Source organism: Pseudomonas sp. BE134 (assembly GCF_031456105.1).
Lineage (GTDB): Bacteria > Pseudomonadota > Gammaproteobacteria > Pseudomonadales > Pseudomonadaceae > Aquipseudomonas.
Genome location: NZ_JAVDUA010000002.1, coordinates 1 through 55,172 on the forward strand (window position 1 = coordinate 1; position 55,172 = coordinate 55,172).

General features: G+C 60.1%; 57 protein-coding genes and 1 riboswitch. Of the genes, 27 read left to right on the forward strand and 30 right to left on the reverse strand.

From position 1 onward, the window contains the following. Positions 1-105 precede the first annotated feature (105 nt). Together J2Y56_RS02035 and J2Y56_RS02040 are read right to left on the reverse strand one after the other, a co-directional pair. Positions 106-489, reverse strand: coding sequence for an MAPEG family protein (locus J2Y56_RS02035; RefSeq protein ID WP_007945444.1), 384 nt, complete (start codon positions 487-489; stop codon positions 106-108). A gap of 40 nt (positions 490-529) precedes the next feature. Beyond that, the gene (locus J2Y56_RS02040; RefSeq protein WP_007945445.1) at positions 530-1,363 is read right to left on the reverse strand and encodes an EamA family transporter; all 834 of its coding nucleotides are present in this window, start codon (positions 1,361-1,363) and stop codon (positions 530-532) included. 218 nt (positions 1,364-1,581) lie between these two features. On the opposite strand from J2Y56_RS02040, the gene J2Y56_RS02045 reads away from it, so the two are divergent. After that, positions 1,582-2,751: an MFS transporter gene (locus J2Y56_RS02045; RefSeq protein WP_007945446.1), complete on the forward strand. Its 1,170-nt coding sequence runs from the start codon at positions 1,582-1,584 to the stop codon at positions 2,749-2,751. A gap of 113 nt (positions 2,752-2,864) precedes the next feature. On the opposite strand, the gene J2Y56_RS02050 is transcribed toward J2Y56_RS02045, so the two are convergent. Further along, positions 2,865-3,749: a formate/nitrite transporter family protein gene (locus J2Y56_RS02050; RefSeq protein WP_007945447.1), complete on the reverse strand. Its 885-nt coding sequence runs from the start codon at positions 3,747-3,749 to the stop codon at positions 2,865-2,867. Positions 3,750-3,852: 103 nt separating this feature from the next. Next, positions 3,853-4,257 (reverse strand): acyl-CoA thioesterase, encoded by a 405-nt coding sequence (locus J2Y56_RS02055; protein WP_007945449.1) that lies wholly within the window; start codon positions 4,255-4,257, stop codon positions 3,853-3,855. A 181-nt stretch (positions 4,258-4,438) separates the two neighbouring features. Continuing rightward, positions 4,439-4,541, forward strand: a riboswitch (S-adenosyl-L-homocysteine riboswitch). A 23-nt stretch (positions 4,542-4,564) separates the two neighbouring features. Between J2Y56_RS02055 and ahcY the strand changes: the two genes are divergently transcribed. From ahcY to J2Y56_RS02075, 4 genes are all read left to right on the forward strand, one after another. Beyond that, complete coding sequence (gene ahcY / locus J2Y56_RS02060) at positions 4,565-5,974, forward strand: adenosylhomocysteinase (protein ID WP_007945450.1); 1,410 nt, start codon at positions 4,565-4,567, stop codon at positions 5,972-5,974. Between the two features lie 186 nt (positions 5,975-6,160). Then, entirely contained in the window at positions 6,161-7,006 is an 846-nt protein-coding gene (gene metF, locus J2Y56_RS02065) for a methylenetetrahydrofolate reductase [NAD(P)H] (protein ID WP_007945451.1), read from the forward strand. Positions 7,007-7,130: 124 nt separating this feature from the next. Continuing rightward, entirely contained in the window at positions 7,131-7,946 is an 816-nt protein-coding gene (locus tag J2Y56_RS02070; RefSeq protein WP_007945452.1) for an ABC transporter substrate-binding protein, read from the forward strand. A gap of 223 nt (positions 7,947-8,169) precedes the next feature. Continuing rightward, a complete protein-coding gene (locus J2Y56_RS02075) occupies positions 8,170-10,044 on the forward strand; it encodes a DEAD/DEAH box helicase (RefSeq protein WP_007945453.1) in 1,875 nt (624 codons plus the stop codon). 262 nt (positions 10,045-10,306) lie between these two features. Here the strand turns inward: J2Y56_RS02075 and J2Y56_RS02080 are convergent, their stop codons facing one another. From J2Y56_RS02080 to J2Y56_RS02090, 3 genes are all read right to left on the reverse strand, one after another. Beyond that, positions 10,307-10,891: a YceI family protein gene (locus J2Y56_RS02080; protein WP_033049197.1), complete on the reverse strand. Its 585-nt coding sequence runs from the start codon at positions 10,889-10,891 to the stop codon at positions 10,307-10,309. Between the two features lie 32 nt (positions 10,892-10,923). Next, positions 10,924-11,475, reverse strand: coding sequence for a cytochrome b (locus tag J2Y56_RS02085; protein WP_007945455.1), 552 nt, complete (start codon positions 11,473-11,475; stop codon positions 10,924-10,926). Between the two features lie 262 nt (positions 11,476-11,737). Next, positions 11,738-13,462, reverse strand: a complete 1,725-nt coding sequence (locus tag J2Y56_RS02090; protein WP_007945457.1) for a flavin monoamine oxidase family protein — start codon at positions 13,460-13,462, stop codon at positions 11,738-11,740. 222 nt (positions 13,463-13,684) lie between these two features. On the opposite strand from J2Y56_RS02090, the gene J2Y56_RS02095 reads away from it, so the two are divergent. Then, positions 13,685-15,091 (forward strand): adenosylmethionine--8-amino-7-oxononanoate transaminase, encoded by a 1,407-nt coding sequence (locus tag J2Y56_RS02095; protein ID WP_007945458.1) that lies wholly within the window; start codon positions 13,685-13,687, stop codon positions 15,089-15,091. Between the two features lie 132 nt (positions 15,092-15,223). After that, positions 15,224-15,943, forward strand: a complete 720-nt coding sequence (locus J2Y56_RS02100; protein WP_310333482.1) for a 16S rRNA (uracil(1498)-N(3))-methyltransferase — start codon at positions 15,224-15,226, stop codon at positions 15,941-15,943. Positions 15,944-16,054: 111 nt separating this feature from the next. On the opposite strand, the gene J2Y56_RS02105 is transcribed toward J2Y56_RS02100, so the two are convergent. Beyond that, the gene (locus tag J2Y56_RS02105) at positions 16,055-16,672 is read right to left on the reverse strand and encodes a hemolysin III family protein (protein ID WP_223518097.1); all 618 of its coding nucleotides are present in this window, start codon (positions 16,670-16,672) and stop codon (positions 16,055-16,057) included. 174 nt (positions 16,673-16,846) lie between these two features. On the opposite strand from J2Y56_RS02105, the gene J2Y56_RS02110 reads away from it, so the two are divergent. Then, a complete protein-coding gene (locus tag J2Y56_RS02110) occupies positions 16,847-17,761 on the forward strand; it encodes a LysR substrate-binding domain-containing protein (RefSeq protein ID WP_007945461.1) in 915 nt (304 codons plus the stop codon). 111 nt (positions 17,762-17,872) lie between these two features. On the opposite strand, the gene madM is transcribed toward J2Y56_RS02110, so the two are convergent. From madM to J2Y56_RS02165, 11 genes are all read right to left on the reverse strand, one after another. Continuing rightward, positions 17,873-18,637 carry a malonate transporter subunit MadM gene (gene madM, locus J2Y56_RS02115; RefSeq protein WP_310348401.1) on the reverse strand — a complete coding sequence of 255 codons (765 nt, stop codon included), beginning with the start codon at positions 18,635-18,637 and terminating at the stop codon, positions 17,873-17,875. Between the two features lies 1 nt (position 18,638). Next, positions 18,639-19,055: a malonate transporter subunit MadL gene (gene madL / locus J2Y56_RS02120; protein ID WP_007945464.1), complete on the reverse strand. Its 417-nt coding sequence runs from the start codon at positions 19,053-19,055 to the stop codon at positions 18,639-18,641. Positions 19,056-19,119: 64 nt separating this feature from the next. Further along, positions 19,120-20,031 (reverse strand): malonate decarboxylase subunit epsilon, encoded by a 912-nt coding sequence (gene mdcH, locus J2Y56_RS02125; protein WP_007945465.1) that lies wholly within the window; start codon positions 20,029-20,031, stop codon positions 19,120-19,122. Continuing rightward, positions 20,028-20,648: a malonate decarboxylase holo-ACP synthase gene (locus J2Y56_RS02130; protein ID WP_033049198.1), complete on the reverse strand. Its 621-nt coding sequence runs from the start codon at positions 20,646-20,648 to the stop codon at positions 20,028-20,030. The genes mdcH and J2Y56_RS02130 overlap by 4 nt, the downstream gene beginning before the upstream one ends. Then, on the reverse strand, positions 20,642-21,445 hold the full coding sequence (gene mdcE, locus J2Y56_RS02135; RefSeq protein WP_310348404.1) for a biotin-independent malonate decarboxylase subunit gamma: 804 nt from the start codon (positions 21,443-21,445) through the stop codon (positions 20,642-20,644). Before mdcE ends, J2Y56_RS02130 begins: the two co-directional genes overlap by 7 nt. Then, positions 21,442-22,293, reverse strand: coding sequence for a biotin-independent malonate decarboxylase subunit beta (locus J2Y56_RS02140; RefSeq protein WP_310348406.1), 852 nt, complete (start codon positions 22,291-22,293; stop codon positions 21,442-21,444). The genes mdcE and J2Y56_RS02140 overlap by 4 nt, the downstream gene beginning before the upstream one ends. Beyond that, positions 22,286-22,585, reverse strand: coding sequence for a malonate decarboxylase subunit delta (locus J2Y56_RS02145; protein WP_007945470.1), 300 nt, complete (start codon positions 22,583-22,585; stop codon positions 22,286-22,288). Before J2Y56_RS02145 ends, J2Y56_RS02140 begins: the two co-directional genes overlap by 8 nt. Beyond that, positions 22,585-23,448 carry a triphosphoribosyl-dephospho-CoA synthase gene (locus J2Y56_RS02150; protein ID WP_007945471.1) on the reverse strand — a complete coding sequence of 288 codons (864 nt, stop codon included), beginning with the start codon at positions 23,446-23,448 and terminating at the stop codon, positions 22,585-22,587. The genes J2Y56_RS02145 and J2Y56_RS02150 overlap by 1 nt, the downstream gene beginning before the upstream one ends. Beyond that, a complete protein-coding gene (mdcA, locus tag J2Y56_RS02155; protein ID WP_007945472.1) occupies positions 23,448-25,118 on the reverse strand; it encodes a malonate decarboxylase subunit alpha in 1,671 nt (556 codons plus the stop codon). Before mdcA ends, J2Y56_RS02150 begins: the two co-directional genes overlap by 1 nt. A 229-nt stretch (positions 25,119-25,347) precedes the next feature. Continuing rightward, complete coding sequence (locus J2Y56_RS02160; RefSeq protein WP_310348409.1) at positions 25,348-25,779, reverse strand: hypothetical protein; 432 nt, start codon at positions 25,777-25,779, stop codon at positions 25,348-25,350. Continuing rightward, complete coding sequence (locus tag J2Y56_RS02165; RefSeq protein WP_310348412.1) at positions 25,742-26,371, reverse strand: nucleotidyltransferase domain-containing protein; 630 nt, start codon at positions 26,369-26,371, stop codon at positions 25,742-25,744. The genes J2Y56_RS02160 and J2Y56_RS02165 overlap by 38 nt, the downstream gene beginning before the upstream one ends. 430 nt (positions 26,372-26,801) lie before the next feature. On the opposite strand from J2Y56_RS02165, the gene J2Y56_RS02170 reads away from it, so the two are divergent. Then, complete coding sequence (locus J2Y56_RS02170; RefSeq protein ID WP_310348414.1) at positions 26,802-27,188, forward strand: DUF6124 family protein; 387 nt, start codon at positions 26,802-26,804, stop codon at positions 27,186-27,188. Between the two features lie 112 nt (positions 27,189-27,300). Here the strand turns inward: J2Y56_RS02170 and J2Y56_RS02175 are convergent, their stop codons facing one another. The 6 genes from J2Y56_RS02175 to pilG all read right to left on the reverse strand — a co-directional run bounded on the left by J2Y56_RS02175 (position 27,301) and on the right by pilG (position 37,287). After that, the gene (locus J2Y56_RS02175; protein ID WP_310348417.1) at positions 27,301-27,768 is read right to left on the reverse strand and encodes a chemotaxis protein CheW; all 468 of its coding nucleotides are present in this window, start codon (positions 27,766-27,768) and stop codon (positions 27,301-27,303) included. Then, positions 27,761-33,661 carry an Hpt domain-containing protein gene (locus J2Y56_RS02180; RefSeq protein WP_310348419.1) on the reverse strand — a complete coding sequence of 1,967 codons (5,901 nt, stop codon included), beginning with the start codon at positions 33,659-33,661 and terminating at the stop codon, positions 27,761-27,763. Before J2Y56_RS02180 ends, J2Y56_RS02175 begins: the two co-directional genes overlap by 8 nt. Before the next feature lie 49 nt (positions 33,662-33,710). After that, entirely contained in the window at positions 33,711-35,768 is a 2,058-nt protein-coding gene (locus J2Y56_RS02185; protein ID WP_007945485.1) for a methyl-accepting chemotaxis protein, read from the reverse strand. A 147-nt stretch (positions 35,769-35,915) separates the two neighbouring features. Beyond that, complete coding sequence (locus J2Y56_RS02190; RefSeq protein ID WP_007945486.1) at positions 35,916-36,449, reverse strand: chemotaxis protein CheW; 534 nt, start codon at positions 36,447-36,449, stop codon at positions 35,916-35,918. 10 nt (positions 36,450-36,459) lie between these two features. Continuing rightward, positions 36,460-36,825 carry a twitching motility response regulator PilH gene (gene pilH / locus J2Y56_RS02195; protein WP_007945487.1) on the reverse strand — a complete coding sequence of 122 codons (366 nt, stop codon included), beginning with the start codon at positions 36,823-36,825 and terminating at the stop codon, positions 36,460-36,462. A gap of 57 nt (positions 36,826-36,882) precedes the next feature. Then, positions 36,883-37,287 (reverse strand): twitching motility response regulator PilG, encoded by a 405-nt coding sequence (gene pilG, locus J2Y56_RS02200; RefSeq protein WP_007945488.1) that lies wholly within the window; start codon positions 37,285-37,287, stop codon positions 36,883-36,885. Positions 37,288-37,522: 235 nt separating this feature from the next. Here pilG and gshB point away from each other — a divergent pair, with 235 nt between their 5' ends. From gshB to J2Y56_RS02235, 7 genes are all read left to right on the forward strand, one after another. Beyond that, the gene (gshB, locus tag J2Y56_RS02205) at positions 37,523-38,473 is read left to right on the forward strand and encodes a glutathione synthase (protein WP_310348422.1); all 951 of its coding nucleotides are present in this window, start codon (positions 37,523-37,525) and stop codon (positions 38,471-38,473) included. 106 nt (positions 38,474-38,579) lie between these two features. Further along, positions 38,580-39,479 carry an energy transducer TonB gene (locus J2Y56_RS02210; RefSeq protein WP_310348425.1) on the forward strand — a complete coding sequence of 300 codons (900 nt, stop codon included), beginning with the start codon at positions 38,580-38,582 and terminating at the stop codon, positions 39,477-39,479. 193 nt (positions 39,480-39,672) lie between these two features. After that, positions 39,673-40,245, forward strand: a complete 573-nt coding sequence (locus tag J2Y56_RS02215) for a YqgE/AlgH family protein (RefSeq protein WP_007945491.1) — start codon at positions 39,673-39,675, stop codon at positions 40,243-40,245. Next, positions 40,245-40,682: a Holliday junction resolvase RuvX gene (gene ruvX, locus J2Y56_RS02220; RefSeq protein ID WP_007945492.1), complete on the forward strand. Its 438-nt coding sequence runs from the start codon at positions 40,245-40,247 to the stop codon at positions 40,680-40,682. Before J2Y56_RS02215 ends, ruvX begins: the two co-directional genes overlap by 1 nt. Before the next feature lie 98 nt (positions 40,683-40,780). Beyond that, positions 40,781-41,284 (forward strand): bifunctional pyr operon transcriptional regulator/uracil phosphoribosyltransferase PyrR, encoded by a 504-nt coding sequence (gene pyrR, locus J2Y56_RS02225; RefSeq protein ID WP_007945493.1) that lies wholly within the window; start codon positions 40,781-40,783, stop codon positions 41,282-41,284. 26 nt (positions 41,285-41,310) lie between these two features. Beyond that, positions 41,311-42,330 carry an aspartate carbamoyltransferase catalytic subunit gene (locus J2Y56_RS02230; RefSeq protein ID WP_007945494.1) on the forward strand — a complete coding sequence of 340 codons (1,020 nt, stop codon included), beginning with the start codon at positions 41,311-41,313 and terminating at the stop codon, positions 42,328-42,330. Further along, positions 42,327-43,598: a dihydroorotase gene (locus J2Y56_RS02235; protein WP_310348429.1), complete on the forward strand. Its 1,272-nt coding sequence runs from the start codon at positions 42,327-42,329 to the stop codon at positions 43,596-43,598. Before J2Y56_RS02230 ends, J2Y56_RS02235 begins: the two co-directional genes overlap by 4 nt. Positions 43,599-43,715: 117 nt before the next feature. Here J2Y56_RS02235 and J2Y56_RS02240 read toward each other — a convergent pair whose 3' ends face one another. After that, positions 43,716-44,135, reverse strand: coding sequence for a TM2 domain-containing protein (locus J2Y56_RS02240; RefSeq protein WP_007945496.1), 420 nt, complete (start codon positions 44,133-44,135; stop codon positions 43,716-43,718). Positions 44,136-44,385: 250 nt separating this feature from the next. Between J2Y56_RS02240 and J2Y56_RS02245 the strand changes: the two genes are divergently transcribed. Continuing rightward, positions 44,386-45,003 carry a C40 family peptidase gene (locus J2Y56_RS02245; RefSeq protein ID WP_310348649.1) on the forward strand — a complete coding sequence of 206 codons (618 nt, stop codon included), beginning with the start codon at positions 44,386-44,388 and terminating at the stop codon, positions 45,001-45,003. Positions 45,004-45,119: 116 nt separating this feature from the next. Here J2Y56_RS02245 and J2Y56_RS02250 read toward each other — a convergent pair whose 3' ends face one another. Further along, entirely contained in the window at positions 45,120-46,154 is a 1,035-nt protein-coding gene (locus J2Y56_RS02250; protein WP_310348431.1) for a type IV pilus twitching motility protein PilT, read from the reverse strand. Positions 46,155-46,211: 57 nt separating this feature from the next. On the opposite strand from J2Y56_RS02250, the gene J2Y56_RS02255 reads away from it, so the two are divergent. From J2Y56_RS02255 to J2Y56_RS02300, 10 genes are all read left to right on the forward strand, one after another. Then, positions 46,212-46,898, forward strand: a complete 687-nt coding sequence (locus J2Y56_RS02255) for a YggS family pyridoxal phosphate-dependent enzyme (RefSeq protein WP_007945499.1) — start codon at positions 46,212-46,214, stop codon at positions 46,896-46,898. Positions 46,899-46,922: 24 nt separating this feature from the next. Then, positions 46,923-47,741 carry a pyrroline-5-carboxylate reductase gene (gene proC / locus J2Y56_RS02260; protein ID WP_007945500.1) on the forward strand — a complete coding sequence of 273 codons (819 nt, stop codon included), beginning with the start codon at positions 46,923-46,925 and terminating at the stop codon, positions 47,739-47,741. A gap of 24 nt (positions 47,742-47,765) precedes the next feature. After that, positions 47,766-48,353 (forward strand): YggT family protein, encoded by a 588-nt coding sequence (locus J2Y56_RS02265; RefSeq protein WP_007945501.1) that lies wholly within the window; start codon positions 47,766-47,768, stop codon positions 48,351-48,353. Continuing rightward, positions 48,353-48,643 (forward strand): DUF167 domain-containing protein, encoded by a 291-nt coding sequence (locus tag J2Y56_RS02270; RefSeq protein ID WP_007945502.1) that lies wholly within the window; start codon positions 48,353-48,355, stop codon positions 48,641-48,643. The genes J2Y56_RS02265 and J2Y56_RS02270 overlap by 1 nt, the downstream gene beginning before the upstream one ends. A gap of 178 nt (positions 48,644-48,821) precedes the next feature. Next, positions 48,822-49,964 (forward strand): homoserine O-acetyltransferase, encoded by a 1,143-nt coding sequence (locus J2Y56_RS02275; RefSeq protein ID WP_310348435.1) that lies wholly within the window; start codon positions 48,822-48,824, stop codon positions 49,962-49,964. A gap of 7 nt (positions 49,965-49,971) precedes the next feature. Beyond that, positions 49,972-50,592, forward strand: coding sequence for a methionine biosynthesis protein MetW (metW, locus tag J2Y56_RS02280; RefSeq protein ID WP_007945504.1), 621 nt, complete (start codon positions 49,972-49,974; stop codon positions 50,590-50,592). Positions 50,593-50,618: 26 nt separating this feature from the next. After that, a complete protein-coding gene (locus tag J2Y56_RS02285; RefSeq protein ID WP_007945505.1) occupies positions 50,619-51,053 on the forward strand; it encodes a DUF4426 domain-containing protein in 435 nt (144 codons plus the stop codon). Beyond that, the gene (rdgB, locus tag J2Y56_RS02290) at positions 51,050-51,646 is read left to right on the forward strand and encodes an RdgB/HAM1 family non-canonical purine NTP pyrophosphatase (protein WP_007945506.1); all 597 of its coding nucleotides are present in this window, start codon (positions 51,050-51,052) and stop codon (positions 51,644-51,646) included. Before J2Y56_RS02285 ends, rdgB begins: the two co-directional genes overlap by 4 nt. Continuing rightward, positions 51,643-52,848, forward strand: coding sequence for a radical SAM family heme chaperone HemW (gene hemW, locus J2Y56_RS02295; RefSeq protein ID WP_310348438.1), 1,206 nt, complete (start codon positions 51,643-51,645; stop codon positions 52,846-52,848). The genes rdgB and hemW overlap by 4 nt, the downstream gene beginning before the upstream one ends. 22 nt (positions 52,849-52,870) lie before the next feature. Beyond that, complete coding sequence (locus J2Y56_RS02300) at positions 52,871-53,194, forward strand: DUF3392 domain-containing protein (protein WP_007945509.1); 324 nt, start codon at positions 52,871-52,873, stop codon at positions 53,192-53,194. 132 nt (positions 53,195-53,326) lie between these two features. On the opposite strand, the gene trmB is transcribed toward J2Y56_RS02300, so the two are convergent. Genes trmB through thiS form a run of 3 tightly spaced genes read right to left on the reverse strand, consistent with a single transcriptional unit; the run spans position 53,327 to position 55,117 of the window. Next, positions 53,327-54,052 (reverse strand): tRNA (guanosine(46)-N7)-methyltransferase TrmB, encoded by a 726-nt coding sequence (trmB, locus tag J2Y56_RS02305; RefSeq protein WP_007945510.1) that lies wholly within the window; start codon positions 54,050-54,052, stop codon positions 53,327-53,329. A 9-nt stretch (positions 54,053-54,061) separates the two neighbouring features. Next, positions 54,062-54,856 carry a thiazole synthase gene (locus J2Y56_RS02310; RefSeq protein ID WP_007945511.1) on the reverse strand — a complete coding sequence of 265 codons (795 nt, stop codon included), beginning with the start codon at positions 54,854-54,856 and terminating at the stop codon, positions 54,062-54,064. A gap of 60 nt (positions 54,857-54,916) precedes the next feature. Beyond that, entirely contained in the window at positions 54,917-55,117 is a 201-nt protein-coding gene (gene thiS, locus J2Y56_RS02315) for a sulfur carrier protein ThiS (RefSeq protein ID WP_162131643.1), read from the reverse strand. Positions 55,118-55,172 lie beyond the last annotated feature (55 nt).

Below are 55,172 nucleotides of genomic sequence, written 5' to 3' on the forward strand. Positions count from 1 at the left end.
TTTGGCGCGCTTGGGTTTTGGCTCGGTCATTGGATTTCCTTGGGGTAGGCAGTCTCCTGCCAAATGACCGTTTACACAAAATTAATTACACCCTCTGAAGCTCTGTCAGACCGACACCACAAAGAAACTCACGATCAACCCCATCCCCACAAACCACACCAACGACCGCAAAATCGCCCAGTCCGCCAGGTAGCAAATGATGTACAGCAACCGGCTGGTGATGAATAACACCGACAGGACATTGATCGTCACCAGTTCGGCATTGCCGGCCAGGTGCGCGACGATCACCGCCGCAGCGAACGCCGGGGTCACTTCAAAACTGTTCAGTTGTGCGGCATGCGCACGCCTGCCCAAACCCTCCAGCGAATCGAGAAAATCCCGGGGATCATGGTTGTCTTTCAACCTGTACCCGCCACTGGCCTTGGCAACACCCGTGCAGATATACGGCAGGAAAATCGCGATCAAAATGCACCACAGGGCAACCGTCATAAAGCAGTCCTTTCTTTAGTTTCAGAGATTCGGGTTTCGGTTAAAACTTCATCACCAACATGCCAATCAACACCAGGCCACAAGCCAGAAGTCTTGGCCGGCCGAACGGTTCTTTCAGGTAGCGCATGCCGAACAGCACCACCAGAATCACGCTGATTTCACGCAGCGCCGCAGCTTCGGCAATCGAGCCCAGCTGCATTGCCCACAGCACCAGAGCGTAACTGAACAACACGCAAAATCCGACCGCCAGCCCCAACCGCCATTGCTCCCGCCAGAACAGCATGAACGCCGGCCGTTTGCGCACCAGCGCCAATAATGGAAACGGCCAGGCACTGAGCAGTGTGACCCAAACCAGATAATCCAGCGGGTGCGACCAGCGCCTCAATGCCTGGCCATCGATGAAGGTATAACAACCGATGCACAGTCCGATCAGCGCCACCACCGGCAGCATCGACCACGGCAAGCGCGCACCACCCCCACCCTGCCACAACAGGCAAAGCATGCCGAACGGAATCAGCAGAATCCCTAAAACCTGCTGATTGGTCAGCACTTCCCCGGCGAAGATCAGCGTCAGGGCCAGCACCACCAGCGGCGACAGTCCGCGCATCAACGGATAGACCAGCCCCAGATCACCGACCCGATAGGCCTGGATCAGCAGGTAGCGATAAAGCAATTCGAACGCCGCCGACGCCAGGATCCAGGGCCAGATTTCAATCGGCGGTACGCTCACAAATAGCAACATGACGGCGACAAACAGCATCGCCACGCTGTCCATGCAGGCCACCACCAGCAAGCGTTCCGCACTGAATTTGATCAGGGTATTCCACGCTGCGTGCAACAGCGCAGCGACTAACACCAGTGCTGTTGCAAGCACGGCAAACTCCTTTGTTTGTTTTTATTCCCTGCGCAAAGCGCCCAGATAATTGATTCGCCATAGGTCAGCAGCTGTTTATACTGCAAGCGACCACGCCGCACTCAGTTGCGCACAGACTAATTCCAATAATTTCTGTCCATGCCCGCTCTCACCGAGAACGGTCGTTGGCATGCGTATGCCTGATCACAGCGTCAAGACTACCGACAGAGACCTTGCGCATGCCACTCGCCTTGCTTGCCCTCGCTGTTGCCGCGTTCGGCATCGGCACCACTGAATTCGTCATCATGGGCCTGTTGCCCGATGTCGCTCGCGACCTCGCCGTCAGCATCCCGAACGCCGGTTTGTTGATCACCGGCTATGCCCTGGGCGTGGTGTTCGGTGCGCCGATCCTTGCGGTCGGCACCGCCAACATGCCGCGCAAGGCGACATTGCTGGGGATGACGATGATGTTCATCCTCGGCAATGTCTTGTGCGCCCTCGCGCCAAACTACGCCACCTTGATGGCTGCCCGCGTGGTCACTGCGTTGTGTCACGGTGCGTTCTTCGGCATCGGTTCGGTGGTCGCGGCCGGCCTGGTCGCACCGAACAAGCGCGCACAAGCCATTGCAATGATGTTCACCGGCCTGACGCTGGCCAATGTACTGGGCGTGCCATTGGGCACCGCGCTTGGGCAGTACGCCGGCTGGCGCTCGACCTTCTGGGCGGTCTCGGTGATTGGTGTGATTGCCGCGATCGCGCAATGGCGCTGGTTGCCCAGACACATCGCCATGGACAAGGCCAACCTCGCCAGCGAGTTCAAGGTGCTGGGCAAGGTCAATGTGTTGTTGGCGCTAGGCATGAGTGTACTGGCTTCGACCAGTCTGTTCAGCGTGTTCACTTACATCGCGCCGATCCTGCAAGACATCACCGGCGTCAGCCCGCACGGCGTGACGATCATGCTGTTGCTCTTCGGCGTGGGTTTGACGGCAGGCAGCATGCTCGGCGGTCGACTGGCGGACAGTCGTTTACTGCCTTCACTGGTCGGCATGGCGCTGGCCGTGCTGGTGGTGCTGGCGACGTTCACGCAGACCAGTCACTCGGTGATTCCGGCGGCGATCACGCTGGTGCTGTGGGGGATTTTTGCTTTTGCCCTGTGCCCTATCCTGCAACTGTTGATCATCGACCAGGCGCACGAAGCGCCTAACCTCGGCTCCACGTTGAACCAGAGTGCGTTCAACCTTGGCAACGCGGCGGGTGCGTGGATTGGCGGACTTGTGGTTGCCAGCGGCGCCGACCTGGCGGACTTGCCATGGACGGGTGCGCTGGTCAGTGGCCTGACCGTGTTTACGGCGCTGTTCTTCATTTATCTGCAGCGGCGCGGTGCGGTTGCGGTCAATGTGCCCGGCTGATTGACTGCTTTGCTGCTGAAATAGTTATCGCGAGCAGGCTCACTCCACATGGACCGCGCCCCACCCGTAGGAGTGAGCCTGCTCGCGATGAAGTTGACGCGGTACCCCTGCCCTCACTCCTCTTTGCGCTTGTGTGGATCCGGTGCCTGATCCGCACTCTTCTTGGGCGGCCCACTCTCGCTGCGGATCTGCGCATGGCTGATCAGCGCGAAGATAAAACTGCCACCGACGATGTTCCCCACCAGCGTGGGACCTGCGAACACCAGCCAGAAATCCTTCCACGGCAACTCGCCGGCGAACACCAGGTACGAAACCTCAACCGATCCGACCACAATGTGAGTGAAATCTCCCAGCGCCATGAAATAGGTGATGAGGATGATGATCCACATCTTGGCGCTTTCCATGGACGGGATCATCCAGACCATGGTGGCGATCATCCAGCCGGAAATGATGCCTTTGGCGAACATTTTGCTCGCGTCGTTTTCCATAACCTTGCGCCCGATGTCGAGGAAGGCCAGATCGGTCTTGGTGTCGAAAATCGGCAAGTGCAGCATCACATATGCCACCAGCAAGGTGCCGCAGAGGTTGCCCACCAGCACTACCGACCACAGCCGCAAAAGCCGACCGAAGTTACCCAACGTAGGCTTGCTCATGATCGGCAGCACGGCGGTCAAGGTGTTTTCGGTGAAGAGTTGCTGACGGGCCAGAATTACCGCGAGAAAACCTGCGCAGTAACCGAAACTGGCGATCACCTTGAAGCCTTCACCGTCAGGCAGTCGCGCGTTGAGCAGCCCCATGGCCATCAGCGACAAACCCATGGTCAGGCCGGCGGCTAGCGCCGACCACCACAGGGCGGCGACACTGCGCTCGAGTTCCTTATCGCCCTGGGTGCGGATGATTTCGTGCAGCACCGCCGCACGGGGTGGCTGGTTTTTGTCGACTTCGTGCCGTTCTTCAGCCGAGAGGTTCGGGGTCTTGCCGTCTTTTGGGGTGTCCATAGCGTTCCTGAACCGGTGGCGTGTCATGTAGGTACGACACGCGCGGTTCGGAGCTGTTCAGTGGTCAGTTAAATCATCATTGATAGTGAGGCCGCCGCCGATATCACTCGCTAGCCACATCATCCTGAAACTGATCTTTGACGTATCTGATTTCGGTACGGCCATGGGGCGCCGGCAAGCCGTCTTCGCCGAGGTTGACGAACACCATCTTTTCCACGGTGAGGATGCTTTTACGGGTGATCTTGTTGCGCACTTCGCAAGTCAGGGTGATCGACGTGCGACCAAACTCGGTGGCGGTGATGCCCAGCTCGATGATGTCGCCCTGACGCGAAGCGCTGACGAAGTTGATTTCGGAAATGTACTTGGTCACCACGCGCTGGTTGCCCAGCTGGACGATGGCATAGATCGCCGCTTCTTCATCGATCCAGCGCAACAAGCTGCCGCCGAACAGCGTGCCGTTAGGGTTGAGGTCTTCGGGTTTTACCCATTTGCGGGTGTGGAAATTCATGGGGGGCTCCGGGGTGTTTGATCGATTGCGGTAGGTGTGCCCCCAGCTTCAAGTTTCAAGCTACAAGCTGCAAGTGAAAATCGGTCCGCTTGCAACTTGTCGCTTGCGGCTTGCAACTTGAAGCTTAAAGACAGCTATAATCGCCACCGATTTAAAACGGCTACTACCGTTTTCCCGCCACCTGTCCGAGGGGCGCTGCAGCAGGTTCGACCTGTCAGGCTCGGATGGGGCGTTGCTTGGCTGTTCTCGGCCAGACACTAAACGCACAACGGCGCCCATTCGCATACATTACGAATGGAGGCTCATCATGAGCGCTGTTATCACGCCTGCAGATTTTAACGATTACAAAGTCGCCGACATGTCCCTGGCTGCCTGGGGCCGTCGCGAAACCATCATCGCCGAATCCGAAATGCCTGCCCTGATGGGTCTGCGCCGCAAATACGCCGGTGAGCAACCGCTCAAAGGCGCGAAAATCCTCGGCTGCATCCACATGACCATTCAGACTGCCGTGCTGATCGAAACCCTGGTTGCCCTGGGTGCCGAAGTACGTTGGTCGTCCTGCAACATTTTCTCGACTCAAGATCAGGCCGCAGCCGCTATCGCTGCTGCCGGCATCGCGGTTTTCGCCTGGAAAGGCGAGACTGAAGAAGAGTACGAGTGGTGCCTGGAGCAAACCATCCTGAAAGATGGCGCGCCTTGGGATGCCAACATGATCCTCGACGACGGCGGCGACCTGACCGAGCTGCTGCACAAGAAATACCCGGCGATCCTGGACCGCGTCCACGGCGTTACCGAAGAAACCACCACTGGCGTACACCGCCTGCTGGACATGCTGGCCAAGGGCGAGCTGAAAATCCCGGCCATCAACGTCAACGACTCGGTGACCAAGAGCAAGAACGACAACAAGTACGGCTGCCGTCACAGCCTGAACGACGCGATCAAGCGCGGCACCGACCACCTGCTGTCCGGCAAGCAAGCGCTGGTCATCGGTTACGGTGACGTGGGCAAGGGTTCGGCCCAGTCCCTGCGTCAGGAAGGCATGATCGTCAAGGTTTCCGAAGTTGACCCGATTTGCGCCATGCAAGCCTGCATGGACGGCTACGAGCTGGTTTCGCCGTTCATCGACGGTATCAACAACGGCACTGAAGCAAGCATCGACAAAGCGCTGCTGGGCAAGATCGACCTGATCGTGACCACCACCGGTAACGTCAACGTTTGCGACTCGAACATGCTCAAAGCCCTGAAAAAGCGCGCTGTTGTCTGCAACATCGGTCACTTCGACAACGAAATCGACACCGCTTTCATGCGCAAAAACTGGGCGTGGGAAGAAGTGAAGCCACAGGTTCACAAAATCCACCGTACCGGCCCGGGCGCTTTCGACGCTCAGAACGACGACTACCTGATCCTGCTGGCCGAAGGCCGTCTGGTTAACCTGGGCAACGCCACAGGCCACCCAAGCCGCATCATGGACGGTTCGTTCGCCAACCAGGTGCTGGCGCAGATCTTCCTGTTCGGCCAGAAGTACGCCGACCTGTCGCCAGCCCAGAAAGCCGAGCGCCTGACCGTTGAAGTACTGCCGAAGAAACTCGACGAAGAAGTGGCCCTGGAAATGGTCCGCGGTTTCGGCGGCGTTGTGACTCAACTGACCAAGACCCAGGCCGACTACATCGGCGTGACCGTCGAAGGTCCGTTCAAGCCGCACGCTTATCGGTACTGACAGCAGCTGCGAGCTACAAGCTTCAAGCGGCAAGTAAAAAGCAGTTCGTTTACTTGAAACTTGAGGCTTTCTGCTTGCTTCTTCATAGCAATTTCGCAGCCACAAGCTGCAAGCCGAAGCATGCCAAATGGGCACGACCCCCACTTGCAGCTTGAAGCTTGCAGCTTGCAGCTGGAGGCCCCCTCCATGTCCCAAGACCGTCGCTACAGCTTCGAGTTCTTCCCTACGAAGACCGACGCTGGGCATGAAAAACTGATCGCCACTGCCCGTCATCTGGCGACCTACAACCCTGACTTCTTCTCCTGCACCTACGGCGCTGGTGGTTCGACCCGTGATCGCACCCTCAACACCGTGTTGCAGCTCGAAAGCGAAGTGAAAGTCCCTTCCGCACCGCATATGTCTTGCGTGGGCGACAGCAAGGACGACTTGCGCGGTTTGCTGGCCCAGTACAAGGCTGCGGGCATCAAGCGTATCGTTGCCCTGCGCGGTGACCTGCCTTCGGGCATGGGCATGGCCAGCGGTGAAATGCGCCACGCCAACGACCTGGTCGAATTCATTCGTGAAGAGACCGGCGATCATTTCCACATCGAAGTCGCCGCTTACCCGGAAATGCACCCGCAAGCGCGAAATTTCGAAGACGACATCGCCAATTTCGTGCGCAAGGCCAAAGCCGGAGCCGACAGCGCGATCACCCAGTACTTCTTCAACGCCGACAGCTACTTCTACTTTGTCGAGCGTGTACGGGCGCTGGGCGTGACTATCCCGATCGTTCCGGGGATCATGCCGATCACCAACTACAGCAAACTGGCGCGCTTCTCTGACGCCTGCGGCGCGGAAATTCCACGCTGGATTCGCAAACAGCTGGAAGCGTACGGGGACGACACCCAAAGCATTCAAGGCTTTGGTGAGCAAGTCATCACCGAAATGTGCGAACGCCTGTTGCAAGGTGGTGCACCCGGCCTGCACTTCTACACACTGAACCAGGCTGAAGCGAGTCTGGCGGTGTGGAACAACCTGAAGTTGCCGCGCTGAAACAGTGCAAAATCATGAAAAGGCTCTGGCGAAATCCAGGGCCTTTTTTATGGGACGCACTTTGTGCCAGAGCTTCTGGATCGGGCTTCTGGCTCTTTATGATTTCTCGTCGTAATCTCAAGCCATGCCCTTGATTTCGCAATTTATGACAGTGCTGCTTTTTACTTGCCTGAGCTTTGCCGCTCGGGGCGAGAAGCTGCGCATTGTCACTGAGCCCTGGGCGCCCTACGTCTACGAGGAAAATGGCAAATCCATGGGGCTGGATTACGAAACCACAGCCATAGTCTTCAAACGCCTGGGGATCGAAGTGGACTGGCAGTTCCTGCCGTGGAAACGCTGTCTGTCGATGCTCGAAACCGGCCAGGCGGATGGTGCACTGGACATTTTCCACAGTGATGAGCGGGACGCGACCCTGCTCTATCCCGCCGAGCCACTCTCGGAAGTCGAATTCGTGATGTTCTACGCCAATGCCCGACCTCATCCTTTTCGCACCCTGGAGGATCTGAAAGGCCTGACCATCGGCACGTCGCCGGGCTATCTCTACAGTAAGGACTTCAGCGAATCGGCGCTGTTCACCCGTGAACCGGCGCCAACCCATGAAGCCAACTTCGGCAAGCTGGTACGCGGGCGAATCGACCTGTTGATCACGGATCGCCGGGTCGGCCAGCACTTGCTCGATCAACTGGGTATCCGCAACAAGATCACCGAAAACCCGACAGTCATCAGTCACCAGAGCCAGTTTCTGGCGGTCCGCAAAAATGCCGGCATGGATTTGCTGGTGCAACGTTTCGGTGCCGAGCTCAAGCGGTTCAAGCGCGAACCTGCCTATGCGGAGTTGAGCGCCCGTTACGGCGCGGGCCCCGTCGCCGCCATCAAAGTCACCACGGCGACTACGCCCCCTGTAAAAACCGTTGAGCAGCAGGAAAGCGGCGCGCAGTGATTGCTCTGTTATACTCCGGCCTTCCCGCCAGGCTCACGCCCGGACGCTCGGACTTGTTATAGGCATCTTGACCCCGCTACAGCGCAGCTCTTCAGCCCGCGCGAGCGCTCCAGACGAGCTTTCAAGGCCCAGCAGGACCGGACGGGATTGCGTTCCTCTTAAACGCCATTCGCGCCAGGCAAGACTCCCATTGGGCCAAGCCCTAACTAAAACAGGATTACTCATGTCCTTTGCTTCCCTCGGTCTCTCCGAGGCTTTAGTCCGCGCCATCGAGGCAGCGGGCTATACCGAGCCTACTCCGGTGCAACAGCGGGCCATTCCCGCCGTGTTGCAAGGTCGCGACCTGATGGTTGCGGCACAGACAGGTACTGGTAAAACCGGTGGCTTCGCCCTTCCGATTCTGGAACGGCTGTTCCCTAACGGTCACCCGGACAAATCCCAGCGTCATGGCCCGCGCCAACCGCGCGTTCTCGTCCTGACCCCGACTCGCGAGCTCGCGGCTCAAGTCCACGAGAGTTTCAAGGTCTATGCCCGTGACCTGAAGTTCGTCAGCGCGTGCATCTTCGGCGGCGTCGGCATGAACCCGCAGGTTCAGGCCATGTCCCGTGGTGTTGACGTGCTGGTGGCCTGCCCTGGCCGCCTGCTCGACCTCGCTGGCCAAGGCAGCGTCGATTTGTCCCACGTGGAAATCCTCGTGCTGGACGAAGCCGACCGCATGCTCGACATGGGCTTTGTCCATGACGTGAAGAAGGTCCTGGCCCGCCTGCCAGCCAAACGGCAGAACCTGCTGTTCTCGGCGACGTTCTCCAAGGACATCACCGACCTCGCCGGCAAATTGCTGCACAACCCGGAACGCATCGAAGTCACGCCACCGAACACCACGGTCGAGCGTATCGAGCAACGCGTATTCCGTCTGCCCGCCAACCACAAGCGTTCGCTGCTGGCCCACCTGATCACCGCGGGCGCCTGGGAACAGGTGCTGGTGTTCACCCGCACCAAGCACGGCGCCAACCGCCTGGCCGAGTACCTGGACAAACACGGCCTCAGCGCCGTCGCGATCCACGGCAACAAGAGCCAGAACGCTCGCACCAAAGCCCTGGCCGACTTCAAGGCCGGCGAAGTGCGCATCCTGGTCGCCACCGACATCGCCGCTCGCGGCCTGGACATCGATCAGTTGCCACACGTGGTCAACTTCGAATTGCCAAACGTCGACGAAGACTACGTTCACCGTATCGGCCGCACTGGCCGTGCCGGTCGTTCGGGCGAAGCGATCTCGCTGGTCGCGCCGGACGAAGAGAAGTTGCTGAAAAGCATCGAGCGCATGACCAAGCAGAAGATTGCCGACGGCAACCTGATGGGCTTCGACTCCAGTGCTGTAGAAGCCGAGAAGCCTGAAGTGCGCGAGCGTCCGGATGTGCGTAACCCGCGCAACCCACGTGGCCCGCGCGGCGACGGTCCGAACGGCACCGGCGGTGGCGGCGGTCGCAAGGACAAAGGCAAGGACAAGGGCGGCAAGGAAAAACCTGCCGCCACTGCCCGTGGCGATCGTCCGGCGCGTGAACACAAGCCACGCGAAGGCACCCCGGCTCGCGAGCAACAGCGCCCGGCACCACGCGCTGCTGCTGACCGTGCTCCGGACGAGTTCCTGGACGACGATATCGATAACTTCGGTAACCGCGTTGACTACGTTCCTCAAGCCAAACCGGCTCAGGGTCGTGGTCGCCGTCCGGGTGCTCCGGCACAAGGCACAACCGCTGGCGCAGGTGCTCCGCGCACCGGCGGCAAGCCTCAGGGTCGCCAAAGCGGTCCGCGCAGCAGCGACGGCGCCACCACCGGCACGCCGCCGGCCAAGCGCAGTGGCCCACGCAGCGGTGCTCCACGTGACGGTCAGGCCCGTCGCGAAGAAGGCCGCAACCGCCGCCCTGCCCGGGACGATCAGCCACGTTCGGAACCGGCCGTGCAAAACCCGCGCAGCCCAGCGCCGAAGATCATTCACAAGGAGTCGAAAACCGATCGTTTCCCGACTCCTGAGCAACTTGATCAACTGCCAGGCCGTCCGCGAGGCGAAAAACCAGCGTTGCTGACCCGCAATCGCTAAGTTTTTCCAGCCATAAAAAATGCCCCTGATCTCACGGTCAGGGGCATTTTTTTGGACTGACGAATACCCCTGTGGGGCGGCGGTGCGACGATTCGACTTGCCCGCGATAGCGTCAGTCCATCAAACATTGATGTTGACTGACCCACCGCCATCGCGGGCAAGCCCGCTCCCACAGCGGTTCGGTGGTGTAGATAAAAATCTTGTTCAAAAAAAACGCCCCCGATCATGAGATCGAGGGCGTTTTTTGTGTCAGGCGCGAAAGTTATTTCGCTTTCACACCTTCAAAGGTCACGTACATTTCAACCGCATCGGACGATGGGCCCAGGTCTTTCTGCTTGCCGAAATCGGAACGCTTGAGGTTGAAGGTGCCCTCGAAACCGGCACGGTAGCCGCCCCATGGATCTTTGCCTTCACCCAGGAAAGTAGCCTTGACCACGATTGGCTTGGTCACGCCAAGGATAGTCAGGTCACCCGCCACGTCGGCAGTGTCTTTGCCAGCGGCGTTTTTGCCGGTGGGTTTGACGCTGGTGGAAACAAACGTGGCTTTGCTCCCGTTGAGGAAGTCTTTGCTGGAGATGTGTTTGTCACGCTCCGCGTTGTTGGTAAAAACGCTCGCAGTATTTACGTTGAACTCGATCTTGCTGTCTTCCGGCTTGGCAGCATCAAAGCTGAACTTGCCGTCGATGTCCTTGAAAGTACCGGTGATGTAGCTGTAACCCAGGTGGCTGATCTTGAAGTCAACGAAGGCGTGCTGGCCTTCCTTGTCGACGACGTAGTCAGCCGCCATCACGTTGGCGGACAGCAGGGTCGAACCGATTGCCAGAGCAGCGAGTGTTTTTTTCAACATGCTTTCTATTCCTTTGGAGTCGAGGTTGAACATCAGGCTTTGCGCCCCAGCATTCGCGTCAGGGTCACATCGCGATCTATAAAGTGGTGTTTCAGTGCTGCCAACGCATGGAAGCCGGAAAAAATGACCAGCACCCACGCCAGGTACAAATGAATCACACCGGCGGTGTCTGCCTGATCCGGTAGTCCGGAAACCAGCGCAGGAACTTCAAACAGGCCAAACACCGGGATCCCGACGCCTTCTGCGGTGGAAATCAGGTAACCGGCAATCATCACAACGAACAAATTGAGATACAGAAACAAATGGCCGAATTTGGCGCCCAGGCGCGTCATGCGGCTATAGCTTTGCAGCGTAGGCGGCGGTGGGCTGATGAAGCGCCACAGCAACCGTAGAACCATGACAGCCAGCAGTACCAGACCGATGCTCTTGTGCAATTCCGGCGCTTCTTTGCGCCAAGTGCTGTAGTAATCGAGATCGATCATCCACAACCCCAATGCAAACAGACCGAAGACCGCCAGCGCCACGCCCCAGTGCATGAAGATGCTGACCCAGCCGTAGCGAGAGGTAGAGTTTCGTAGTTGCATTGCCAAGTCCCTGTAAGTGCTGGCCCAAGACTAACGAGTTATCTATCGAATTAAAGCCGAAAATTTTGCTTTGAAATATCGAGAAATACGATCAAGAGATTGAAATAGGTGTGTTAAGGAAAGATTAAAGACCACTGCGTGAGAAAAAATGCACTCCGACTAGAAAACACCTACTCCCCGGGCTTTATTCGATTCCCGCTACTGGTTTTCTTCAGGCATAAAAAAACGCGACATCTCTGCCGCGTTTTTTTAACCCCGACGCTTACTGCGCCTTGGTAACCGTTGTCGCTGTCGCAGCGGGTTTAGTCGCTGGTTTCTTCACCGGAGCCTTTTTGGCTTCGGTTTTGGCGGCAGGCTTCTTCGCCGGAGCTTTCGCCGGTGCCTTTTTGGCGGGCTCGGCTTTTACTGGCGTTGCAGGCTTCGGCGCTTCGACAGGTGCCGGTGCAGCTACCGGAGCTGGAGCCGGTGCGGGTGGAGTGACAGGCTCAGGTGCCTTGACCGGCTCTGCCTTCTTGGCGTCATCCGAACCACCGAACAGGTTGCTGAAGAAGTTACCTTTCTTCGCCGCCACCGCGCCGGCTGCCGCTGCGGTCGCCACTTTCGCCGGCTCAAACGACTTGCCCGCCGCCAAGTCTTCAACCTGACTGGCCGCACGCTGGCCGGTGCGCAATGCGCCTTCCAGGGTGCCTGGGTACAAGGTATCAGTGTGTTCGCCGGCAAAGGTTACACGCTGAATCGGTCGCTCCCACAGGCGCCAGTATTTGCTGATCTGGCCCGGACCGAAGGCCAGGTAAGCGCCGCCCATCGTAGGGTCGGTGCTGTAGCGGCGCAGTTCATAGCCGGTGAACGCACCACGCGCCTGCGGATAAAAGGCGTGCAGGCGAATCAGCACTTGATCGACGACTTGCTTGTCACCAAACGCCTGCATCACGCGTGCGTTGTCGCCAGCCAGGTTGATCACCACATTGGCGCCGCCCTTCGGTGCCGGCTCGATCCACAACATGCCAAGGCCGGTGTTACTGAAGATCTCGCCGGACATGCGCGCTTTGGGTTCCCACACCGGCGTCTTGAACTTCAGCATGATCTGGTCGTGCCAACCGTAGTTGGTGCCTTTGATGGCGTCCATATGCTTGGCATCCAGCGACGGGGTCATCTGGATCTTGCCCAGTGCGCGCAACGGCACGGCCAACACCACGTAGTCCGCTTGATAGCCGACGCTACCGACTTTGACGGTCACGCCGTCCTTGTCCTGAGTGATCGACGAGACAGGGGAGTTGGTCTTGATGGTTTTCAGCTGTTTGACGAAAGCGTCGGCCAGCATCGGGCTGCCGCCCACCAGTCGCGACGCGCGCAGATCACGATCGGAGGTGCCACGGTAAACACGGCTCTGTTGTGCGAAGTACAGCAATGACAGGCGCGAAGGTTCGTCATAGCGGGTACGAATCTGCTGATTCACCAACTGACGGGCCGTGGTTGGCAGGTTCAGACGATCGAGCCAATTGGCCACGTTGATCTGGTCCAGCGCGAACAGTGTGTTGTTGGCGGCCGGGTTCTGCGGGTCGTCAATCGAGCGCGCCAGATCATCCACGGTTTTTTCGTAGCGCTTGAGCGCTTCCGCGGTGGCTGGCTGCTTGGTCGCCAGATCGGCGGCGGTAATGTATTCACCGTCGATCAGGTAGCTCGGCGTGCGCACGAATTCAGGGGCTGGCGTGGTGCTCAGCTTGAAGGTCGACACGTACTTGTTCAGCACCGGCTGAGTCTTGTCGTTGCCGATCCACTCGCTGGTGGCCATGCCGGAGCGACCGCCCAGGCTCGACTTGGCTTCCAGAAGCGTGACCTGCCAGCCTTTGCTCTGCAGTTCGTAAGCTGCGGTCAGGCCAGACAGCCCGCCACCGACCACGATCACGGTTTTATCCTTGGCCAGCGCAGACACGCTGAACAGCCCCAACATCACCAGCGCACAGGCGCGCAGCCAACCGACAGACATTCAGCGAACTCCGGAAATACATGTGGAAAATACGGTTTTACGAGTCAGTCGACTCCAGGAACCGCGAAGGATACGTCAGGCTTCAGACGCCCGCCAGCAACGTCTATCGTCCTATACAAAGTAGCTCAATCGACACAATGGGTTGTCCCCACGCCACGCATTGCATAGGCTTGCGCGATTGTTTGCCCGCCTACGTCGCGGGTAGCCTCGAGGAGACAGAAAATGGGCCTGAATAAACAGTGGATGGAACGCGATCTCGCGGTGTTGTGGCATCCCTGCACCCAGATGAAAGACCACGAACAGCTGCCGCTGATCCCGATTAAACGCGGGGAAGGTGTGTGGCTGGAAGACTTCGAAGGCAAGCGCTACCTCGACGCTGTCAGCTCCTGGTGGGTCAACGTGTTTGGCCACGCCAACCCGCGCATCAATCAGCGCATCAAGGATCAGGTCGATCAACTGGAGCACGTGATCCTCGCCGGCTTCAGCCATCAACCGGTGATCGAGCTGTCCGAGCGACTGGTGAAGATGACTCCCGAAGGCCTGACCCGGTGCTTCTACGCCGATAACGGTTCGTCCTGCATCGAAGTCGCGCTGAAAATGAGCTTTCACTACTGGCTCAACCGCGGTGCGCCTGCCAAGAAGCGCTTTGTCACCCTGACCAACAGCTACCACGGCGAGACCATGGCGGCGATGTCGGTGGGCGACGTGCCGCTGTTCACCGAAACCTACAAGGCGCTGCTGCTGGACACCATCAAGGTGCCGAGCCCCGATTGCTACCTGCGCCCAGACGGCATGAGCTGGGAAGAGCACTCACGCAACATGTTCACCGCCATGGAACAGACCCTGGCAGAGAACCATGACAGCGTCGCGGCAGTGATCGTCGAGCCGCTGATCCAGGGCGCTGGCGGCATGCGCATGTACCACCCGGTTTACCTCAAACTGTTGCGTGAAGCCTGCGACCGCTATGGCGTGCACCTGATCCACGACGAAATTGCCGTCGGATTTGGCCGCACCGGCACGATGTTCGCCTGTGAACAGGCCGGCATCCGCCCGGACTTCCTCTGCCTGTCCAAGGCCCTGACCGGCGGTTACTTGCCGCTGGCGGCCTGCGTGACCACTGAAGACGTCTACAGCGCTTTCTACGACGACTACCCGACCCTGCGCGCCTTCCTGCATTCGCACAGCTACACCGGCAACCCGCTGGCGTGCGCCGCCGCACTGGCGACGCTGGATATCTTCGAAGAAGACAACGTCATCGAGAACAACAAGGCCCTCGCTCAGCGCATGGCCTCCTCCACCGCGCACCTGGCCGACCATCCGAACGTCTCGGAAGTGCGCCAGACCGGCATGGTGCTGGCCATCGAGATGGTCAAGGACAAGGCTACGAAAGAAGCCTACCCGTGGCAGGAACGTCGCGGGTTGAAGGTGTTCCAGCACGCACTGGAACGCGGTGCTTTACTTCGACCGTTGGGCAGCGTGGTGTATTTCCTGCCGCCGTACGTGATCACGCCGCAGCAGATCGACTTTCTGGCCGAAGTGGCCAGCGAAGGCATCGACATCGCGACGCGCGACAGCATCAGCGTGGCGGTGCCGAAAGACTTCCATCCCGGCTTCCGTGATCCGGGCTAACACTGATCGTTCCCACGCTCCGCGTGGGAACGCAGCCAGGGACGCTCTGCGTCCCAAAAAGCGGACGCGGAGCGTCCGGTGAGGCATTCCCACGCAGAGCGTGGGAACGATCGAATTCACTAGAGACCCAAGATGAGACTGTCCCGCTTCTTTATCGACGCCCCCCTGAGCACCGGCGAACACGAGTTGCCCGAAGCCCAGGCCCATTACATCAGCCGTGTGCTGCGCATGGCCGAGGGCGATGCCTTGCAGTTGTTCGACGGTTCGGGAAACGAGTTTCGCGCCACGCTGGTGGAGGTTGGCAAGAAACGCGTCGTCGTGCAGATCGATGAAAGCTTCGCCGGGCAGGTTGAATCGCCGCTGGCGATCCATCTCGGCCAGGGCCTGTCCCGGGGGGAGCGCATGGACTGGGCGATTCAGAAAGCCACCGAACTGGGCGTCACTGAAATCACCCCGATCTTCAGCGACCGCTGTGAAGTCCGGCTGAAGGACGAGCGCGCCGACAAACGCCTGATGCACTGGCGCCAAGTGGCGATCAGTGCTTGCGAGCAATGTGGGCGGTCTCGGGTGCCAGTGATTCACCCGCCGCTGCTGCTGGTGGATTGGTTGAAGCAGACTGAAGCGCAGTTGAAGCTGGTGCTGCACCCGGTGGCGGAGCCGCTGGTGAGTCATGCGAAGCCGGGGACATTGGCGTTTCTGATTGGCCCGGAAGGTGGATTGTCCGATGCTGAAGTCGATCAGGCCAAGTCGGCTGGTTTTCATGCTGCCCGACTGGGTCCGCGGGTGTTGCGCACAGAGACTGCGCCGGTGGTGGCGTTAGCGGTCGCCCAACAGCTTTGGGGTGACTTCTAGGACCTCATCGCGGGCAAGCTCGCTCCCACAGGGATTTTTGGTGATTCGCCGATTCAATGTGGGAGCGGGCTTGTCGGATCGCCGCACCGCCGCGATGGCCGCGACGCGGTCTTAAAGGACATAAAAGAAAATCGCTACAAAGTGCAGCAAGCTCCCGGCAATCACAAACAAATGCCAGATCCCGTGGGCATGCCGCAAACGATGATCCAGGGCAAAAAAGATAATGCCCACGGTGTACAAGATCCCGCCCGCCGCCAGCCACGCAAACCCCGCAGTGCCCAGCGCCGCGAGTAACGGTTTGACCGCCACCAGCACGATCCAGCCCATCACCGCGTAAATCACGATCGACAGAATCCGTGCTTCAGAGCGCGGCTTGATCTCTTGCAGGATGCCGATCAGCGCCAGCCCCCAGACAATCCCGAACAACGTCCATCCCCATGGCCCGCGCAGGGTCACCAGGCAGAACGGTGTGTAACTGCCGGCAATCAGCAGGTAGATCGAAAAGTGATCCACTTTCTGCATGATCGCTTTCTTGCGCCCGCGCACGCTGTGGTAAACGGTCGAGGCGCTGTACAGCACCATCAAGGTAAAACCGTAAATCGCCACGCTGACAATCTTCCACGGGCTGCCGTCCATGCTGGCGATCACCAGCATCCACACCACCCCGACTGTTGCCGCCACGGCCCCGACCAAATGCGTCCAGGCGTTCAATCGTTCCCCGTGATACATGCGTTGCTCACCTCAAAATTCACTGCAACATCGCGCAAACTGTAGAGGCTGTCGAGTGGAACGAGGTTGCGGTCAAAAATTCGCAGCCTCGTTTCACTCGACAGCTCCTACATAGCTCCCACAAAAAAGATCGCATGCGTGCACAATCGAGCCATTCGAATAAGAGTCCAGGCCATGCTGATCGATGAAGAATTGACCCTGAAAAAACTCGAGGTGTTCCTGGCCTTTATGCGCACCGGCAACCTTGCTCGCGCGGCCGCCGAGTTGCAGACCAGCAACGTCAGCGTGCATCGCGCCATCCATTCCCTGGAAAGCGCCCTGCGCTGCCCGCTGTTCAAACACGAGGGCCGTAACCTGACGCCGCTGGAAAGTGCGTATGTGCTCGAAGAACGGGCGCAGAAGCTGATTCAGGACGTGGTCGAAACCGTGCGCCTGACCCGCGAAGCTGCCGGCTTTTCCGCTGAACGCTTCAAGCTCGGCTCGCTGTACTCACTGACCGTGAAGACTGTGCCGCAGTTGATCATGGGCCTGAAAATCCGCCGCAGCGAACTCAACATCGACTTGATCCTCGGTTCGAACTTCGACCTTTTGTACAAGCTCAAGAACCTGGAAGTCGACGCGATCCTGGTGTCGCTGGACGAGAGCGTCAACGACCCGGACTGTGAGCAGATTGCGCTTTTTTCGGATGACATTTTTCTCGCCACGCCGGCTGACTCGAAGTTTGCCCAACGCGCCGAGGTCGATCTGGCCGAAGTGCGTGACGAGACGTTTATTACCCTGACGCAGGGCTTTGCCACGCACCAGGACGGTAATCGGGTGTTCAAGCAGGCGGGCTTCGAGCCGAAAGTGGCGATGCAGGTGAACGACATCTTCACCTTGCTGAGCATGGTCAGCTCGGGGGTAGGTTATGCGTTGCTGCCGGGGCGGATTGCGGCGGTGTATGAGAACCGGGTCAAGCTGATTCCGTTGCAGGAACGCTATCGGTTGCAGCAACACATTGGCGTGGTGTTCTTGAAGGCCAAGGAGCGCGATCCGAACTTGCTGGCGTTGTTGGCGGAGTGCCGGATGTACGCCAATCGCCAGCCCTGAAACCGTGTCACGGCCATCGCGAGCAGGCTCACTCCCACCTTGGAATGCAATTCCCTGTGGGAGCGAGCCTGCTCGCGATGGCGTCGGTACATTCAGAGTCGATGCTTCGGTTTAACCCACAATCCCGCGAACAATGAAGTACAACAACGAAGGCCCCAGCAAGCACCCAAGCCCGGTGTGGAAAGTCGCCGTCAACGCGCCATATGGCACCAACCGCCGATCCGTCGCCGCCAGCCCGGCCGTCACGCCGCTGACCGTACCGGCCAACCCGCCAAACACCATCGCCGAACGCGGGTTATCCAGGCCCATCCAGCGCGCCGCCATTGGCGTACCGACCATCACCAGAATCGCCTTGATCAACCCGGTGGCAATCGACAACGCCATCACATCGGAACTGGCGCCAATCGCCGCCCCGGTCACTGGCCCGACGATGTACGTCACCGCGCCCGCGCCGATGGTGGTCATGCTGATCGCATCACGATAACCAAACGCCCAGGCCATGCACGCGCCGACAATGAACGGCAATATCGTGCCAAGCAGTAGCGCGATCACGCCAATCAACCCGGCTTTTTTCGCTTCGCTGGCCTGAACTTCGAATGCCGTGGCGACAATGGCAAAGTCGCGCAGCATCGCGCCGCCCATCAACCCAATGCCAGAAAACAGGGTCAAATCCGCAAGGCCTTTTTGCCCACCCGTCAGGGTGCCTCCGACCCACGCCAGCACCAGCCCGATGACAATGGCAATCGCCGAGCCGTGAATCCTCCCGAATGTCAGCCTCTTCGACAAGACAACCGACACCCACATGATTACGCCAACAAATGCGAACGCGGTGACCAGACTGTTCGTGGTCAGGCCTTTCTCGATGGATTCCCACATATCAACGACCTCCTACAGGTGTGCCGACCGGGGTAATGTCCACCGGTTCATCGGGCAAGGGTTCGCCTTTATGCGTCCGGCTGATCAAGGCGATGGTGCAGCCACAGAGCACCACCGAGCCGATCGCCGCGAGCACCGCCACTGGCCCGCCATGCAAGGCCGTCACCACGTTTTGTTGCGCGGCCATCGCGACCACTACCGGAATGTACATGGCGCCCCAGAAACCGACGCCCATCTCGCAGTCCTTGGTCATGCCGCCGCGCTTTTGCATCCACAACCGCGCGCAAATCAGCAGGATCATCGCGATCCCGACCCCGCCAACGTTGGATTTGACGCCCAGCAACATGCCAAGCGCATCGCCCATGATCACTCCCGCCAGCGTACAGATCGCCAACAGCGCCACACCGTAAATAATCATTGTTGTAGTCCTCAAAGTGCATCGTCGAATGTTGTTTTTGTTGTTCGAAGGCCTGAGTCGGGGTCTAGGGTTGGCGGCTTCCCTCCTCACGCAACAGCGCCTGCAAGGTGTCGAGCCGCGCACCGTCGAAAGCAATCACAGTGCCCTGCTCGAACACCCGGCGCGCCAGCCCGGTCAACACCGCACCGGGCGGAAGTTCGATCTGTAGACGTACGCCGCGCTCATAAGCGCTTTGTACCGTGCCACGCCAGTCAACGACGCGGCACATGTTGAACGCGAGGTCATCGCGCAAGGCGTCGACATTGATGATGGGCCGGGCGCGGCTGCCACTGAGGTAACCCAACGACGGCGTTTTCAGCGGCACCTTGGCAAAGGCTTCGGCCAGGGTTTTAGCCGGCGCATCCAGCAGCGGACAATGCGACGGCACACTGACCGCCAGCCGTTTGGCCAGACCTGCACCGCTACGTTTCGCCAGCACCGCCACCGCGTTCATCGCCCCGTCGCTGCCCGCAATCACTATCTGGTTATCGGCATTGATATTGGCCAGGTACACCGGCGTATCGACGCTGTGAACCTGCGCCAGCAAGCCTTCGACTGTGGACAACTCCAGGCCGATGATCGCGGTCATGCCGTAACCCTGTGGATAAGCCTGCTGCATCAACTCACCGCGCAGGCTGACCAGATGCAGCGCATCGCTGAAACTCAAGGCACCGGCCACCACCGCTGCCGGGTAAGCGCCGATGGACAATCCGGCCACGTAATCCGGCGCCATGGCTAATTGGCGTGATGCCGCCACGCCGGCGATCAACAGGCAAAGCTGAACCGCACGGGTCGACTTCAAGGCCTCGTCACCATCCAGCAACAACGCCTCTTCACCCAACACTTCACTCGCCTCGTTCACCGTCTCGCGCGGCAAACGCTGGAGCATGCCCGGCTGCTGCGCGCCCTGGCCGGGGAACACCAGCAAACTGCTCATGCGGCTTGCTCCTGCGGATTCCACGGATCGCTCACCAGACAGGCTTCGGTGGCATTCTTCAGCAATACACGCCGAGCAGAACCGGCCCATTCGCGCAGGGCCACAGCGCCAAACGGCGTCTGCAACTGCATGTCCACCGGGCACACAGCCGCATCGAGAATCTTCATCAGTGCGTGCGCCTGAGAACGCTCCAGCGCTTGCGGCGTGCGCAGAATCAAATCGAGATCACTGCCCTCGTGCAAGGCAACAAAGCCGCTGGCCAATTCAAACCCGGCACTGCCGCTGACACCCCACACCCAACCACACTCATCGAGTATCGGCCGCAGTTGATCGAGGGCACGCAAGGCCGGCAAATCCCGATCGATCGAGACGTGGCAAAGGTCTTCCGGTTTGACTCGGCGCTGAATGGCATCGGCCGGCATCAGCGTCGCAAAACGCTGTTCACGCAAACGCCCACGCACACCGACCGCGACCAGACCCGCAGCGCTCAGCGCACGCCGAACCACCACCGGCTGCCCCGCGCTTAGCGATTCGCTCACCCACGCAGGTGCATCCGCAGGCAACTGCTCCGGGGTCATCCCCCAGAGCAGATCGTGGGCCATAAGCGTGTTCACCACTGCGCTCTCAACAGTTGGCGCACCTTGCTCGAAGCGGCACGGTTGCTTGCACCCAAGCGACTGCTCAGATCGTGACCGTGGGCCGCCACATCGCCAATCGCCTGATTCAGGCATTCAGCCACCCGCGCCAGATCGGCTACCGTCGGCTGCTCAATCTGTTCCACCGACAGGGTTTCCCACAACAGACCGAGACTGGCGTAGCTGTCGATGTCATAGGCCATCGGCGGCACGCTGGCGGCCAGCGCTTCAAGTTCTTCAATGCTGCGCAAGGTCACCCGCGCCGCCGAAGCCTTGCCCATCGCATGCACCATCACTCCCGGATCTCGCAGGGCGATCAACCGATTGGCTTGATAACCATGAGCCAGAAATGCCCCCGACATCGCCTTGCCCACCAGCAAACCAATCACCGCATGACCGGCCAAACGGGCACGGGCATAACTGTCTGCGGCCCCGGCCAATGCCTGGTGAATGCCGAGGGCTTCTTCGCGTCGGCCATAAGCCTGACTCGGCACATCGACGATGGCGATCAAGGCGCGCTTGTGCGGTTTATCCACATCAGCGGCGATCGCGTCATCCACCGCTTTCGCCAAGCCCCAACCTTCCAGCAAACCGACTTCACCGTTACGCGCACGGACAAAACGGTTGTCCGGATCAGCCACCACTGCGATAAACCGGACAGGCTGATCACCCAGCACACCATCAGCCACCTTCAATGAAGCGGGCAAACCTTCGACCGGTTTCTCCCCTGCACTCAAAGCGTTGAACCAGTTCAAACCTTTCAGCGAATAGGTGCTCATGAGCGCGCTCCTTCATACAGATCGCGAACCACTGACGGCTCGATTTGCGGTTCAGCGTCCAGCCGCGCCAAACGTTGCAGGAACAGCCCGGCCTGTTGGCTACGGTGCTGCGCCGGCAAACCTTGCTTGAGCAATTCGCACACCTGCTGCTGAATCTGCGCCACATCGTCGGCGGCATAACGATCTACCAAACCGCTGGCGAAACGCTGCTCGCCACCGGTCAGGCTCCAGATGAAAGGACGGTCACGAGAGTCGTATTCTTCAAGGCCCGCTTCCTGTTCGATGACTTGCGGGCCGTTCAGGCCAAGTCGCGCTTCCTGGGTCACCAGCAAATAGCTGCACAACCCGGCAGCAATCGACATCCCGCCAAAGCAGCCGACGCTGCCGGCCACCACACCAATTACCGGTTGGTATTGGCGCAGGTCGACAATCGCCGCGTGGATATCGGCAATCGCTGCCAGTCCGAGGTTGGCTTCCTGCAAACGCACGCCGCCGGTTTCCAGCAGCAGCACGGCGCGGGTTGGAATGCCGTTGCGGTTGTCTTCTGCGGCCAGTTCCAGCGCACCGGCAATCTTCGCCCCGCCGACTTCACCGAGGCTGCCACCTTGGAATGCGCCTTCGATAGCCGCGATCACCACCGGCAATCCACCGATGCTGCCCTTGGCGATCACCACGCCGTCATCGGCTTGCGGCACCACGCCCTGGCGCTCCAGCCACGGCGACATGACGCGTTGAAACGGGTCGAGCAATTCGCGGAAGGTGCCGGGGTCGAGCAAGGCTTTCGCTCGTTGCCGGGCGCCGAGTTCGATGAAGCTGTGTTTGTTAAGAAGTTGTGCGCTGTCAGTCATGGCTGATCTCCTCAAAGCCTTGTTCCAGACGCAAGCGCACCACGCCCGGTGTCGCGCCGAAATCGTGGATATCGATGGCCATCGCCGGCGGTGTCTGACCGTCGAACATCCGCGTGAACAGATGCTGCCAGCGCTGTTGCGCGCCATTGACCGAAGTCTGCACGTTGATGGTCAGCTTGCCGGCCTGACCTGGTTCGATCAGCACTTCCAGATCGCCGGAGCCGACACAACCCACCAGCGTGCGACCGCGTGGCGGCTGCCCGGCGGGGAATTCAAAGGATAAGGTTTCCATCAAAATACTCCCAGGATGAGCCCATCGCCCGACTCGATACGGTCAATAAACAGGCAGGTTGCGAGCAAGTCGGCAGCACCACCGGGCGAGGCATTCAACGCGATTAATTGTTCATCCAGTTCATGCAAACGGCGGCGACCGGCAAGGCTGGCGCTGCCGCCTGCATCGAGCACGGCCTGGGCGCCAAGTTGCATGGTGCGCAGGCCGTCTTCGCCGGCGCGGTAGAGCACGCAGGTGTCGGCCAGTCGGGTCATGATCGCCAGCAAGGCATCGAGCCGGGCGTTCTGCTCTCCGTGGCCGGCGGCGCGGCTGCGTTTGAGTTGCGGCAATGCCCGTTGCACCACAGAAGGAAAACCCAGCTGTGCTTCTTCACGGGCACCTCGGGCGCCGTAGCGCTGGGCGACTTGGGCGCCGTGGCTGAGGGGACGGGGTGCGTAACGGTCGTCGAGCAACGCCAGGCGTGCGGCGCGCAAGGTGATGGAACCGGCCGGCTCAAGCGCCGCGGCAGTGACCAACAGGCCCAAGGCCCAGATCGCCCCGCGATGGGTATTCACACCTCCCGTGGTGGCGAGCATCGCTTGCTCCCCTTCCCGGCCAATCCGCCCCACCGCTTCGCGCAGCGGCAAACCGATTTCGCCACATTCGATAGCGGCTTCGGCCATTTCCTTGAACGCGGACCAGAGTGACAACGCCGAAGCGTGCATCAACCCCAGGTGCAAATCGGTGTGGGCGCCGTTGCCACGACGGTCGACCAGCGCCGGTTTCGGCGACAGGTCCGCTTCGTCGATCAGCGCGTCCACCGCCAAATCGGCTAGCCGTTCCGCCAGGCTCAAGGTTGTGGGTTGCAGGTTGAGTGCGTGCATTACCAGCTCCTGAACTTGGCGGGCGGGTTGTAGAGGCCACCGGACCACTCGACCAGATCCGCCACGCTTTTCGCTGCGAGCAGTTCGCGGGTGGCGTCGGTGCGGCGGATGCCGAGGTCTTCGGGCAAGGCAATCAACCCTTCGCGGCGCATGCGTGCGGTGTCTTTCGGGTTGTGGCGCAGGCCAATGGCGGTCACCCCGGCGACGGCGGCAATCATCGCCTGGCGTTCTTCCAGCGAGCGCGCCTTGTACAAATAGGCGATACCTTCTTCGGTCAGCAGGTGGGTGACGTCGTCGCCGTAGACCATGATCGGCGCCAGCGGCATGCCGCTTTTCTTCGCCACGTCGATGGCGTCGAGGGTTTCGACGAAGGTCGGTTTGCCGCCCTCCTGGAAGGTCTCGACCATTTGCACCACGAGTTTTTTGCCGCGTTCGAGCAAGGCTTCAGGCGCATCGTCGTGGCGCATGTCGAGCCAGGCCGGCGTGCCGTGACGGCGACCGCGCGGGTCGTGGCCCATGTTCGGCGCACCACCAAATCCGGCGAGGCGTCCGCGGGTCACGGTGGAGGAATGACCGTCGCCGTCGACTTGCAGGGTCGCGCCGATGAACAGGTCCACTGCGTACTGTCCGGCCAGTTGGCAGAACATCCGGTTGGAACGCAGCGAGCCGTCGCGGCCGGTGAAGAACACGTCCGGCCGTGCGGCAATGTAGTTTTCCATACCCAGTTCGGTGCCGAAGCAATGCACGCTTTCGACCCAGCCGCTTTCAATCGCCGGGATCAAGGTCGGGTGCGGATTGAGCGTCCAGTTGCGGCAGATTTTGCCTTTGAGTCCGAGGGATTCACCGTAGGTCGGCAGGATCAATTCGATGGCGGCAGTGTTGAAACCGATGCCGTGATTCAGCGACTGAACGTTGTGTTTTTCGTAGATGCCACGGATGGCCATCATCGCCATCAGCACGTGTACGGGCTTGATGTGCCGTGGGTCGCGGGTGAACAGCGGTTCGATGTAGAACGGCTTGTCCGCCACCACCACAAAATCGACCCAGGATGCGGGGATGTCGACGCGCGGCAAGTCGCTGACATCGTCGACCAACTGGTTGACCTGGACGATGACGATGCCGTCACTGAACGCAGCCGGTTCGATCAAAGCTGGAGTGTCTTCAGTGCTGGGGCCGGTGTAGATGTTACCGGCGCGGTCAGCCATGAAACCGGCAGAAAGCACGACGTTGGGAATCAGGTCGACCACCAGTCGCGCATAGAGCTCGATGTAGGTGTGAATCGCGCCGATTTCCAGCAGGCCGTCTTCCAGCAACTGGCTGATACGCAGGCTTTGTGTGCCGGCAAAGGAGAAATCGAGCTTGCGGGCGATGCCGCGCTCGAACAGGTCCAGATGCTCGGCACGGCCGACGCTGGGCATGATCATATGCAGGTCATGCAGCTTGGCGGGATCAGCCTTGACCAGTGAGCGGGACAGGAAATCCGCCTGCTTCTGATTATTACCCTCCAGCACCACGCGGTCGCCGGGCAGGATAAGCGCCTCCAGCGCCGCGACTATTTTGTCGGTGTGCAGGACTACGCCATCGGCGAAATGCTTGACCAACGCCAGACGCCGCTGCTTTTCGCTGCGCCGGCGCGTCCATCGCGAGTCGGGGGATATTGTTGTTGTCATGACCACTCCACGGGTTCGCTTTCGTGGAAGTCACCTTAGGAGTGTTGGGTGGGGGCATCAATCAAGCTGAGCGGTGGATCGTTACGGTCAGGGTAATGGTTGGTTGGAGATATCTGTTGCCTGGACTGGCGCCTTCGCGAGCAAGCCCGCTCCCACATTGGATCGGCGTACACAGATCAAATGTGGGAGCGGGCTTGCTCGCGAAGGGGCCGGAAAAATCACCGCAGTTTCAACATTTCAACCCAGTCATCAGCTGCTGCACACGAACCAGCAACTGCTCAGCGCATTCCAACAACTGCGCCAACAACGCCGGATCTTCATCCATGTAGCCCTCGTACTCCGCCAGGTTTCGTCGCTCATGGCACAGCGCGAATAACCGAACCTGCACTTTGCCAATATCAGCGGTATGAACCAGGCATTGAAACACCAGGTATCTCTTGTCTGAACGGTAACCACACAAGCGAAGAGCCGTCAGAGCCAAGGCATGGGCAGCGTTGTAAGCCAGGTCAAAACGGCTTGCGAAGGAAAGCGAAGACGTTTGCGCATCTTTCAATCGATCCACCGCGGAACGCATCAGTCCTTCGCATTCCTTGCGATCCGGCGGCTCGGCTTTCAGTCCACCGCTACGTATCAGGTTCTCCAGATTCTCGTTGCTGCCCATCCTTGGACTCCAAAGGGTTTCCCCCCATCAGGTTGATCTTGTCCTGCTGCGCCACCCGCACGACAAAGCTGTTTTCAGCCGCCAGTTTTGCGGCCCAGTCGTCGGGGGTATAGAGCGTCGGGTTGAGGACGCGGCCCAGTTGCTCTTCCAGAGGCATCAGCCGCTCCATCACTTCACTGTAGTGGAGGCTTTCGCCGATCAGCATGAGATCAATGTCACTGGATGCGTTTGCGGAATCCTTGGCGATTGAACCGTACACAAATGCCCAGGTGATCTGTTCGGCAAAGGGTTGCAGTGCTTGGCGCAAAGGCTCGGCAATACCAAAGGTTTTGCGGGCGATGCCTAACAGTTCGGCATAGATCGGGCATTGTGGATTGGCTTGATAGTGAGTCTGGTTGCCTTGACGGCTCAGGGTCAGCACGCCGGCCTGATGCAACCGATCCAGCTCGCGCATGAGGCTGCCTTTACCCACTTGAGCCCAGCGGGCGATCTCGTTGGCGTAAAAACTGCGGTCGGGTTTGCCGAACAACAAGCCCAGCACTTTTTGCTGAGTTGTCGTGAACAGGGCTTCGCTGAGGGAAAGGTTTTTCACAGTGGCAACCGATGAGTCCCAAAAAGGGAACGATAGGTCCCTTTTTGGGAATCTTCAACCTGGGCTGGTCGATTGAGGTTTTGTGTTTAAAAGTTTGTAAGCAGGAAGGGCGTGAGGCTACGCATTCTGGCCGCGATGCTTACAGCAATGCCGGAAGCCGCTGACTGGTGGGGTTTTGCGCTGGGCTTTATCGTTTGTGGGTCGCTGACAATTCAGCGACCGGGGCTGGAAACCCCATGAGTACGGGACGCAAAAGCGTCCTTCATAACGTATGCTTGCGCACCTTCAAAGTGTGCACTCCGTTATGGCGGCTGTGCGCGGAAGACCTTAGGGTCTGCCGGGCCGTACCCCGGGTTTCCAACCGCGTACAGCTGCCACCATTCGCTTGGAAACCGAATGGGTCAGCTTCACCCTTGTACGGAGAGTCACCATGTTTAAAGCTACTCCCAACCCCCCGGAAACCGACACCGGTTCCGCCCCATCCCTCGAAGCCGAAAAACTCAAGGAAGCCGCCGACCGCGCGTTCTCCTATTACTTCCCCCCTGCTCGCGACAAACCACCGGGACGCCGTAACAAATCCCAGCTCTTCACTGTCTGCCCCGACATCGACGCCGAAGCCCTGCTGGCCAACGCCTCTGAAGACATGCTGTCGATCAGCGCGATTGCTGCCGATCTGGCAGACGATGTGGAAGGCTCTCGCCGCTCGGTCGCCTTGGCGATCAGCCGAATGGCGGATGGCGTTCAGTTGTTGGTGGAGCGGGCGTTGGACCATTACGAGGCGTTGCAGATGCAGATGCGCGCTCAGGCCAAGGTTTAGCCGTTAGATTTTTGGTGAATTGAAGGTCGCCTTCGCGAGCAGGCTCGCTCTCACATTGGATCGGCGGCGAACACAAAACCTGTGGGAGTGAGCTTGCTCGCGATGGGGCCGGTCAGACCAACCCGGCACTTACCAGTAACTCCTCCAGCGCCAGCAAGTCTGGCACTTTGGCCACTTGCTCCCCCACCTGCACCGCCGCCTGCTCCAGCGAACACAACGGCACATCGACATAACTTAACTGACTGTCGAGCTTGTACGACCGGGGAATTCCCTGCACCAGCAACGCAATGAACTTCAATTGCGGCCGCCCGCCCAGCGCATTGAGAATCACGATCCGCGCCCGCTCGCCGATCACGACTTTATTACCGCATGCCGATTCAAAACTCAGCAACGGAATTTGCCGGTCGCGCCACGTCACCAGCCCCAGATACCACGGCGGCGTATCCAGATCGAACGCCCCCGGCTGATAGTCGATCAGCTCCGCCACCGCGACGTTGGGCACGATCAGGTTGCGGTCGGCCAGGGGCAGCAACAGACCGGTGAGGTTGTTGGTGCGCTGGTAAAAATGGTCATCAAGCATGGGATTTGCTCCACAGGGCGATGCTTTCGAGCAGCACCGATTCCTGGTACGGCTTGCCGAGGTAATCGTTGACGCCGATGGCCATCGCGCGGTCGCGGTGTTTTTGGCCGGTGCGTGAGGTGATCATGATGATCGGCAGGTGCTGCAGACGCTCGTCGGCGCGCACCTGGGTCGCGACTTCGAAGCCGTCCATCCGCGGCATCTCGATGTCCAGCAGCATCAGGTCCGGCAGGTGTTCTTCAAGCAGCAACATGGCGTCGACCCCGTCCTTGGCGGTCAGCACGTTCATGCCATGGCGTTCGAGCAAACGACTGGTGACCTTGCGCACCGTCACCGAGTCATCGACCACCATCACCAGCAAGGGTTTGTGTGGTTCGACTTCGGTGTCCTGGGTCAACACCTGCTGCGGCACAGGTGCCTGCATGGCGCGGATCGGCGCCAGCAAATCAAGAATGAGCACCACCCGGCCATCGCCCAGAATCGTCGCGCCGGACAAGCCCTGCACCGCCGCAAACTGCGGGCCGAGGCTTTTCACCACGATCTCGCGGGTGCCGGCCATGGAATCGACTTGAACAGCAATTTGCCGCTCGTTGCATTGCACCAGCAATACCGGCAACGGCAGGCTTTGCCCCAGCAGTTTCGGGCGGGTGCTGGTTTTCAGAAGCTCGCCGAGGTAGCACAGTTCGTAGTCCTGCCCGGCGTAGTTGTACCGGGGAGGATCGAGTCGGTAATGCCCTTCCAGTTCATTGGGCAGCACACGGACGATGCCGTCGATGGTATTCAGCGGGATCGCATATTGATCTTCAAAGCACTGCACCATCAGCGCGCGGTTGACCGACACGGTGAACGGCAGGCGAATGCGAAAATGCACGCCCTTCCCCGGCACAGAGTCGATGACCATCGAGCCACCGAGCTGGCGAACTTCTTCATGGACCACGTCCATGCCGACGCCACGCCCGGAAATCTGGGTGATCTTCTCGGCCGTGGAAAACCCCGGTTGCAGGATGAACTGCAAGACGTCGCGATCACTGATCTCGGCATCGGCCGCCAGCAAGCCGCGCTTGATCGCCTTGCGTCGCACTGCATCCAGCGGTACGCCGGCACCGTCGTCGCGGATGTCGAAAATCATGTCGCCGCCCTCGCGGGACAAGTCGAGTGTGATCCGCCCCTTGGCCGGTTTGCCGGCCGCGACTCGCACCTCCGCCGATTCCAGACCGTGGTCCACAGCGTTGCGCAGCATGTGTTCCAGCGGCGGCGCCATGCGTTCGAGCACGTTGCGGTCCATCTCGCCTTCAGCGTTGCCGACGATGAATTCCACGTCCTTGCCCAGTTCGCTGGAGACCTGACGAACGATGCGCTTCAAACGCGGCAGCATCCGCTCGAACGGCACCATGCGCGTGCGCATCAGGCCTTCCTGCAATTCGGTATTGATGCGGCCCTGCTGTTGCAGCAGGTTCTCCGCGTCCTGGTTGCGCCGGTCGAGGGTTTCCTTCAGGTCCAGCAAGTCAGAGGCCGACTCGAACAGCGCACGCGACAGTTGCTGCAATTGCGAGTGGCGGTCCATTTCCAGCGGGTCGAATTCTTCGTAGCCCTGGCGTTCGGCGTCGACTTGCTGGCGGCTGAGAATGCGCCCCTGAGTTTCGGTATCAAGCCGGCGCAATTGGTCGCGCATCCGCTCGATGGTGGTTTCCATCTCGCTCAGGGTGACCTGTGCATCGTTGACCTGCTGCTCGATACGGCCCCGGAAGATTGACGTCTCACCGGCCAGGTTGACCAGGTCGTCGAGCAGTTCCGCCGAGACCTTGACCATGTCGGCGCCCGCTTCGGCTTGCGGCACGGGCGTCTCGGGTTTGGCGGCAACGGGCGCCACAACGGCCGGTTGCAGCACCGCCGGGTGACTGAAGTTCTTGATCGCGTCGATCAAGCTGTCGGCGGGCGGCAATGGTTGCCCGGCGCGGGTCGCATCGAGCATCTGCGCCAACCGGTCGTGACTGCTTTGCACCAACGTGAACAACGCCGCGCTCGGTTGCAGCGCGCCCGCCGACAGGCTTTCGTAAAGAAATTCCAGCTCATGGGCAAGGTCGCCAATCGGCGCGATTTCGACCATTCGCGCGCCGCCCTTGAGCGTGTGCAGGTCACGCAGCAGGGTTTCAATTTCCTGCCGGCTCGACGGTTCGGCCTGCCAGCGCACGAGCGCGGCACCCGAGTTTTCTATGATGTCGAAACCTTCCTCCAGGAAGATCTCCAGCAACTCGGGATCTTGCCCCGGCGAATCCTTGACCGACGCAGACTCCGCAACTTCGGCGGCGTTGGCGTTGCCCTGACGAAACTCGCGAATCGCCTCGATCAGCTCGCCCGGGTTGCCCAGCGATTGCTGATTCTGCAACTGCTCAAGCAACACCGCGAGCCGGTCATGGCTCTGTTGCAGCAACTGCGCCAGGGTTTCACTGTGGTTGTAACGGCGGTCCACCAAGCCTTCGTAAAGGCTTTCCAGTTCATGGGCGAGGTCGCCGACCGGCTGGACTTCGGCCATCCGCGCCCCACCCTTGAGGGTGTGCAAATCCCGCTGCAAGGACAACAGCGGCGCGGCGTTGTCCGGGTCGCTCAACCAGCGCTGCAGCGCCTGGCCGGCGCTTTCGAGGATATCCATCGCTTCTTCAAGGAAGATCGAAACGATTTCGTCATCCAGATCCACCTGGGTCGCCGCTTGCTCCAGTTCAGCGGTGGCGCTGCCCAGCTCGCGGATGCTCAGGGTACGGCTGCCATCGCTGCGAATCAGGCCCATGGCGGACGGATCCAGACTTTCGTCGAGCAAACCGCGCAAGGCCCGGATACGTTCCGGCTGCGGGCTGATTTCCTGGCCAGCGGCCAGTTCATCCAGCATGTTGATCAGCGCTTCGTGAGCCTGTTGCGCCTCATGAAAAAACCGCTCACTGACCGCCAGGCTGCTCTCTTCCACCGCGCCATACAGGTCGAGCAAGGCTTCGCAGAGTGCGTCCACCGGATGCAGGTCAGCGAGGTGCGCGCCTTCGCCGAGGGTGGTCAGCTCGTCGAGCAGCGCGGTCAGCTCCTGACGCTCACCAGGATGCTGTTGCCAGCGCTGCAACAGGCTTTCGGCGTCCAGCAGGATGTCCATGCCCTGGGACAGAAAGTTGTTGATTAGCTGCGGATCGCGCTTGGTTCGCGGCGCGGTATTGGGCGTGCTCGACTGCTTTTGCAAATGTTCAGCGAGCAACGCCCGGGTTTGTTCGATCAATGGGCCGGCGCCGCGTATCTGCGCCAATGGATCCGTCTTGAGTTGTCGCAACCCGAGCCGGAACAACCCTTCGGCTTCCAGCAATAGTTCGACTTCGTCCAGATCCAGTGCAATCTGGTGCGCCTTGTACTCGCGGGCCAGTTGATCCAGTGCCGTTGCCAGTTCGGCAATCGGCAAGACGCCGGCCATCGAGGCACTGCCCTTGAGCGTGTGCAACGCCCGCTGCAACTCATCGCTGGCCTGAAGCGGCACATGCTCGGCGGCCTGATCGAGAAAGCGGTTGAGGCTGGCCAGATGGGTTTCAGCTTCTTTGCGGAAGATCTCCAGCAACAGCGGGTCAAGGGCCGCGACGTCCTGGGTATCTTCATCGCTGGCCGGCGCATCGCCCTTGGCAAGTGCATGTGCGCGCGCGGCCAATTGGTCGACATCATTTCGCTGACGCTGGGCATTGCCGGCGTATTCGGCTACCAGCTCCGGCAGCAGATTCAGTGCTTCGGTAAGCAGTTGTTGCACGGCGGCCCCAGGCGCGATGCTGTCCTCCAGCACACGGTTGAGCAGGTTCTCCACCGCCCAGGCCAGCTCGCCCAGCACCAGCGCCCGGACCATCCGGCCACTGCCTTTCAACGTGTGGAAGGCTCGGCGTACCTCACTCAAGGCCGACTTGTCATCCGGGTTGACCGCCCAGCGCGGCAAGTATTCCTGGAGAATATCCAGAACTTCATCGGTCTCTTCGAGAAAGACTTCGCGCAGCTCATCGTCAACCGGCTCTTCACCGGCGGGCGGCGGCAACAGACTGCCCGGGGTGTTCAGGGCGGGCGGGTTGACGGACGACACGGGGTTGGCCAGCACATCGGCCAGCGACTGTGCGATCTCGGGGTCATCGAGTTCCTGCATCTCCTGCATCACCCGGGCTTCACTCGGGCTGAGCACATCGTCGAGCATCGGCACTTGCAATTCGCTGGGGAAAAAACCGAGCGAGGCCAAACTCTTTTCGGCGACATCGAGCAGTTGTTCGCCCGGTGCTTCAGGATCATCGCCAAGGCGCTCCAGGTAATACTCGATGCTGGTCACGACGTCGGCCAGGCTGTCCAGCTCCTGCCAGTCGGGCTGGTCCGGCTCCACCAGCAAATGCTCGCGGATGAAGTGATTGCAGGTTTCGATCAGGCTCGCCGCACGGCTTAACGGGATCATCGACAAGGCACCGCGCACCTGGGTCAGCAAGGCCGGCAATGCCTGCAAATGCTGGCGATCCCAGTCGGCATCGATGTAGTCGACGATCATGTCCTTGGCTTGTTGCAGACAGATACGCGCTTCGCGGATGACGATCTGGTGGATCTGCGTCAGATCGGTGGTCGGCAGGCGGCTTTCTTCCTGGCTCTCGGGCTCTACCGTGCCCATCATGCCGGACAGATTGGCTTCGACGTAGAGCAAGGCGCCCGCGACGTCCATGAGGATCGCGTCGTTGGGTTCGCGCTGGCCCTGAGCCAGGCTCAGCACCACCGCCAGTTGATCGATGATGACTTTGCGCGGCTGACCAAACCCCAGCACCGCCAGGGTGTCGGCGATTTGCCGCAGCGGCGCCAACAGGCTTTCGAGGTCCGAGGTGTGCTGACGGTCGCTGCGCACGAACAGGTCCAGGCGTTCCTTGACCCGCACCAGCTCTTCACAGAGCGCAGCCAGCACCGAGCGCATGGCATCGCGGTCGGGACCGGCCAGCCGTGCCCGTTCTTCATCGACCATCGCGCTGTCGGGCAACGCATCGTCCAGTGAGTAGCGATCTTTCATGGTCAGCATCTGCCCGGTGGGATGGTCGGCCTTGGCAATGTAGAACAGCAAACTCTTGAGCAGCTCCGGCGGTGCCGGTTGATTGATTGCGTGGATGCCTTGTTCGAGCAAACGCTTGAGTTCTTTGTCGGCGTCCTTGAACAGGCTGCGCAGCGCCGGGCTGTTGGCGATCACGTCTGTGCGCATGCCTTCGACCAGTGCCGAGGCGACTTGCCACAGCGGGCTCAGGGGCGCATCAGCGCATAACCCTTCAAGGCGTGAAAAAACCTTGGCCAGATAATTAAAATGGGTGTCGTCATCCTGTTCCCGCAGCAACCCGACCAGCGCCATTTGCAGCATCTGCCGCAATCTGCGCAGCACATTGGCAAAATCCGCAGGCTCCAGCAGGGCCAGCGATGCGTCGTCCAACGGCGGCAGCTCCACCAGTTGCGGACTGAACAGGCTGGTTTCCGAGAGCAGAGTGTCCCCCCGCGCACTGCGCAAGTCGTTGAGCAGCGGCAACACCACCAAAGGCAGGTCACGGCGCGCACCTTGCACCCGGTCGAGATAAATCGGCAGTTGTCCGAGGGCTTGCATCAACAGGTGCAGCGCCTCGTCACGATGGCTGACGCGGTTGTGCTGCAAGGCGCTCGCCAGTTGTTCCATCTCTTCGGCGAGCAGGGCCGCACCGTAGAATTCGACCATCTGCAAACTGCCGTGCACCTGATGGATGTAGGCCAGGCAATCGCTCAAGGCGTACAACGCCTGCGGGTCATCAAGCAGGGTTTCGATTGCTTGATGGGCCTGCTTCAGCGTTTCGGCAATCTCGCCTTTGACCCATTCGAGGGCCACATAGTCGTGCCGATCACCCATAACCACTCCAGTCCCTACACCAATCAAAAATCATATGCCTGTGGACGGTTCACGCTTTATCCGCCGCCTGTACCTTGGCGGCCGGCAAGGTGAAGCCGGACACCGAACGCCGCAGCTGACTGGCCATTTTCGCCAGGTTGCCGATGCTCTCGGCGGTGGCGGTGGAGCCGGACGAGGTCTGCGAGGTGATCTGTTGAATCACATTCATCGTCAGGGAAATCTGTCCGGCCGAAGAGGTCTGTTGCTGCGCTGCGTTGGAGATACTCTGGATCAACGCGGCGAGGGTCTTCGATACACCTTCGATTTCTTCCAGGGCCACACCGGCATCCTGCGCCAGCCGCGCACCACGCACCACTTCGGTGGTGGTCTGTTCCATGGAAATCACCGCTTCGTTGGTGTCGGTCTGGATCGCTCGCACCAGGGTTTCGATTTGCCGGGTCGCGGCGGACGAACGCTCGGCCAGGCGCTGGACTTCATCGGCCACCACCGCAAAACCGCGCCCGGCATCACCGGCCATCGACGCCTGGATGGCGGCGTTGAGCGCGAGGATGTTGGTCTGATCGGCGATGTCATCGATCAGGCTGACAATATCGCCGATTTCCTGGGAGGACTCACCCAGACGCTTGATGCGCTTGGCCGTGTCCTGAATCTGCTCGCGAATGTTGTCCATGCCGTGGATGGTGTTGTGCACCACCTCGTTGCCCTTGTTGGCAATTTCCACCGAGCGCTCCGCCACCGCCGAAGATTCAGCGGCGTTGGCAGAGACCTGATCGATGGACTGGGCCATGTCGTTAATGGCCGTGGAGGCTTCGGAAATCTGCTGTGCCTGATGTTCTGAAGCCTGCGCAAGATGCATGGCGGTGGCCTGGGTTTCCTGCACGGCGGCAGCCACCTGGCCGGCGGTCAGGTTGATGGTCGCCACCAGGTCGCGCAATTGGTCCACGGAGTAGTTGATCGAGTCGGCAATGGTGCCGGTGAAGTCTTCGGTCACCGAAGCCGTGACGGTCAAGTCGCCGTCGGCCAGGTCTTCGATTTCGTCCAGAAGCCGCATGATCGCGTTCTGGTTACGTTCATTCTTCTCGGCGGTTTCCTGCAGCTGGCGGTTGGTTTCGCGAACCATCACCAGGCCGATCAGGATGATCGACATCAGTGCCAGCAGACCCAGCACGTAACCGCCGATGGTGTCGACATTGCGCCCGTCGGCGAGGTTTTCGAAACCGATGGCCAGGTGCGAGGCTTCGTCGAGCAGGGTTTGCGACAGGGTGAAAATGTTGGTGGCTGACTCACGGACCTTGAACAGTTCGGGCGAGGTTTCGAGGATTTCATCCACCGAGCCGGAGACGAATTCGAACAGTTCGGAAATCTCGCTCAACCGGGCGCGGGCATCCCGGTCTTCGACCTGGCTGATCCTCAGCGCCACGTTACCCTGAAGCATGCCGTTGAGAACCAGGCCAAAACGCGCGGCGTCACGACCGAAAGCATCGGCGGCCTGCTGCGAGTTTTCGTCGCCGGACAGCACCATATTCACCGCGCCCAAAATGCGCTCGGCCAGCAGCGATTGACGCTGGGCCACCGCAACCTGAGCAGCCGGAGCCCCACGTTGCAGAAGGATTTCGACGACTTTTTCGTACTCGACCTGCAACTGCGGCACGGTTTCGGCCAGGGTCGCGGCGACTTGATGCAGCGACAGCACGGTCTGCTCGCTGGTGAGGATCGCGTCGGTGTTTTTCAGCAAGCGCTCCCAATCGAGCTGCACGGCGCGCATTTCCGGGCGTACGGTGGACGGCGCTGGCGGCAGGCCAGTGGCCGGATCACCCTTCTTCAGGTAACCCCAACGCAGCGCAAAGTCATTGCGCGCATCGCTGAGCAATTTGAACGCAGCCGCTTTGCCGGCGGCGGCTTCGGTGGCATTTTTGGCGATGCGCTGGGACAGCACGCGCAGTTCACCGGCATGGCCGATGTACTGTTTGTCGTACGTGGCCTGGGTGTTGAGGTAAGCGAAATTGGCGAACAGCAGCATGATGAACACGATCAGCGCGATAAAAAGCGCGACGATCTGCGAGCGGCTGCGCGATCCTTCTGGCTTGCCTGTTTTTATTTTTATCATCGGTCCTCGCCTGTTAACCAACACCCTTTGATGCTTGCCGAAAACCCTGTGGGAGCGAGCCTGCTCGCGATTCAGGCGCCGCGGTGTCTCAGCAACACCGCGTTATCGTTCAATCGCGAGCAGGCTCGCTCCCACAAGGGTCCGGGTTTATAGCGCGACATGCATAAAGCTTTGCGACTGCGCCAACGCAAACGGGCTGAACACTTGCCAGGTCTGCTCACGCTGGAACCGGCCCTTGACGAACGCCGACATTGGCCCGGTCCAATGATCTACCGGTTCCAGGCTATCCTGGGCAAAGTGCTGCAAACCGAAGACTTCGTCGACCAGCAACCCGGCAAACACCTCGTCATGCTCCACCACCAACACCCGCCGCTGCTTGCGCGCCGCCGAGACTTCGTGGCCAAAAAAACCGTACAAGTCCATGATCGGCAGCAATCGCCCACGCAAGTTGGCCACCCCTTTGACCCAGGGTTTGACGCCCGGCAATTGGGTAAAACGCGGTTCATGCAGGACTTCGCTGACTTCGCCCATCGGCGCGACGTACCAATCCTCGCCCAAGCGAAAACCGATACCGCTCCAGCTGTCCTGCCGCGTCGGCTGCGACGGCAGATCCGCCGCCAGCAAGCGACAGCGCTGGTCGATTTGCAGCAGCAGTTCAAAAGCCGTCAACGACTCGCTCATGGCCGGGCGATCAACCGGCCAACACGTTGTTCAGGGTTTTGATCAGGGTTTCTTCATCGACCGGCTTGGTCAGGTAGTCCTTGGCGCCCTGGCGGGTGCCCCAGACCTTGTCGGTATCCTGATCCTTGGTGGTGATGATAATCACCGGGATGTGCCCGGTGTCCGGGTCTTTGGTCAGCTGGCGAGTCGCCTGAAAGCCGTTGAGACCGGGCATGACGATGTCCATCAGCACCGCGTCGGGTTTTTCCTGACGGGCCAGGGCCACGCCGTCGGCGCCGTTTTCGGCTTTCAACACTTCGTGACCGTGCTTTTCCAGCATGCCGGTCAGTTTGTACATTTCAGTCGGCGAATCATCGACGATCAGAATACGTGCCATGGTCTTCCCCATTCTTGTCGACGCCGGGCCCGCTGGCCGAGCGTCACTTTGCGTGTCCTACTGCGGCAAAACGGCGGCGAAGCCCGGAATGTGGGCCTGGATCGCGTTCAGCAGCTCTTCCTTGCTGAAAGGCTTGGTCAAAAACTGGTCGGAACCAACGATGCGCCCCTTGGCCTTGTCGAACAGCCCGTCCTTGGACGACAGCATAATCACTGGCGTGGACTTGAACGCACTGTTGTTCTTGATTAAAGCGCAGGTCTGATAGCCATCCAGACGCGGCATCATGATGTCGACAAAGATGATGCCGGGATGGTTATCGGCAATCTTGGCCAGCGCATCGAAACCGTCGATGGCCGTAATGACTTCACAACCCACATTCTTCAACAGCGTTTCGGCGGTGCGACGAATCGTCTTCGAATCGTCGATCACCATGACCTTCAAGGCGCTGGAATGCTGATCCATAAATGCTCTACCGTCGCCTTTGCGAAACAAATTGTCCGTTTAAGGGTAATCGCTGGCTCGAAACCCTTTACGATCAAGGGCCGGCACGGCATGGCAGCCTTTTTAGCACAGTCTCCAAATGCAATCTATCGGCCGGTCTTTGCGGTGGTTTTTCCTTGACCGGGAACACACTGAGCGCCACTCTGACGCCACTTTTTCATGTCCTTTCGGACCAGCCATTTTCGAGGAAAAACCCATGAGCGTTCGCGTCGGGATTGTCATGGATCCTATTGCCAATATTTCCTATAAAAAGGATAGCTCGCTGGCCATGCTGCTGGCTGCGCAGAACCGCGGCTGGGAACTGTTCTATATGGAACAGCGCGATTTGTATCAGGGCGAAGGTGAAGCACGGGCGCGGATGCGGCCGCTGAAGGTGTTCGCCAACCCGGAAAAATGGTTCGAGCTGGGCGATGAAAGCGATGCGCTGTTGAGCGATCTGGACGTGATCCTGATGCGCAAGGATCCGCCGTTCGACATGGAATTCGTTTACTCCACCTACCTGTTGGAGCAAGCCGAGCGCGCCGGCGTGCTGGTGGTCAACAAGCCGCAAAGCCTGCGTGACTGCAACGAAAAGCTGTTCGCCACGCTGTTCCCGCAGTGCACGCCGCCGACCGTGGTCAGCCGTCGCGCCGATGTGCTGCGTGAATTCGCCGCCAAACACGGCGACGTCATCCTCAAGCCACTGGACGGCATGGGCGGCACTTCGATCTTCCGTCACCGTGCTGGCGACCCGAACCTGTCGGTGATTCTGGAAACCCTGACCGCGCTGGGCGCCCAGCAGATCATGGGCCAGGCGTACCTGCCGGCGATCAAGGATGGCGACAAGCGCATCCTGATGATCGATGGTGAGCCGGTGGATTACTGCCTGGCGCGCATTCCCGCCGCCGGTGAAACCCGTGGCAACCTCGCGGCCGGCGGCCGTGGCGAAGCCCGCCCACTGACCGACAAGGATCGCTGGATTGCCGCTCAAGTCGGCCCGACCCTGCGTGAGAAAGGCCTGTTGTTCGTGGGCCTGGACGTGATCGGCGAACACCTGACCGAAATCAACGTCACCAGCCCGACCTGCATTCGCGAAATCGACAATGCCTTTGGCACCGATATTGGCGGCCTGCTGATGGAGGTCATTGAGAAGAAGCTGCAAGCTTGAAGCTGCGTCTCTACAGCTTGTCGCTTGAAGCTTGCGGCTTGAAGCTAAAAACCAACATTGCGCTATCATGCCGAGCCCATAAAAACGCGATGTTGGTTTTTCTGCCATGACTCTCCCGTCCGATCTGCCCGCTGAACTCGCCCATCGTGGCGTGCGCCCGGCTGATCGTCTCGGTTTTACCCTGTTTCTGGCGGCGTTGATCCATTTAGCCTTGCTGTTGGGCGTCGGTTTTACGATGATCGAACCCCAACAAATCAGCAAAACCCTGGAAATCACCCTCGCCACCTTCAAAAGCGAAAAGAAGCCCGAAAAAGCCGACTTCCTTGCCCAGGAAAATCAGCAGGGCAGCGGCACCCTGGATAAAAAGGCGATCCCCAAGACCACCGAGGTCGCGCCGTTCCAGGACAACAAGGTGCAAAAAGTCACGCCGCCGCCCGCTGCCAAGCCTGAAGTGCAGGAAGCGGCGCCCAAGGCTGCCGTGACCACCGTCGCACCCAAACCGAAAAAAGCCCCTGCCAAGAACGAAGAGGTCAAACCGCAAACCAAACCTGCGGTCGCTGCACCGACGTTCGACAGCTCCCAGTTGTCCAGCGACATCGCCAGCCTCGAAGCGGAACTGGCCAATGAACAACAGCTGTACGCCAAGCGCCCGCGTATCCACCGCTTGAGCGCGGCCTCGACCATGCGCGACAAAGGTGCCTGGTATAAGGACGAATGGCGCAAGAAGGTCGAGCGCATTGGTAACCTCAACTACCCCGACGAAGCCCGACGCCAACAGATCTACGGCAATTTGCGGCTAATGGTTTCGATCAACCGCGACGGCTCGCTGTATGAAGTGCTGGTGCTGGAGTCGTCCGGGCAACCGCTGCTGGATCAGGCGGCGCAGCGGATCGTCAGGCTCGCGGCACCCTTTGCGCCGTTTACCGGCGATCTTTCGGACATCGACCGCCTGGAAATCATCCGCACGTGGAAGTTTGCCCGTGGGGACAGACTCTCCAGCAACTGACACCACCAATAATCCCCTGTGGGAGCGAGCCTGCTCGCGAATGCGGCATCACATCCAGCATCGAAGTGTCTGACAGACCGCAATCGCGAGCAGGCTCGCTCCCACAGTTAATCTGTATTGTTGCTGGCATTTGAGGCATTTCCTGTGCATCCCCAGCTTGTCAGTTCGCCCCTCCAACGCCACACTATCGCTCATGAAAAACGTCAGCCCCAGCTACCTCAAGCATCACTTCCTGATCGCCATGCCTCATATGGCCGACCCGAACTTTGCGCACACCTTGACCTACATCGTCGAGCACACGGCCAATGGTGCCATGGGGCTGGTGATCAACCGCCCGCAAGACCTGAGTCTGGCCGACATTCTTGAGCAACTGCGCCCGGACATCGAGCCGCCGGCGCTGTGCCAGCATGTGCCGATTTTCATGGGCGGTCCGGTGCAGACGGATCGTGGCTTTGTCCTGCACCCAACAGGTCAGACTTATCAGGCGACCGCTGATCTGGAAGGCGAACTGTCCTTGTCCACTTCTCAAGACGTGCTGTTCGCCATCGCCGACGGCGTGGGTCCGGCGAAAAGCCTGATCGCCTTGGGTTACGCTGGCTGGGAAGCCGGGCAGCTGGATGCCGAACTGGCCCAGAACGCCTGGCTGACCTGCCCGTACGACGCCGACATCCTGTTCAACACCAGCAGCGAACTGCGCCTGGAAGCGGCGGCCAAACATTTGGGCGTCAACCTCAGCCTGCTCACCAGCCAGGCGGGGCACGCCTGATGGCCCTGCGCCTGATTTTGGGTTTTGACTATGGCACCAAGCAGATCGGCGTAGCGGTCGGGCAGGTGATTACCGGCCAGGCCCGCGAGCTGTGCACTTTGAAGGCTCAGAACGGTGTTCCCGACTGGAATCAGGTCGAAGCCCTGATTAAAGAGTGGAAACCCGATGCGGTGGTGGTCGGCCTGCCCTTGAACATGGACGGCACCCCGAGCGACATGTGCCTGCGCGCGGAAAAGTTCGCCCGCCGCCTGAACGGCCGCTACAACCTGCCCTTCTATACCCACGATGAACGCCTGACCACGTTTGAAGCCAAGGGCGAGCGACGTGATCGGGGCGGGCAAAAAGGCAGTTACCGCGACAACCCGGTGGACGCCATCGCCGCCGCCCTGCTGCTGCAAGGCTGGCTCGACGAAAACAGCGCACTGTTCGAGTCCTGAAACAACGAATCCTCAAGAGCCGCTGCAAGCGACTCTTTATAGCGACAACCCGAGCCAACACCCAAGCAACATCGGCTCGGGCCCAAGAAGGAGCTACCATGAGCCTGCCCAATCCCGCCGAACTGATCAGCCAGATGGCGATCCGGCTTGACGCCCACCTGGCCAAACGAGGCATCAGCGAACCGCGTTACATCGGTATTCGTACCGGCGGTGTCTGGGTCGCCCAGGCCTTGCTCGATGAAATGGGCAGCGACTCGCCGCTCGGCACCCTGGACGTGTCCTTCTATCGCGACGATTTCAGCCAGAGCGGTTTGCACCCCCAGGTTCGCCCGTCTGCACTGCCGTTCGAAATCGAAGGCCAGCACCTGGTGCTGATCGACGACGTGCTCATGAGCGGCCGGACCATCCGCGCGGCGCTGAACGAACTTTTCGACTACGGCCGCCCGGCCAGCGTAACGCTGGTCTGCCTGCTGGACCTGGACGCCGGCGAGCTGCCGATTCGCCCGAACGTGGTGGGCGCGACGCTGTCGCTGGCCGCCCACGAGCGGGTGAAACTGTCCGGTCCCGAGCTCAAGCTTGAGTTGCAAGACCTCGCCCTTTAATCCGCCCTATTGAGAGTCCCCTCGCGATGACGCCTCTAGAAACCAAGCGCCCGCTGCAGCTCAATGATCAGGGCCAGCTGCGCCACTTCCTCTCGCTCGACGGTTTGCGCCGCGAGTTGCTGACGGAAATCCTCGACACTGCCGACTCGTTCCTCGAAGTCGGCGCCCGGGCCGTGAAAAAAGTCCCTTTGTTGCGCGGCAAGACCGTGTGCAACGTGTTCTTCGAAAACTCCACCCGCACCCGCACCACCTTCGAACTGGCGGCCCAGCGGCTGTCGGCGGACGTGATCACCCTGAACGTGTCGACCTCGTCGGCGAGCAAGGGCGAAACCCTGCTCGACACCCTGCGCAACCTCGAAGCCATGGCTGCCGACATGTTCGTCGTGCGCCACGGTGACTCCGGTGCCGCACACTTCATCGCCGAACATGTCTGCCCGCAAGTGGCAATCATCAACGGCGGCGACGGCCGTCACGCGCACCCGACGCAGGGTATGCTCGACATGCTCACCATCCGTCGACACAAGGGCGGTTTCGAAAACCTCTCGGTGGCCATCGTCGGCGACATCCTGCACTCGCGGGTGGCACGCTCGAACATGCTGGCGCTGAAAACCCTCGGTTGCCCGGACATCCGCGTGATCGCGCCGAAAACCCTGCTGCCCATCGGCATCGAGCAATACGGCGTGAAGGTCTACACCGACATGGCCGAAGGCCTGAAAGATGTGGACGTGGTGATCATGCTGCGCCTGCAACGCGAACGCATGGCCGGCGGCCTGCTGCCGAGCGAAGGCGAGTTCTACCGCCTGTTCGGCCTGACCACCGCCCGCCTGGCCGGGGCCAAGCCGGACTGCATCGTCATGCACCCGGGGCCGATCAACCGCGGGGTGGAGATTGAGTCGGCGGTGGCCGACGGCCCGCATTCGGTGATCCTCAACCAGGTCACCTACGGTATTGCGATTCGTATGGCCGTGCTGTCCATGGCCATGAGCGGGCAGACTGCGCAACGTCAATTCGAGCAAGGCCAATTCGAGCAGGAGAACGCCCAGTGAAGCTCAGTATCCTCGGCGCCCGCGTGATTGATCCAGCCACTGGCCTGGATAAAGTAACTGACATCCATATTGAAGCCTGCAAGATCATCGCCCTTGGCGCCGCTCCGGCCGGTTTCGTTGCAGTAGACACCATCGACGCCCAAGGCCTGGTGGCGGCCCCCGGCCTGGTTGACCTCAATGTCGCCCTGCGCGAGCCGGGCTACAGCCGCAAAGGCTCGATCAATAGCGAAACCCGCGCGGCGGCGGCCGGTGGCGTGACCAGCCTGTGCTGCCCACCGAAAACCAAACCGGTGCTGGACACCTCGGCCGTGGCCGAACTGATCCTCGACCGCGCTCGCGAAGCCGGCAACACCAAAGTCTTCCCGATTGGCGCCTTGAGCAAAGGCCTGGACGGCGAACAGCTTGCAGAGCTTGTTGCCTTGCGCGACGCTGGCTGCGTGGCCTTCGGCAACGGTCTGGAGAGCTTCCGCAACACCCGCACCTTGTGCCGGGCGCTGGAATACGCGGCGACGTTCGACCTGACAGTGATTTTCAACTCGCAAGACCACGACCTGGCCGAAGGTGGCCTGGCCCATGAAGGCCCGACCGCCAGTTTCCTCGGCTTGCCGGGCATTCCGGAAACCGCTGAAACCGTGGCTCTGGCCCGGGACCTGCTGCTGGTCGAGCAGAGCGGCGTGCGTGCGCACTTCAGCCAACTCACCAGTGCTCGCGGCGTGGCCCTGATCGCTCAGGCACAAGCGCGCGGGCTGCCGGTGACCGCCGATGTCGCCCTGTACCAGTTGATCCTGACCGATGAAGCCTTGATCGACTTCAGCAGCCTCTATCACGTGCAGCCGCCATTACGCACCCGCGCCGACCGCGACGGCCTGCGGGAAGCGGTGAAATCGGGCGTGATCTCGGCCATCTCCAGCCATCACCAACCGCACGAGCGCGACGCCAAACTGGCACCGTTCGGCGCTACGGAGCCCGGCATCAGCAGCGTTGAATTGCTGCTGCCGCTGGCGATGACACTGGTGGAGGACGGCTTGCTGGACCTGCCGACGTTGCTGGCGCGTTTGAGTGCCGGGCCTGCCGAGGCGCTGCGTTTGCCGGCCGGCAAGCTGGCGGTGGGTGGACCGGCGGACATCGTGCTGTTCGACCCGGCGACGTCAACCGTGGCCGGTGAGAACTGGCGATCCAAGGGTGAGAACTGTCCGTTTATTGGGCATACCCTGCCGGGTGTAGTGCGTTACACCTTGGTGGATGGGCGGATTAGCCACCAGGCGTAACCCTGCACCGATCGTTCCCACGCTCTGCGTGGGAATGCAGAAAGGGACGCTCTGCGTCCCGAAAGCGGACGCGGAGCGTCCGCAGAGGCATTCCCACGCAGAGCGTGGGAACGATCATCAACGACTCTGGGCGTTACGCAGCGAAACCTGGTCATTCAGCGTCCAGAAGTCATACAGCACCCCGACAAAGAACAACCCGCCCGTCACCAGGTACAGCAACCCGCTGATCCACTTCCCCTGATACATCCGGTGGACGCCGAACACCCCGAGAAACGTCAGCAGAATCCACGCCACGTTGTACTCGATAGGCCCTGCGGTGAACCGAAAGTCAGCTTCGCGGTCCATTGCCGGGATCAGAAACAGGTCGATCAGCCAGCCAATCCCCAGCAAACCGAAGGTGAAGAACCAGATCGTCCCCGTCACCGGCTTGCCGTAATAGAAGCGGTGAGCGCCGGTAAATCCGAAAATCCACAGCAGATAACCAATCACTTTGCTGTGCGTATCTTGATGCGTGGCGGACTGCTGATAGCTGTTCATTAAGGACCTCGACTCACACGATAGATAAATATTCTTTAAATCTTTGTGACTTTTTTACCGGTTGCCGACGTATGGCAAATGCTTGTGTGACTCCTGCCAAAGCCTTATAGCACCTGACTTCTGTCCGACAATTGCGTCAATCTGCCGCTTGATTGGTTCCATTACCCCCCATGTTGAATCGACCAACGGCCTCGGAAGGGCAAAAAAAGCTGTTATAAAGTTGCGCGTTCATACATACGAGCCCTGCCTAATGCGTCCATTTTTCAAGACATGGCTAACCATTTGCCTTTTGATGCCACTGGCCGCCCACGCCACCAATCGTGAGCAACGTCTTCCAAACGTTAATGGTTACACCCCAAAATCCCATGTTTCTGCTCCTTCGAGCAAAAACAAACAAACTGCTAAAAAATCGATCCAGCTGAGCGACAACAGCAAACTTGTTCCGCCAATGGCGAGCAAGGAAAGCAGCAACGTGCTGAGTCGCGCCGTCAACGTCCTCGGTACTCCGTATCGTTGGGGTGGCAGCAGCCCAAGTAAAGGGTTCGACTGCAGTGGTCTGGTGAAATATGCGTTCAACGACGCTACGTTTGACCTGCCGCGCACCTCCAACGCCATGGCCAAAGGTCATGGCGAAGAAGTGGATCGCGAGGACCTGAGGCCGGGCGACCTGATTTTCTTCAAGCTCAAGAGCCGTCGAGTCAATCATGTTGCCATCTACCTGGGCAACGACCGCTTCATCCACGCACCACGCCGTGGCAAGTCGGTGAGCATCGATACGCTGAAAAAGCCGTACTGGGAAAAACACTACGTGGTTGCCAAGCGGGTTCTGCCTAAAGAACAGAATCAGATGCGCGTCGTTCAGCGCTGATTTGAAATCCCGGGCCTGACCCGGGACACTCCGCGTCCCAACAGCGGACGCAGAGCGTCCATTGAGGCATTTTCACGCAGCGCGTGGGAACGATCGACAGGCCTGAATTCCAATCCTCAGAAGTTATCCGGCGACCGCGCCTTCTCCCGCGCATGCTCGCGACTGATCAAGCCCTTGGTCACCAGCTCCTTCAAGCACATATCCAGCGTCTGCATCCCCAGATTCCCACCGGTCTGAATCGACGAGTACATCTGCGCAACCTTGTCTTCACGGATCAGGTTACGAATCGCCGATGTTCCGAGCATGATCTCGTGCGCCGCAATCCGCCCTCCTCCGATCTTCTTCACCAAAGTCTGCGACACCACCGCCAGTAACGACTCGGACAGCATCGACCGCACCATCGACTTCTCATCCCCCGGAAACACATCCACCACCCGGTCGATGGTTTTTGCAGCAGAGGTTGTGTGCAGCGTGCCAAACACCAGGTGCCCGGTCTCGGCGGCGGTCAGCGCCAGGCGAATGGTCTCCAGGTCACGCATCTCCCCCACCAGGATCACGTCCGGGTCTTCGCGCAGCGCCGAGCGCAAGGCGGTCGCAAAGCTGCGCGTATCGCGATGCACTTCGCGCTGGTTGATCAGGCATTTGCGCGATTCGTGGACGAACTCGATCGGGTCTTCGATGGTGAGGATGTGGTGATGGCGATGGTTGTTCAGGTAATCGATCATTGCCGCCAGGGTGGTGGACTTGCCGGAACCGGTCGGGCCGGTCACCAGCACCAGCCCGCGTGGCGCGTCGGTCATCTTGCGAAACACCTCGCCCATGCCGAGGTCGTCCATGCTCAGGACCTTCGATGGAATGGTACGGAACACGGCGCCTGCGCCACGATTCTGGTGAAAGGCATTGACCCGGAAACGCGCCACACCGGGCACTTCAAAGGAAAAGTCGGTTTCCAGGTGTTTCTCGAAGTCCACCCGCTGGGTGTCGTTCATGATGTCGTAGATCAGCGCTTGCACCTGTTTGTGGTCCAGGGCCGGCACGTTGATGCGTCGCACATCGCCGTCGACGCGGATCATCGGGGGCAGCCCGGCGGACAGGTGCAGGTCGGATGCGCCCTGTTTAGCGCTGAATGCCAGCAGCTCAGTGATATCCATAGCGCCCCTCAATTCCAGTAGAATGCCGCCAACCTTCAGACCGCTGGCGCACATTGAATGTCCACGATAGCAGACAACATTGCTCAGGTAAGTTCACGCATCCGTGCCGCCGCCCTGGCAGCCCGGCGCGATGAGCACAGCGTTCAGTTGCTGGCCGTGAGCAAGACAAAACCCGCCAAGGCCCTGCGTGAAGCGTACGCCGCCGGCTTGCGCGACTTTGGCGAGAACTACCTGCAGGAGGCCTTGGGCAAACAGCTCGAATTGGCCGACCTGCCCTTGATCTGGCACTTCATCGGCCCCATTCAATCGAACAAGACTCGCGCTATCGCCGAGCACTTCGCTTGGGTGCATTCCGTGGATCGTTTGAAAATCGCACAACGCCTGTCCGAACAACGGCCAGCCGATTTGCCGCCACTGAACATCTGCATTCAGGTCAATGTCAGCGGTGAAGCCAGCAAATCCGGCTGCACCCCGGCCGACCTGCCGGCGCTGGCCAATGCCATCAGTGAATTGCCACGCCTCACGTTGCGCGGGTTGATGGCGATCCCCGAGCCGACGGATGATCGCGCCGAACAGGATGCCGCATTTGCTGCCGTGCAAAGCCTGCAAGCCAGCCTGAACCTGCCGCTCGACACACTTTCCATGGGCATGAGCCATGACCTTGAGTCGGCTATTGCCCAAGGCGCCACTTGGGTCCGTATTGGTACGGCCTTGTTTGGCGCCCGTGATTACGGACAGCCTTGACCACTTTCTTTCTAAGGACCTGACATGAGCAAAACTCGTATTGCCTTTATCGGTGCCGGCAACATGGCCGCCAGCCTGATCGGCGGCCTGCGCGCCAAAGGTCTGGACGCTTCGCAAATCCGCGCCAGCGATCCGGGTGTTGAAACCCGCACCAAGGTGGCTGCCGAACACGGCATCGAAGTCTTCGCCGACAACGCCGACGCCATTCAAGACGCCGACGTCGTCGTATTGGCGGTCAAACCCCAGGCGATGAAAACCGTGTGCGAAGCGATTCGCCCGAGCCTCAAGCCCCATCAACTGGTGGTGTCGATTGCCGCCGGCATTACCTGCGCCAGCATGAACAACTGGCTCGGCGCCCAGCCGATTGTGCGCTGCATGCCCAACACCCCGGCGCTGCTGCGTCAGGGCGTGAGCGGCCTGTTCGCCACAGCTCAAGTGACCGCTGATCAACGCCAGCAAGCTCAAGAGCTGCTGTCGGCGGTGGGCCTCGCACTGTGGCTGAACGAAGAGCAGCAACTGGACGCGGTCACCGCCGTTTCCGGCAGCGGCCCGGCCTATTTCTTCCTGCTGATTGAAGCCATGACCGCCGCCGGCGTGAAACTCGGCCTGCCAGCGGACATCGCCGCGCAACTGACCTTGCAAACAGCGTTGGGCGCCGCGCACATGGCGGTCGCCAGCGATGTCGATGCCGCCGAACTGCGTCGTCGTGTAACGTCGCCTGCGGGCACCACGGAAGCCGCGATCAAGTCGTTCCAGGCCGGAGGCTTCGAAGCCCTGGTCGAAACAGCACTCGGCGCCGCCGCGCATCGCTCGGCCGAGATGGCTGAGCAACTCGGTCGCTAATCAGCTCTTACAAAGGAATCAAAGATGCTCGGACTCAATGACGCTGCCATTTTCATCATTAAAACCCTTGGCAGCCTGTACCTGCTGATCGTACTGATGCGTTTTATCCTGCAACTGGTTCGGGCGAATTTTTACAACCCGCTCTGCCAGTTCATCGTCAAAGCCACACAACCACTGCTCAAGCCCCTGCGTCGGGTCATCCCAAGCATGTTCGGGCTGGACATGTCGTCGCTGGTGCTGGCGCTGATCGTGCAGATGGTGCTGATCGCCGTGATCCTGGCGCTCAAGGGCTTCATGGTCGATTGGTTGCTGTTGGTGCCGTGGGCTCTGATCGCGCTGTTCTCGCTGTTTTTGAACATTCTGTTCTATGCAATGATCATCAGCGTGATTCTGTCCTGGGTCGCCCCGGGCAGCCACAACCCGGGCGCCGAACTGGTCGGGCAGATTACTGAACCGGTACTCGCGCCGTTCCGCCGGATCATCCCGAACCTGGGCGGTCTCGATATTTCGCCGATCTTCGCGTTCATCGTGATCCAGTTGCTGCAGAGCTGGCTGATCCCGCGCCTTGCGCACTTCGCCTTCATGCCGCAAGGGCTGCTCGGCCTGATCTGATGAGTTACTTTCGCTGGGACGGTGACGACCTGATTCTGGAGTGTCACCTGCAACCGGCAGCCCGCAGCGATGATTTCTGCGGGCTGCACGGGGATCGCCTGAAGATCCGCCTGACCGCGCCGCCGGTTGAAGGCAAGGCCAATGCGTATCTGATGGCGTTTCTGGCCAAGGCCTTTGGGGTATCCAAGAGCCAGGTCAGTTTGATCAGCGGCGAGTTGAACCGGCAGAAACGGGTGCGGATTTGTTCGCCGAAGAAGCTGCCTGAATTACCCGGATTGACCCTACCTTGATCGTTCCCACGCTCCGCGTGGGAATGCAGCCTGTGACGCTCCGCGTCACTGCCGAAGCAGACGCGGAGCGTCAAATGAGGCATTCCCACGCAGAGCGTGGGAACGATCATGGGTAGTCGCTTGCTGCTAGGGGCAGCGGTCTTTAGACTTACGCCTCATTTCAACGAGAGCAGGGTCGATGCCAACTGCCTTTCCCCCCGATTCTGTTGGTCTGGTGACGCCGCAAGTGGCGCACTTCAGCGAACCCCTGGCCTTGGCCTGCGGGCGTTCGCTTCCAGCGTATGACCTGATCTATGAAACCTACGGCACGCTGAACACCACGGCGAACAACGCCGTGCTGATTTGCCACGCACTGTCCGGTCATCATCACGCTGCCGGCTACCACAGCCCCGACGACCGCAAACCGGGTTGGTGGGACAGTTGCATCGGCCCCGGCAAACCGATCGACACCAACAAGTTCTTCGTGGTCAGCCTGAACAACCTCGGCGGTTGTAACGGCTCTACGGGCCCGAGCAGCACCAACCCGGACACCGGCAAGCCGTTCGGCGCCGACTTCCCGGTGCTGACCGTGGAAGACTGGGTGCACAGCCAGGCGCGCCTGGCGGACCGCATCGGCATCAGCCAATGGGCTGCCGTGATTGGCGGCAGCCTTGGTGGCATGCAAGCGATGCAATGGAGCATCACCTACCCGGAGCGCATCCGGCACTGCCTGGCCATCGCCTCGGCCCCCAAGTTGTCAGCGCAAAACATCGCCTTCAACGAAGTGGCACGCCAGGCGATCCTCACCGACCCCGAGTTCCACAGCGGTTCGTTTCAGGAAGCGGGTGTAATCCCCAAGCGCGGCTTGATGCTGGCGCGGATGGTCGGGCACATCACCTACCTGTCCGATGACTCCATGGGCGAGAAATTCGGCCGAGGCCTCATCAAAAGGGAAAAGCTCAACTACGACTTCCACAGCGTCGAATTTCAGGTCGAAAGCTACTTGCGTTATCAGGGCGAAGAGTTCTCCGGGCGCTTCGACGCCAATACTTATTTGCTGATGACCAAGGCGCTGGACTATTTCGACCCGGCAGCCAACTTCGACGATGACCTGGCAAAGACCTTCACCCACGTGAAAGCCAAGTTCTGCGTAATGTCGTTCACCACCGACTGGCGCTTCTCCCCTGCCCGTTCGCGGGAACTGGTGGACGCGTTGATGGCCGCCAAGAAAGACGTCTGCTACCTCGAGATCGATGCTCCGCAAGGCCACGATGCCTTCCTGATGCCGATCCCGCGTTACTTGCAGGCATTCAGCAGTTACATGAACCGCATTACGTTGTGAGAAAGCCATGAGAGCTGATCTGGAAATCATCCAGGAATGGATCCCCGCCGGCAGCCGCGTGCTCGACCTCGGCTGCGGTGATGGCGAACTGCTGACCTGGCTGCGCGACAACAAGCAAGTGACTGGCTATGGCCTGGAAAACGACCCGGACAACATCGCCGAATGCGTGGCCAAGGGCATCAACGTCATCGAGCAGGACCTGGACAAGGGCCTGGGCAATTTTGCCAGCAACAGCTTCGACGTCGTGGTCATGACCCAGGCGCTGCAAGCGGTGCATTACCCGGACAAGATCCTCGATGAAATGCTGCGGGTCGGCCGCCAGTGCATCATCACCTTTCCCAACTTCGGTCACTGGCGCTGCCGCTGGTACCTGGCGAGCAAGGGCCGGATGCCGGTTTCCGAGTTCCTGCCGTACACCTGGTACAACACGCCGAACATCCACTTCTGCACTTTTGCGGACTTTGAAGCCTTGTGCCTCAAACGTGAGGCCAAGGTCATTGATCGGCTGGCCGTGGATCAACAGCATCGGCACGGGTGGGCCAGCAAGCTATGGCCTAATCTGTTAGGCGAGATCGGTATTTATCGCGTCAGCAGCCCAGGACTTGCAGACCACAAGGTCGCGGTCTGACCCGCCCCACTCCGAGGAGAACGATCATGGTTCGTCTAGCGCTGTTTTTACTCACTGCCTGCCTGAGCGTCACCGCTTTTGCCGCTGACACGATCAATGCCAAGCGCGAGCAAACATTTGGTGATGTGACGGTGTACTACAACACCTTCAACTCAACGTTCCTGACACCGGACATCGCCAAATCCGTCGAGCAGGCGCGTAGCAAGAATCTGGGTATGATCAACGTTTCGGTGATCAAGGACGGCAAACCCCTGATGGCGCAGGTCAGCGGCACAGTCAAGGATCTGACCAGCCAAATCGTGCCGTTGAACTTCAGACAAATCACCGAAAAGGGCGCTATCTATTACATCGCTCAGTATCCGGTGCCCCAGACGGAAATCCGCACCTTCGACATCAAGGTGCAGATCGGCGACAAAATCAACACCATCAATTTCAACCAAGAGATTTTCCCCGGCGAATGATCAACTTTACACAGCTCGTACTGGCCAGCCACAACGCCGGCAAACTCAAAGAGCTCCAGGCGATGCTTGGCCACTCGGTGCAACTGCGCTCGATCGGCGAGTTCAGTCAGGTCGAGCCTGAAGAAACCGGCCTGTCGTTTGTCGAAAACGCCATTCTCAAGGCCCGCAATGCCGCGCGCATTTCCGGCTTGCCGGCGCTGGCTGACGACTCAGGGCTGGCGGTGGATTTCCTCGGTGGTGCGCCGGGCATCTATTCGGCTCGTTATGCGGATGGTCAGGGTGATGCGGCGAACAACGCCAAGCTGCTCGACGCGTTGAAAGACGTGCCAGAAGCCGAGCGCGGCGCGCAGTTCGTCTGCGTCCTGGCGCTGGTGCGTCACGCTGAAGATCCATTACCCATTCTCTGCGAAGGCCTGTGGCACGGGCGTATCCTGCCGGCCGCCAGTGGCGAGCACGGGTTTGGTTACGATCCGCTGTTCTGGGTACCGGAGCGCGATTGCTCCAGCGCAGAGCTGAGCCCGAGCGACAAGAACGTCATCAGTCACCGCGCCCGTGCAATGGAACTGCTGCGCCAGCGTCTGGGCCTGAAATGATCCACGACTCATCTGCGTCACCGCTGATATTCGGCGGCGACGCCCAATCGCCAAGAGCGGCACTGCCCGTGTTGCCACCCCTGGCGCTGTACATCCACATCCCGTGGTGTGTGCGCAAATGCCCTTATTGCGACTTCAACTCCCACACCGCCAGCCCGGTGCTGCCGGAAGAAGAGTACGTCGACGCGCTGCTGGCAGACCTCGATCAGGATCTGCACGCGGTATATGGTCGTGAGCTGAGTTCGATTTTCTTTGGTGGCGGCACACCAAGCCTGTTCAGTGCCGAAGCCTTGGGCCGTTTGCTCAAAGGAGTCGAACAGCGCATTCCGTTTGCCAGCGACATCGAAATCACCCTGGAAGCCAATCCGGGGACGTTCGAACAAGAGAAGTTTGTCGCTTACCGCGCCCTGGGCATCAATCGCCTGTCGATCGGCATCCAGAGTTTTCAGGAAGAGAAACTCAAGGCATTGGGCCGGATTCACAACGGTGACGAAGCGGTTCGTGCCGCCGGCATGGCGCGCAGGGCCGGGTTCGATAATTTCAACCTGGACTTGATGCATGGGTTGCCCGACCAGTCGCTGGACGATGCGCTGAGCGACCTGCGCCAGGCCATCGCCTTGAAGCCGACCCACCTGTCCTGGTATCAGCTGACGCTGGAGCCGAACACGGTGTTCTGGAACCAGCCGCCAACGCTGCCGGAAGACGACACGTTGTGGGACATTCAGGAAGCGGGTCAGGCGCTGCTCGCCGAACACGGTTACGCGCAATATGAAGTCTCGGCTTACGCCCAGCCTGGTCGTCCGGCGCGGCATAACCTCAATTACTGGAGCTTCGGCGACTTCATCGGCATTGGCGCCGGTGCCCACGGCAAGCTCAGTCATCCTGACGGGCGCATCGTGCGCACCTGGAAGACCCGATTGCCCAAGGATTACCTCAACCCGGCGAAAAGCTTCAAGGCTGGCGAGAAAGCGCTGACCAACGATGAGATGCCGTTCGAGTTCCTGATGAACGCGCTGCGCCTGACCGATGGCGTCGAATCGCGGCTTTATCCGGAGCGCACCGGGATGCCCCTGGAAAGCCTCGCCGAACACCGCCGCGACGCCGAACAAAGTGGCTTGTTGCAGGTCGAACCGTCACGTCTGGCGGCCACCGAGCGCGGACAGTTGTTTCTCAATGACTTGCTGCAAAAATTTCTGAGCTGATTTCAGCCCTAAGGAAAAACGAATGGATTTGATACTCGACCTGCTCGCCACGGTGTCCCGCTGGAGCCGCAGCAACTTATCGGAAATCGCCCTGGCCTTGGTGGGCTGTCTGCTGGTGCTGTTCGGTTCGGATTTCAAAGGCTGGGTCGAGCAGCGCCTGGGCAGCATTGCCGGCGCCTTGCGCGTCCCGCTGATGGCCCTGCTGTGCCTGATCGGCAGTGGCGCCGCGTTGATCTACGCCACACCGTGGATCGTCAAAGGCCTGGGCCAGTTCAACAACTACAGCCTGGCGCCGGTGTTGTTGGTGGTGCTGGTGCTCATTGGCGTCGTCGCCGACCGCCGCTAACTTCGAACACACCCCAAAACAAATGTGGGAGCGAGCCTGCTCGCGAAGAGGCCATAACATTCAAAATCTTCTTTGAATGTCAGACCGCTTTCGCGAGCAGGCTCGCTCCCACAGCGGGAATTGCGTAGGGCTTTAGGACTGTTTTTCGAACTTCAGATCCCACACGCCATGCCCAAGTCGTTCGCCGCGGCGTTCGAACTTGGTGATCGGGCGCTCGGTCGGACGCGGGACGCACTTGCCGTCTTCGGCGAGGTTGCGATAGCCCGGGGCGACGTTCATCACTTCCAGCATGTACTCGGCGTACGGTTCCCAGTCGGTGGCCATGTGCAATACACCGCCGACCTTCAACTTGCTGCGCACCAGTTCAGCAAAAGATGCCTGAACGATACGACGCTTGTGGTGACGGCTCTTGTGCCACGGATCAGGGAAAAACAGCATCAGGCGATCAAGGCTGTTGTCAGCGATGCAGCGATTGAGCACTTCAATCGCGTCGCAATCGTAGACCCGCAGGTTGGTCAGGCCCTGAGTCAGCACGCCATTGAGCAGCGCGCCGACACCTGGACGGTGAACTTCCACACCAATGAAATCCTGCTCTGGCGAGGCCGCTGCCATTTCCAGCAGCGAATGGCCCATGCCGAAACCGATTTCCAGCGAGCGCGGCGCCGAACGGCCGAACACCTGATCGAAGTCCACCGGCGCATCGGCCAGCGGCAGCACGAACAGCGGCGTGCCCTGCTCCAGGCCTTTTTGCTGGCCTTCAGTCATGCGCCCGGCGCGCATCACGAAACTCTTGATGCGGCGGTGTTGGCGCTCTTCGCCTTCTTCCGTCTGGATTGGCGTGTCGTTTGATTCAGTCATCAATGGCTCTTACTTGATCAGACCATCCAGCGGCGAGGAGGCGCTGGCATAGAGTTTTTTCGGCATGCGGCCGGCGAGGTAAGCCAGGCGGCCCGCGACAATGGCGTGCTTCATGGCTTCAGCCATCATGATCGGCTGCTGGGCGTGGGCGATGGCCGAGTTCATCAGCACTGCGTCACACCCCAGCTCCATGGCGATGGTGGCGTCGGAAGCGGTACCGACACCGGCATCCACCAGCACCGGGATCTTGGCTTCTTCGAGGATGATCTGCAGGTTGTACGGGTTGCAGATCCCCAGGCCCGAACCGATCAGACCCGCCAGCGGCATGACCGCGATGCAGCCGATTTCCGCCAGTTGGCGAGCAATGATCGGGTCATCGCTGGTGTAGACCATCACATCAAAACCTTCCTTGACCAGCGATTCAGCGGCCTTGAGGGTTTCGATCACGTTGGGGAACAGGGTTTTCTGGTCCGCCAGCACTTCCAGCTTCACCAGGTTGTGACCATCGAGCAGCTCACGAGCCAGGCGACAGGTGCGCACGGCTTCGATAGCGTCGTAGCAACCGGCAGTGTTCGGCAGGAAGGTGTAGCGATCCGGCGACAGGAAATCCAGCAGGTTCGGTTCGCCCTGGTTCTGGCCCAGATTGGTGCGGCGCACGGCGAAGGTGACAATTTCGGCACCCGAGGCTTCGATGGCCAGGCGGGTTTCTTCCATGTCACGGTACTTGCCGGTGCCTACCAGCAAACGCGACTGGTAAGTACGACCGGCCAGGACGAAAGGCTTGTCGCTACGAACGATGCTCATGGGAAATCCTCTGTAGGAGTGAGGTTCTTGCAGAATTCTGTGCCCTTGCGGACTGCACGGCTAGCCGCCGCCGATGGCGTGGACGACTTCGACGGTGTCGCCGTCGTTCAGCGTGGTGTCGGCATGCTGACTGCGCGGGACGATATCCAGATTGAGCTCAACCGCCACCCGGCGTCCGGTCAGTTCCAGACGGGTCAGCAGGGCCGCAACGGTTTCACCGTTGGGCAGTTCAAGGGATTCGCCGTTCAACTGAATGCGCATACCGAATGCCGCCATCATTTTTAGGGGCTGGCATTCTAGCCCGATCATGACCTAA

What these genes read in the sequence shown, in the direction of transcription:
- J2Y56_RS02240 (WP_007945496.1), bottom strand. Translation starts at nt 44,135, where the DNA reads ATGAACAGCTATCAGCAGTCCGCCACGCATCAAGATACGCACAGCAAA.
- mdcA (WP_007945472.1), bottom strand. Translation starts at nt 25,118, where the DNA reads ATGACAACAACAATATCCCCCGACTCGCGATGGACGCGCCGGCGCAGC.
- ruvX (WP_007945492.1), top strand. Translation starts at nt 40,245, where the DNA reads ATGGCCCTGCGCCTGATTTTGGGTTTTGACTATGGCACCAAGCAGATC.
- J2Y56_RS02250 (WP_310348431.1), bottom strand. Translation starts at nt 46,154, where the DNA reads ATGGATATCACTGAGCTGCTGGCATTCAGCGCTAAACAGGGCGCATCC.
- pyrR (WP_007945493.1), top strand. Translation starts at nt 40,781, where the DNA reads ATGAGCCTGCCCAATCCCGCCGAACTGATCAGCCAGATGGCGATCCGG.
- J2Y56_RS02080 (WP_033049197.1), bottom strand. Translation starts at nt 10,891, where the DNA reads ATGTTGAAAAAAACACTCGCTGCTCTGGCAATCGGTTCGACCCTGCTG.
- J2Y56_RS02210 (WP_310348425.1), top strand. Translation starts at nt 38,580, where the DNA reads ATGACTCTCCCGTCCGATCTGCCCGCTGAACTCGCCCATCGTGGCGTG.
- J2Y56_RS02045 (WP_007945446.1), top strand. Translation starts at nt 1,582, where the DNA reads ATGCCACTCGCCTTGCTTGCCCTCGCTGTTGCCGCGTTCGGCATCGGC.
- J2Y56_RS02310 (WP_007945511.1), bottom strand. Translation starts at nt 54,856, where the DNA reads ATGAGCATCGTTCGTAGCGACAAGCCTTTCGTCCTGGCCGGTCGTACT.
- mdcE (WP_310348404.1), bottom strand. Translation starts at nt 21,445, where the DNA reads ATGAGCACCTATTCGCTGAAAGGTTTGAACTGGTTCAACGCTTTGAGT.
- hemW (WP_310348438.1), top strand. Translation starts at nt 51,643, where the DNA reads ATGATCCACGACTCATCTGCGTCACCGCTGATATTCGGCGGCGACGCC.
- J2Y56_RS02300 (WP_007945509.1), top strand. Translation starts at nt 52,871, where the DNA reads ATGGATTTGATACTCGACCTGCTCGCCACGGTGTCCCGCTGGAGCCGC.
- J2Y56_RS02255 (WP_007945499.1), top strand. Translation starts at nt 46,212, where the DNA reads ATGTCCACGATAGCAGACAACATTGCTCAGGTAAGTTCACGCATCCGT.
- J2Y56_RS02215 (WP_007945491.1), top strand. Translation starts at nt 39,673, where the DNA reads ATGAAAAACGTCAGCCCCAGCTACCTCAAGCATCACTTCCTGATCGCC.
- J2Y56_RS02095 (WP_007945458.1), top strand. Translation starts at nt 13,685, where the DNA reads ATGGGCCTGAATAAACAGTGGATGGAACGCGATCTCGCGGTGTTGTGG.
- J2Y56_RS02185 (WP_007945485.1), bottom strand. Translation starts at nt 35,768, where the DNA reads ATGATAAAAATAAAAACAGGCAAGCCAGAAGGATCGCGCAGCCGCTCG.
- J2Y56_RS02050 (WP_007945447.1), bottom strand. Translation starts at nt 3,749, where the DNA reads ATGGACACCCCAAAAGACGGCAAGACCCCGAACCTCTCGGCTGAAGAA.
- J2Y56_RS02070 (WP_007945452.1), top strand. Translation starts at nt 7,131, where the DNA reads ATGCCCTTGATTTCGCAATTTATGACAGTGCTGCTTTTTACTTGCCTG.
- rdgB (WP_007945506.1), top strand. Translation starts at nt 51,050, where the DNA reads ATGATCAACTTTACACAGCTCGTACTGGCCAGCCACAACGCCGGCAAA.
- J2Y56_RS02140 (WP_310348406.1), bottom strand. Translation starts at nt 22,293, where the DNA reads ATGACTGACAGCGCACAACTTCTTAACAAACACAGCTTCATCGAACTC.
- J2Y56_RS02175 (WP_310348417.1), bottom strand. Translation starts at nt 27,768, where the DNA reads ATGCTTGATGACCATTTTTACCAGCGCACCAACAACCTCACCGGTCTG.
- J2Y56_RS02270 (WP_007945502.1), top strand. Translation starts at nt 48,353, where the DNA reads ATGAGTTACTTTCGCTGGGACGGTGACGACCTGATTCTGGAGTGTCAC.
- J2Y56_RS02035 (WP_007945444.1), bottom strand. Translation starts at nt 489, where the DNA reads ATGACGGTTGCCCTGTGGTGCATTTTGATCGCGATTTTCCTGCCGTAT.
- J2Y56_RS02075 (WP_007945453.1), top strand. Translation starts at nt 8,170, where the DNA reads ATGTCCTTTGCTTCCCTCGGTCTCTCCGAGGCTTTAGTCCGCGCCATC.
- J2Y56_RS02150 (WP_007945471.1), bottom strand. Translation starts at nt 23,448, where the DNA reads ATGCACGCACTCAACCTGCAACCCACAACCTTGAGCCTGGCGGAACGG.
- J2Y56_RS02180 (WP_310348419.1), bottom strand. Translation starts at nt 33,661, where the DNA reads ATGGGTGATCGGCACGACTATGTGGCCCTCGAATGGGTCAAAGGCGAG.
- thiS (WP_162131643.1), bottom strand. Translation starts at nt 55,117, where the DNA reads ATGCGCATTCAGTTGAACGGCGAATCCCTTGAACTGCCCAACGGTGAA.
- J2Y56_RS02230 (WP_007945494.1), top strand. Translation starts at nt 41,311, where the DNA reads ATGACGCCTCTAGAAACCAAGCGCCCGCTGCAGCTCAATGATCAGGGC.
- gshB (WP_310348422.1), top strand. Translation starts at nt 37,523, where the DNA reads ATGAGCGTTCGCGTCGGGATTGTCATGGATCCTATTGCCAATATTTCC.
- J2Y56_RS02170 (WP_310348414.1), top strand. Translation starts at nt 26,802, where the DNA reads ATGTTTAAAGCTACTCCCAACCCCCCGGAAACCGACACCGGTTCCGCC.
- J2Y56_RS02055 (WP_007945449.1), bottom strand. Translation starts at nt 4,257, where the DNA reads ATGAATTTCCACACCCGCAAATGGGTAAAACCCGAAGACCTCAACCCT.
- madL (WP_007945464.1), bottom strand. Translation starts at nt 19,055, where the DNA reads ATGATTATTTACGGTGTGGCGCTGTTGGCGATCTGTACGCTGGCGGGA.
- J2Y56_RS02090 (WP_007945457.1), bottom strand. Translation starts at nt 13,462, where the DNA reads ATGTCTGTCGGTTGGCTGCGCGCCTGTGCGCTGGTGATGTTGGGGCTG.
- proC (WP_007945500.1), top strand. Translation starts at nt 46,923, where the DNA reads ATGAGCAAAACTCGTATTGCCTTTATCGGTGCCGGCAACATGGCCGCC.
- J2Y56_RS02160 (WP_310348409.1), bottom strand. Translation starts at nt 25,779, where the DNA reads ATGGGCAGCAACGAGAATCTGGAGAACCTGATACGTAGCGGTGGACTG.
- pilG (WP_007945488.1), bottom strand. Translation starts at nt 37,287, where the DNA reads ATGGATCAGCATTCCAGCGCCTTGAAGGTCATGGTGATCGACGATTCG.
- trmB (WP_007945510.1), bottom strand. Translation starts at nt 54,052, where the DNA reads ATGACTGAATCAAACGACACGCCAATCCAGACGGAAGAAGGCGAAGAG.
- J2Y56_RS02265 (WP_007945501.1), top strand. Translation starts at nt 47,766, where the DNA reads ATGCTCGGACTCAATGACGCTGCCATTTTCATCATTAAAACCCTTGGC.
- J2Y56_RS02100 (WP_310333482.1), top strand. Translation starts at nt 15,224, where the DNA reads ATGAGACTGTCCCGCTTCTTTATCGACGCCCCCCTGAGCACCGGCGAA.
- J2Y56_RS02275 (WP_310348435.1), top strand. Translation starts at nt 48,822, where the DNA reads ATGCCAACTGCCTTTCCCCCCGATTCTGTTGGTCTGGTGACGCCGCAA.
- ahcY (WP_007945450.1), top strand. Translation starts at nt 4,565, where the DNA reads ATGAGCGCTGTTATCACGCCTGCAGATTTTAACGATTACAAAGTCGCC.
- J2Y56_RS02190 (WP_007945486.1), bottom strand. Translation starts at nt 36,449, where the DNA reads ATGAGCGAGTCGTTGACGGCTTTTGAACTGCTGCTGCAAATCGACCAG.
- J2Y56_RS02110 (WP_007945461.1), top strand. Translation starts at nt 16,847, where the DNA reads ATGCTGATCGATGAAGAATTGACCCTGAAAAAACTCGAGGTGTTCCTG.
- J2Y56_RS02085 (WP_007945455.1), bottom strand. Translation starts at nt 11,475, where the DNA reads ATGCAACTACGAAACTCTACCTCTCGCTACGGCTGGGTCAGCATCTTC.
- J2Y56_RS02105 (WP_223518097.1), bottom strand. Translation starts at nt 16,672, where the DNA reads ATGTATCACGGGGAACGATTGAACGCCTGGACGCATTTGGTCGGGGCC.
- pilH (WP_007945487.1), bottom strand. Translation starts at nt 36,825, where the DNA reads ATGGCACGTATTCTGATCGTCGATGATTCGCCGACTGAAATGTACAAA.
- J2Y56_RS02285 (WP_007945505.1), top strand. Translation starts at nt 50,619, where the DNA reads ATGGTTCGTCTAGCGCTGTTTTTACTCACTGCCTGCCTGAGCGTCACC.
- metW (WP_007945504.1), top strand. Translation starts at nt 49,972, where the DNA reads ATGAGAGCTGATCTGGAAATCATCCAGGAATGGATCCCCGCCGGCAGC.
- mdcH (WP_007945465.1), bottom strand. Translation starts at nt 20,031, where the DNA reads ATGAGCAGTTTGCTGGTGTTCCCCGGCCAGGGCGCGCAGCAGCCGGGC.
- metF (WP_007945451.1), top strand. Translation starts at nt 6,161, where the DNA reads ATGTCCCAAGACCGTCGCTACAGCTTCGAGTTCTTCCCTACGAAGACC.
- J2Y56_RS02245 (WP_310348649.1), top strand. Translation starts at nt 44,386, where the DNA reads ATGCGTCCATTTTTCAAGACATGGCTAACCATTTGCCTTTTGATGCCA.
- madM (WP_310348401.1), bottom strand. Translation starts at nt 18,637, where the DNA reads ATGTGGGAATCCATCGAGAAAGGCCTGACCACGAACAGTCTGGTCACC.
- J2Y56_RS02145 (WP_007945470.1), bottom strand. Translation starts at nt 22,585, where the DNA reads ATGGAAACCTTATCCTTTGAATTCCCCGCCGGGCAGCCGCCACGCGGT.